This is a genomic window from Arthrobacter sp. 9MFCol3.1, assembly GCF_000620385.1.
GTDB lineage: Bacteria > Actinomycetota > Actinomycetes > Actinomycetales > Micrococcaceae > Arthrobacter.
The window spans coordinates 529,089-583,977 of record NZ_KK211131.1 but is presented as its reverse complement, the minus strand read 5'-3'; the positions used below and the strand labels follow the sequence as shown (position 1 = coordinate 583,977).

Genomic DNA, 54,889 nt, shown 5'->3' with positions numbered 1-54,889 from the left:
ACGAAAACACCTTCACGGACCTTGCCGGCACTTTTGACCTGATCATCAACACGGTCAGTGCCGCGATCGACATCAGCTCCTACCTGCAGCTGCTGACCCTCGACGGCGCACTGGTCAACGTCGGCGCGCCCGCGGAACCGCTCCCGGTGAACGCGTTCGCCCTGATCATGGGCCGGCGTTCCTTCGCCGGCTCGATGATCGGCGGCATCCGCGAAACCCAGGACATGCTCAACTTCTGCGCCGAGCACGGCCTGGGCGCCGAGATCGAGGTCATCCCGGCCGCGAAGATCAACGACGCCTACGAGCGCGTCCTGGCCTCCGACGTCCGCTACCGCTTCGTGATCGACACCGCGACCCTGAGTTAGGACGCCTCACGGGGATCCGGACTAGGATCCCGGCCCGGCCGGAACGAGCCAGAAGCCGGCAACTTCGCCGGCGGAGGGGGCGGTGCCGGGCCGGAATCCCTGAATCTGGACTGGTCCGGCCCCTAGGTCGACCCGCGTCGTTGCAGCAGCTCCGCACTCGAGGTTCATCTCCGCCCTGCCCCCGCCCCGGAGGCCGTCCTGGGATACCGTCAGGAACGCGTTCGGTGCGCCGGTGCAGGCCGCGGTGAGCGTGTAGGTTCCCTGCGGCACCGCTGCGGCCGAGTGGCGGAACCCGCTGCCGCCAATCCCGCCCGTTCCGCCGAGGACGAGCCCGTCAGGCCGGGTGCCGAGGACTGCTTGCAGCTCGCCCAGATTGCGCTGCTCAGCCTCGGCGAGACCCGGGTTTACCGGCGCGGGTGGTGGCGGCGGGGCCTGCCGCGACGACACCGCGGGGGCCGCCGTCGGATCTGACACGTCATCGGTGTATTCACACCCGGCCAGGCCCGCTCCCGCGCCGGCCACAGCCAACAGCAGCGCGGTACCGCGCACCCAGGGTCTTCCGCCGCGGAGTGGACTGCATAATGACCTGCGCAGTGACCCGCCCGGTGACTTGCTCAGTGACATGCCCCGAGCCTACTGGCAGAGACTCGGGCACGCGCGTAGCCGCGTGCCGTGATCCGGCCATTCGCAGCGGATGTTTATGGTTTATTGCCCCGGTGCCCGGTACGACGGCGTCTTCTTGGCTGCCGCGTCGAGATCCTCTGCTGACATGAGCGGTTTCAGGTGCAGGTTCACGGCACCGGTGGAATTGATCATCAGTGACAGGGCCACGGCGTTGGCCTGGTCAGGGATATCGAAGACCCCGACGACGTCCGTCTCGCCGAAGGCGTAGTAAAAGCTTTCGAGTGAGCCGTCCACCGACTTGAGGGCCTCGACAACAGCATCACGCCGCTTGGTGCCGCCTTCACGCATGAGTCCTTTGATGCCGTCGCCAACGTAGTTCGCTTCGAACAGATATTTGCTCATCGTTTTTCCTATCCTGTGTACGCCCAGGACACCGGCATCCGAACATGTGCCCGCTCCCAACGATGGAAGGTCCGAGGCTGGCCCCAGAGTGGGGTCTGCCCACATGCTAGGCCTTCTACTCCACCCATACAACGGTTCATTTGCGCCCACAACGGCGCTCCGGGCAATCGGCACTACCGCCGGCCGGATGACAGGAACATAATCGGCGTATCAACCCGCACGGACAATGGAGGCGATCGACGTGTCTGTTTATACGCTCGGAATCTGGCTGGTGCATCCCGGCCGCGAGAACGATTTTGTGCAAGCCTGGCGGGATCTGGCCAGGAAGACGAAGGAAGACTTTCCCAACGCCAAAGCCGTGCTGATGCACGATCGCGACGTCAAAAACCGGTTCATCAGCACCGGCCCGTGGGAGTCCCTGGAACAGATTGAGCAGTGGCGGGACTCTGCCCTGTTCAAGCAGGGCATCGAGGCGATGAAGGACATGCTGGAGCATTTCGAGGCGCGCACTCTGGACGAGGCCGCCAGCATCGGCTGGGACGCGACTGATATGTGAATTTCCCGGGACCCGGGTCGCCGGCGGCTGCGCGGCGCGGGTTCCCGTCGGCTATTCGGCCTGCAGCGCCTCAAGTACGGCTGCCAACAGGACATCGTTCCGGCCCCAGACGGGATCGAAGATTTCCACGTACCAGGCGTCAGCCAGGACCAGGGCCAAGGTCTCGTTGGTCTCTGCCGCCCAGTCCCTGAGCTGGTCTTCCCCAACGGGCCCCTCGCTGCTGCCGAGCAGGGTTGCGACGTCGTCGTCCTGGACGGTCACCGGGATGGAGACGCTGCTGGCCTCACCGGGGTCATGGACGACCGTCACCAGGCTGGTCCGAGCCGACAGCGTCAGCAGCGTCGACGCCGTATCCGGGCCGCAGAAGGCCGTCACGTAGGCGCGCTGCGCGAGGCCCCCGGCCTGAACGCCCGGCTGCGATTCCTTGGTGAAGAGCCCGTTGCGGTTGAGCCGGGCGAGGTCTCCGGCGATGGCCGCGGTCTCCTCGTCGAACCCGGGCGCGAAGACTCCCGGCTGGTACTGGCTGTTGCCCTCCAGCCAGCGGGCGGTCAGTTCGCCGGCCGCCGGGATGGTGGAGGCCTGCCGCCAGACTTCGCGGTCCGCGAGAAGCCGGCCGAAGCTGTCCCGTTCCGTCGTGAACCTGGCCTCTGACATTTAGGCCTCCTGTGCTGTGGGGTGCGGAGTGGACTGCGCTGTGGACTGGGGGGTGGGGTGCGTCTGCGGAGCGTGGTGCTGCAGGAGCACGGACAACCGTTCGCAGCTGATCCGCAGCGCCTCCAGTTCACGCCGGCTGTAGTCCTCGATGATCGCACGGATCCGCTCGGTGAGGTGCTCGTCGTCGACCTCGAACTCGTGGTTCAGCGTGACCACGGAGAGCCCGTCAGCCGGCCGGATCTCCCAGTCACCGCCGAGCTCCCGGAACGGGGGTTCGAGGTTCAACTGGTGGAACTCGGCGCGAAGGCTGGCGGTGTCAAAGACGCGCCAGCAGTGGCTTGAACTGAGTGAGCCGTTGGACACCACGGACGTGCGCAGCTCGTGCCCGGCGTCGTCGCCGCTGACACGCTCCGAGTACACCGTCAAGCCGTCGAGGTAAGGCCAGTGCGAGGCGTCGCGCAGCATGCTGAAGACAAGGTCCGCCGGGGCGTTGATGCCGAGCCGGTCCGTGGTCCGGTGCGTTTGCTGGTGCGTGCTCACTGACAAGTTCACCCCTCCTGTGTCGTGCTGTCACCTTGCAGGTCTTCTATGCAGGCTAGGCCAGTTACGGCCCGCCGTGAACAATTCCGTCCCGTCGCGTCACGCAGGGCAATCTTCGGTAACACAGGGCATCCGCAGGCCGCGTCCGCGGACGCCGGATGAACGGGTGTTAACGCCTGTATCCCTTGGTTTCACACGGTTTCACGGCGCTTTGACCGGCTTTCCCGGCGCCCGGATAGTTGCTGGCACCAGCACCAATTCAGTCCACTCTCAAGGGGAGAACATGTCCAGTCTTTCGTTTAAATCAGGCGCCGCGGTCGCGTTGGCGGCTACCACTGTCCTGGGTCTGGCGGCCTGCTCCGATCCCGGCGCCGCTGCTGCCGGCGGCCCGTCGGCGGCGCCGTCGTCCTCCACCGGTGTGAAGCAGTTCAACCTCTCTCCGCAGCAGGACCGCGTCAAGGCCACGGTGGATGCCGCGGCCGCCGCGCTCGTCCCGGAGGCCATTAAGAAGGACGGGAAGCTGACCGTGGCGGTCAGCCCGTTTGCGGCGCCGCTGGCCGTTTACGCCACCGACAACAAGACCCCGGTGGGCAACGAGGTGGACATCGCCGTCGCACTGGCCCAGTCCCTGGGCCTGGAGGCGGACATTGTCCCGACGGCCTGGGCCGACTGGCCGCTCGGCGTCGATTCCGGCAAGTACGAGGCTGTGCTGTCCAACGTCACCGTCACGGAGGAGCGCAAGCTCAAGTTCGACTTCGCCAGCTACCGTGAGGACAAGCTCGGCTTCTACGCCAAGGCGGACAGCAGCATCACCAAGGTCGAGTCGGCGCCGGACGTCGCGGGCAAGCGCGTGATCGTCGGCTCCGGCACCAACCAGGAGGCAATCCTGCTGCGCTGGGATGAGGAAAACAAGAAAAACGGCCTCAAGCCCGTGGAGTTCCAGTATTACGACGACGACTCCGCGTCCCAGCTCGCCGTCCAGTCCGGACGGGCGGACCTGACGTTCGGCCCCAACGCCACGGCAGCCTACAAGGCGGCTTCGGACGCCAAAACCAAGCTCGTGGGCCTGGTCGACGGCGGCTGGCCGCTGAAGGCCAGCATCGCAGTCACCACCAAGAAGGACAACGGGTTTGCCGCCGCGGCGCAGGCCGGACTGAACCACCTGATCCAGGACGGCAGCTACGCCAAGATCCTGGACCGCTGGGGGTTGTCCGCGGAAGCCGTCGCGAAGTCGGAGCTGAACCCGGCGGGCCTGCCGAAGAAATAGCCCCGCCGCCTGAAACGCCACTACCTGAAACGTCACTACCTGAAACGCCACTGCCTGAAACGTCGATTGCTCCGTAACTGCCCTTCTGGGGACTGATAACGGCGGCTGCGGAGCAACCGATGGGGTCGGGCAGAGGGAATCCCCGCCGGAATATCTCCGGCGGGGATTCTTAGCGTCTGGCTGTGACGCCATGCCTCAGTGGTCGATTGCTCCGTAACTGCCCTTCTGGGGGCTGAAAACGGCGGCTACGGAGCAATCGATGGTGATTTCCTAGGCCTGTGCCGTGACGGAACCGGCGTCGAGGCCTGCCCCGGCGCCTGCCCCGCCGGCGCCGCGGGCCTCGATGCCTGCCCCGGCGCCGGCCTCGTCGGCGTTTGCACGCACCGGGGTGGCCAGGCCGAGGTTCTCCCGCAGCGTACTGCCCGCGTACTCCGTGGGGTACACGCCGCGCTCCTGCAGTTCCGGCACGAGGTGGTTGACAATGTCGTCGAGGCCGGACGGGATGAGCCACGGTGAGATGTTGAAGCCGTCTACGGCGCCGGTCCGGGCGTACTCGCTGAGCCTGTCCGCGACCTCGGTGTACGAGCCGGTGAAGGTGGAGTCGCCCCGGCTGGTCTTGGCCGAAACGAACTGGCGGATGGACAGGCCCTTCTCCTTGGCCTCGGCCCGCCACTCGTCGGCCAGCTGGCGTGCCTTGGCGCCGTGGAAGCCGCTGCCGCGGGTTTCGGAGGTTTCTTCCACCACGGGGTCGATGCCCGGCAGCGGGCCGTCGGGATCGTAGCCCTGCAGCTCCCGGCCCCAGAACTGTTCGAGGTACGCGATGGCCTGCTGCGGGCCGATCTGCAGGCTGCGGACCCAGGCCTTCTTCTCTAGGGCCTCCCGCGGAGTGGCGGCGAGGATGAACTCGCTGGCGGGCATGATTTTCACGTCCTGGGCGCCGCGGCCGGCCCGGAGGGTGCGCTCCACGATGTCGCGGCGGAACTCCAGGGCGTCATCGAGCTGCGGGTGCGCGGAAAAGATGACGTCCGCCTGCCGGGCGGCGAAGTCCCTGCCCTCGGGCGAATCCCCGGCCTGGAACAGCACCGGCCGGTACTGGGCGCTGCGCGGCAGCCGCGGGGTGACGTCGACGGTGTAGTGCCGGCCGATGTGGCGCACGCGCCGGACCGCGCCCTCCGCCGACCACCGCTCGGCGGAGGCTGAGCACGCGACGGCGCCGTCGTCCCACGCGTCCCAGATCCGCTTGACGGTTTCCACGAAGGCCTCGGCGTGGGTGTACCGGTCGGCGTGGTCCAGGTAACCGCCGCGGCGGAAGTTAGCGCCGGTCCAGGCGTTGTCCGTGGTGACGATGTTCCAGGCCGCGCGGCCGCCGGAGAGCAGATCCAGGGTGGAGAGCCGGTGCGCCAGGTCTGCGGGGTCGTTGTACGTGGTGTTCTGGGTTGCGACCAGGCCAATGTTCGTGGTCACGGCCGCGAGGGCGGCCAGCGCGGTCTGCGCGTCGGGGCGGCCGGCGACGTCGAGCGCGTGCGGGCGGCCAAGATGCTCGCGCAGCCGCAGACCTTCGCCGAGGAAGAACGCCGCGAACAGGCCGCGCTCAGCGGTTTGGGCGATGCGCCGGAACGATTCGAAGTCCGTCTGGGAGCCGGACTCGGCCGCCTTCCAGACGGTTCCGGAGTTGACGCCCTGGAAGAACACGCCCAGCTGGAGCTGGCCTGACGGCGTGAATCCGGCGGTGGCGGGGTGGGTGCTGTGGCTCATGGTGGGCTCCTTAGTCTTCCGCGCCGGGGACGCTGGGTGCGGCGGCGGCATATCGGCTGGCTGGCCGCGCCAGCCCGAGCTGATCGCGGAACGTGGCGTCCGGGATGGTGGGGGCGAGGAGCCCGCGCCGGCGCAGTTCGGGCAGCACCAGCCGGGTCAGTTCCTCGAGATCCGTGTCCAGCACGGCGGCGTGCAGGCGCACGCCGTCGGCCCAGGCCAGCACCTCGGTGAGCAGCTCGGTAAGCCCGGCCGCCGAACCGACGAACCGGGCACGCGGGCTCTGCCACGCGGTGTGCCCGTTCAGCCCGGCCAGCCGCTCAGCGGCGGCCTGGCCGCGGGAGTCCAACACGACGTCGAGCTCGGCGATCAGCGCGGGCCCATTCCCGCCGGCGGCGAGTCCTGCCCGCGTCGCCGCGAGCTCGGCGGCCAGGAGCCCGGGCGTCGGGGCCGAGACCAGAAGCGCGTCGGCCGCCCCTGCCGCGACGGCCTCCGGCGGGAGGAGCCAGGCCGGGATCAGGACAGGCAGCTGGCCCTGGGGCGGCCGCGGAATGATCGACGGACCTTTGACGGAGTAGCTGCTGTTTTCGGCGTCGATGTAATGCAGCTTGTCGACGTCGAGGTAGCGCCCGGTGGGGACGTCACGGATCACGGCGTCGTCCTCCCAGGAGTCCCAGAGCCGGCGGCCGACCTCGATCGAATCGGCGGCCTCGCGGGAGAGCCGATCCCCGCGCACGGTGTCGCGTCCGACGGCGGCGGCATCGGCCGCGCTTGGTGAGGCGGCCACCAGCCAGCCGGCCCGGCCGCCGGAGACGTAGTCCAGGCTGGCCAGCTGGGTTGCGATGTGGAATGGCTCGGAATAGACGGTGTCCACTTCCGGAATCAGTGCCAGGGAGCGGGTCACGGGGCCAGCAAACGCGGCGCGCTGCAGCGCGTTGAGCCGGGCCGCGGCGTCCGGGTGTCCGGGGTCCGGGTGTCCCAGGTCCGGCAGACCGGGGTCGGAGAACGTCACGGCGTGAAACCCGGCGGACTCGGCGGCGAGCACGGCACTGCGGAGGTGTTCCGGGCCCAGTACGGCTGCCGGTGCTCTGCGGGAAACCCGCCACGCGGCCGGATGGCTGCCGGCGCCATCGAGCTCCAGCAGAAGGAGGCCGCGTCCCAGGGGCCCGTCCTGGGCGGAAGGGGTGCTCATGATGCGTCCTGTCGTTCGTAGGGGATCTGTTCGCCGGCCTCGATGGCCACCGGCAGGCGGTTCTCCGCCGGCGGAAGCGGGCACGTGGCGAGGTCCGTGTAGGCGCACGGCAGATTCACCGCCCGGTTGAAGTCGAGCCAGACCGTGCCGTCGGGGCCCGGTGACGGCACGGTGAGCGAGCGGTTGGCCGCGTAGGTGCTCTTGCCCGAGGTCGCGTCCGTGAAAAGCACGGACAGGGTGCCAGGAGCGTGGCCGTTGAACGCGGTGAGGCTCAGGTCCTTGCCGCGGAGCCGGAAGCGGATTTCCCCCGGGGCCTCGTAGACGTGGTGGATTCCTTCGACGGCCGCGCCCACCGTGGTGGGCCGCGGTTCTGCGAACGGCACGAATATTCCCGAAATTGCATATTCGGTGCTGGGGGCATAGGCCGGGGTGCCGCGGTAGCCGGTGAGCAGCGGGTTCAGGGGATGCCGCGGCCGCACGACATAGCGGCCGCCGCGCTTGGCGAGCTCGATCACGGTATGGCCGGCGCCGGCATCCTCGACCCGCAGGTTCAGGCCTTCGCGTTCGGGGATCGGGCCGAGGAACACGGTGGCTCCGGTCCCGTCGGCGTTCAGTTCCTGCCCGTCGCGAAGGACGCGTTCGCCTGCCCCCAAAGCCAGGCGGACGACGTCGTCCTCGACGCTCCAGATGCCCGGCGCACCATCCAGCCGGGCGGGCGAGGGATCGAGCCAGTGCAGGTGGGTGACGGCGAGGAAGCCGTGGGGATCTGCGCGGTGGCGTTCGTGCGCGGCATGCCAGTCCGCCCAGGCGGCTTCGAATTCCCGGTCGGGGCGGCGGCCGGGACTGGTCCGGTGGGCGGGAGCGCCGGTGCCCGGGGTGCGGCCAGCGTTCGTGGACGTTTCAGTGGGTGCGGACATAGGAGCTCCTGTGGTGGTTGTGGTCGGCTGTGACGCGGGCGGCGGCGTCGGCTTCAGTGGAGCCGGCGGACTCCGGCCGGCCGGCGTAGGGATCGCCGTCGGCCCACAGGGTGGTGGGCGCGGCGGCGCGGACGGCCGGAATGACTTCCAGGGCGAAGCGCTCCAGGATTTCGAGCTGCCAGGCGAAGGGCAGCGTGGTGGGCAGCGAGATGGACTGCAGGTCGTGGCCGTAGAGCGCGTGGTAGCTGAGGATCTTGTCGATCACCTGCTCCGGACTGCCCACCAGGGCCGGGCCGTCGGCGACGGCGTGGTCGATGTCGCGGTAGGGCGAGTTGTTGCCGGGAACGTTCCGGCCGGTCGTGAGGGCCTCGTAGACCGGGCCGAACTGCCGCTTGGCCTCCTGTGTGGTGTCCGCGATGAACACCCCGCCCGCGCCCGATCCGGAGCCCAGGTACTGGTGCCGGGGATCGTGGCCGTGGCGGTCGTATTCCTCGCGGTAGTGGTCAATGAGCAGCTTGTAGTTTTCCCGCGGCTGGATCGCGTTGGCCGTAAACAGCGGATCGCCCCACTGCGCTGCCAGTGCCGCCGAGGCCAGGCTGGTGGCGGAACCGTGCCAGACCCGCGGCGCCCCGGCGAACGGCCGCGGCGTGGTGGTGGTGGGCTCGGTCAGTGCGGTGCGGAACCTCCCGGACCACGTGAGGTTTTCCTCGGTCCAGAGCCGGCGGAGCAGGGCGTACTTCTCCGCGAGGAGCTCCCACTGGTCCGCCAGGTCCAGGCCGAACAGCGGGTACTGCAGCACCTCATTGCCCTTGCCGATCACCAGTTCCAGCCGGCCGCGGCTCAGCTGGTCGATCGTGGCGTAGTCCTCCGCGACCCGCACCGGGTCCAGCACGGACAGCACCGTCACGCCGCTCTGCAGCCGGATCCGGGTGGTCACGGCGGCGATGGCGGCGAGCACCGTGGTGGGGGAGGAGGAAATGAACTCGCCTGCGTGGCGTTCGCCTACCGAGAAGCTGTCGTAGCCGAGGTCCTCTGCCCGGCGCGCGGTCTCCACCACCTGGTTGAGCCGGTCCGCGGTGGAGACGATTTCTCCGGTGACCGGGTTCTTCAGGTGCGGGATGATGTCGAGGACCTGGAACCTCACTGTGTTTTCCCTGCAGGGGCGGTCCCGAAGTTGGCCTCAGTGAAGGTCTTCGACTCGGGAAGGGCTTCCTCGGAGAGTCCCCAGCGGTCCAGGACCTTGGCGTAGGAGCCGTCCTTGATCGCGGAGTTCAGGGCGTCCGTGATGGCCGGGGCCAGGCCGCTGCCCTTGAGGGTGGTCGCCGCGACGAGGGTTTGGGACGGCCAGCCGGCATTGACCTTGCCCACCACCTTGAGGTCCTCGCGGGTGTTTTCCCGGTAGGTGACGGACGGGTAGGGCGCGAGGTTCAGGTCCGTGCGGCCGGAGGACAGGGCCAGGATGGTGTCGGCGTCGGAGGAGTAGTACTGCAGCACTGCGGGCGCCTTGCCCTTGGCCTCGAGCTCCTTGTTCCAGGCGATCAGGATCTTCTCCTGGTTGGTGCCCGAGCCCACCGAGATCTTCAGCCCGGAGATGTCATCGGAGCCCTTGATGTCGTAGCTGGAGCTTTTCTTGGCCTCGAAGCCCATGTATGCGGCGCGGTAGCTGGAGAAGTCGAAGAGCTTCACGCGGGCGGCGTTGATGCCCACATTCGAGAACACGGCCTCGAAGTCGCCGGACTGGGTCTTCAGCGGCCAGTTCTCCCAGGAGGTCACCTGGACGTCCAGGTCCAGGCCCAGCTTGTCCGCTACCAGCTGGGCCAGGTCCACCTCGACGCCGATCGGGGTCTTGTCGTCCGTGGCGTGGAAGGACAGCGGAATGGCGCCCGCCGTCGTCGCGACGGTCAGCTTGCCGTCCTTGCCGATCAGCGCGGGGACCTTCGCGGCCAGGGCCGCGTCCTTCTCGGCCCGGATGCGCTGCTGGTCCGGCGAGGTGTTGTAAACGACGCCGTTGCGCGCCGCCGTCGTCGCCGGCTGTCCGCCGGCGGCCGCGGAGGCGCCGGGATCAGAGCAGGCACTCAGCGCCATGGTGCCGGAAAGAGCGCCGATGAGGACGACGGCGGGAAGCGCCGCAGGCTTGCGCCGGGGGCCGGTACTGGGGCGGGCGGAGCTGGATGCCATGGGGGGTTCCTTAGATGTTGAAAGCGGGTTCGATGACTTTGGAGAAGAAGCTCCGGGTGCGTTCTTCGCGCGGGTTGGTGAAGATCTCCCGGGGTGTGCCTTGCTCGACGATCTGGCCCTGGTCCATGAACACCACCGTGTCGGCGACGTCGCGGGCGAAGCCCATCTCATGAGTGACGATGATCAGCGTGGTGCCGGACTTGGCCAGCTCGCGGATGACGTCAAGGACCTCGTTGACCAGTTCCGGGTCCAGGGCCGAGGTGGGCTCGTCGAAGAGCAGGATCTTGGGGTCCAGGGCAAGCGCCCGGGCGATCGCTACGCGCTGCTGCTGGCCGCCGGACAGCTGGCGCGGGTAGGCGCCGGCGCGGTCCTTCAGGCCCACCCGGTCCAGCAGTTCCAGCCCGCGTTCGCGGGCCTCGGCCTTGGAGAGCCGGGGTTTTCCGGTCCGCGGCGCGACGATCGGTGCCTCGGTGACGTTTTCCAGCGCGGTCAGGTGCGGGAAGAGGTTGAAGTTCTGGAACACCATGCCGATTTCGGTGCGCTGCTTCAGGATTTCCTTTTCGCGCAACTCGTGGAGCCGGCGCCCGCGGACCTCGTAGCCCACCAGCGTGCCGTCGATCGCGATGAACCCGGCGTCGACCTTTTCGAGGTGGTTGATGGTGCGCAGGAGGGTGGATTTGCCGGACCCGGACGGGCCGACGATCACGGCCACACCGCCGGGCTCGACCGTCAGCGTGATGCCCTTGAGGACTTCCGCGGCGCCGAAGGACTTGCGGACCTTGGTGATCTCGACCAGGCCGCGGGTGGTTTCGGCGTCTGTGGCGGCGGCCGCGGACGGGGATTGGGCGGCTGTGCGGAGTGCGGTGCTCATCGGGTGCCCCTTTCCTGGCTTGTTTCCCGGGTGGCGGGCGTATGGATGGCGAGGAATTTGCGGGCCTTCTGCAGCGGTGTCAGGGGCAGCGTGCGGACGGCGCCCTTGGAGTAGTGGCGCTCGATGTAGTACTGGAACACGCTCAGGACCGAGGTGATGACGACGTACCAGAGCGTGGCCACGAGCAGCAGCGGCAGGACCTGCTGGGTCCGGTTGTAGATGACCTGGACGGTGTAGAACAGCTCGGAATAGGCCAGGACGTACACGATCGAGGTGCCCTTGACCAGGCCGATCACCTCGTTGAAGGCGGTGGGCAGGATGGCCCGCATGGCCTGGGGCAGGACGATCCTCGTGGAACGCCGCCAGGCCGGAATGCCCAGGGCGGTTGCGGCCTCGAGCTGGCCCTGGTCCACGGAGAGGATGCCGCCGCGGATGATCTCGGCGGAGTAGGCGGCCTGGTTCAGGGTCAGGCCGAGGACCGCCGCGGCGAACTGGCTGATCAGGGTGGTCGTCTGCGCCTCGAAGAAGCGCACGTCCGTGAACGGGATCCCCAGGCTGATTTTCTCGTAGAGGTAGCCCAGGTTGTACCAGAGCAGCATCTGCACCAGCAGCGGCGTGGACCGGAAGATCCAGGAGAAGGTCCAGGACACGGAGACCAGCAGGGGCGACGCGGAGAGCCGCATCAGCGCCAGGATGAACCCCAGGATGAAGCCGAGCGCCCCGGAGATCGCCGTCAGCTTCAGGGTCTCCAGCAGGCCGTTCACAATCGACTGCGCGGTGAACCACTGCGCCACCACGCCCCACTCCCAGCGCGGGTTCGTGGCCAGCGACCAGGCGATGCCGGCCACGCCCACGGCGACGACGGCGGTGCCCGCCCAGCGCCACGGGTGGCGGGCCGGGACCAGCCGGTAGTCGGCGTAGTCGGTTGCGGCCTTGCGGCCCGCCGAACCGGTACCGGCGGGTGCAGTCTCGCCGCCGGGTACGGCCCGGGGCGGTGCGGTCCCGGGTGCGGATTCGATGCCGGCGGACGCCGGCTCCGGGGCGGACTGTGCCACCGGGGTTGCTGTTGAACTCATGCGCCACCTCGCTTCTTCCAGTTGCTGTGGGGTAGTTGGCTGCCAATCTAGGGGCCGCCGAAATCGCCCGGCAAGGCGCCAGGTTGCATGCGTTCACGCAGGTTCGCACGGCGTCACACGACGAATTCTTGCCTCGATTTACGCCGCGTTACGCGGGGTGAACGGCCGTGAACGGCGCCTCGACCGGCCCCAATTCGGGTGCCTAGCATGAGGGCTCCGCACCCGAGCCAGGAGACCGTCATGCCAGTGAATGCCCCATCCGTGGTCCTCATCGGCGGCGGCCCGCGCACGGCCGGGCTGCTGGAACGCCTCGCCGCCAACCGGCCGGAGCTGCTCGCCGGCGCGCTCCAGATCCACGTCGTGGAGCCGCACACCCCGGGCGCCGGCAGGATCTGGCGCTACGAGCAGCATCCCGGGCTGATGCTCAACTCCGCCGCGGCGGACGTCACGATGTTCACGGATGCCTCTGTCCAGTGCGAGGGACCCGCGATCGACGGGCCCGGCCTGGCAGAGTGGGCCGCCGGGGTCCTGGACGGGTCCATCGCGGACGTCCCGGAGCTCCCGCCGGAACTGCGGCGCCAGCTGGCCGCCCTCACCGGCGCCACCTTCCCCACCCGGCAGCTGCAAAGTGTCTACCTGGAATGGTTCTTCCGCCGCTCCGTCGCCGCCCTCGGACCGGACACCACCGTCACGGTGCACCGGGACACGGCGTCCGCCGTCGAACTTGTACAGCCGTGCCCCGAACGGGGTCCGGAACGCTACCGCGTCCGGCTGGCCGGCGGCGCGGTGCTGCACGCCGACGTCGTCATCGCTTCCCTGGGCCACACCGATGCGCTGCCGGAGCAGGAGTCCGCCGCCTGGGCCGGTTTTGCCGCCCGGCACGGCGCGTTCCACGCGGCACCCAGCTACACCACCGACGTCGACTATTCACCCCTCGCCGCCGGCCAGGACGTGATTGTCTCGGGCATGGGCCTGGCCTTCGTGGACCTGCTGGTCCTGCTCATGGAGGGCCGCGGCGGCAGGTTCGAGGAGCTGCCCGACGGCGCCCTGCGCTACCTGCCCTCCGGAGCCGAGCCGCGGCTGTGGGCCGGGTCCCGCCGCGGTGTGCCCTACCACTCCAAGATCACATCCGCCCTGCGCGGCGATGCTGCGGGGGATCCGGCGTTCTTCACCGCAGACGCCGTCGCGGCGCTGCTGGATGCGCCCGGCGAGCTGGACTTCCGCGCCCAGCTGTGGCCCCTGATCGCCAAGGACGCCGGTTACGCGTACTACCGGGAGCTTTTCACCGGCTACCCCGGGCGGGTCCGGATCGGCTGGCAGGAATTCGCCGAACGGTTCGCCGCATCGGACTGGTACAGCCAGGACCGCCGGCGGCTGGTCTCCGAGTCCGTCCCGGACGCAGGGCTCCATCTGGACCTCGAACGGCTGGACCGTCCGTTCGCATGCCGCGTTTTCGCGGGCCACGCGGACTTTCAGGCCGCGGTGGCGGCGTACATTGGCCGCGACCTTGAGCTGCGCACCGGACCGGACCATTCGGAGACCCTGGCCCTGTTCACTTCCCTGCTGAAGTCCTACATGGACCTGGGCCGGCTGGTGCCAGCCGAGCGGCTCAACGCGCGGTCGCAGCAGGAGGTCCAGGGCTGGTGGCACGGCTTCTTCAGCTTCGTCGATTCCGGGCCGCCGCCGCGCAGGCTGCGGGAAATGCTGGCGATCCACCGGGCCGGGCTGCTGCAGTTCATTGGCCCGGGGCTGGAAATCGAGGCCGCGGAGTACTCGGGCCGGTTTGTCGCCCGATCGGCCCAGTCCGGGATCACCGTGTCGGCGCCGGCCCTGATCGAGGCCCGGCTTCCGGCGCCGTCGGTGGCCCGTTCCGCGAACCCGCTGCTGCGCCAGCTGCACACCTCCGGTCTCGGCACGGAGCAGCAGCTCCTGACGGCGGACGGCACGCACGCGACCGGACGGCTCCTGGTGTCCGACCGCAACGAGCTCATCAGCCCGGTGGGCGAGCGGCGCGAGCGGCTGTTCGGCGTCGGGCCCGGCACCTCCGGCTGGGGCGCGGGCGCCTTCGCCCGGCCCCGCAGCAACGCCGCGCCGTTCCGTGAAAACGACGCCCTGGCCCGGCGCATCCTGAACCTGCTGGCGGACCCCACCAACGCTCAAGCGGACAACAGCCAGGCCAACAACGATCCAGCGGACGCCAGCCAGGCCGTGCCGCAGGCAGCCGCCGGAAAGGACCCGTCATGACCCCTGCACCACTGCACACCCCGCCCGTTGACACCCGGTCGGTGGGTGCCCGGGCTTTGGACAGGTCCAGGCTGACGGTACTGAACCTTCCCATGAGCGATCCCAGGGTCCGTCCGCTCCTGGATGAGCTCGCGCTCGAATACGACACCCGCTACGGCAACCTTTTCGGCCGGGGAGCGGCCGCGGAGGAACTCAACCGCTACCCTGCCGAGGAATTCGCCGCGCCGGGCGGCGCCCTGTTGATCGTGCGCGAGAACGGCGAATCCGTGGCCGGCGGCGCTTTCCGCCGGCACGGCCCGCAGACCGCCGAGTTCAAGCGGATCTGGACGCACTCGGCGCATCGGCGCCGCGGACTGGCCCGGTTTGTCCTCGCCGAGCTGGAAGCCCTGGCCGGCCGCCGCGGCTACCGGAAGGTCTACCTGACCACCGGCCCGCGCCAGCCGGAGGCGAAACACCTCTACCTGAGCACCGGTTACGAGGCACAGTTCGACCTCTCCGCCGACCCGGAAACCATCGGGCCACTGGCATTCACCAAGGACCTGCCCACCGCAAACCCCACCCCCAAACACCAACGCGGGGTCACTTAGCGCCCATCCGGGGCGCCGCGACCGGCGCTAAGTGACCCCGCGTTGCTTGACCGGTGCTTCGGGCTAGAGTTCACCCAGGGGGTCTGCCCTAAATCAACGTTTTCATGAGCCGCCGCGGACCCGGCGGAGAAGCAGCCGGGAGTCATCAGTGCGGCCTGGATCCAAGCCCACCATCCGCGATGTCGCGCGGACGGCCGGGGTTTCCCTGACCACCGTCTCCTACGTGCTCTCCGGCCGTTCCGGCGGCACCACCCGGATCAGCGAGGCCACCCAGGACCGGGTGCACGCCGCGGTCCGCGAACTTGGCTATGTGGCCAACCGTGCCGCCCAGGGAATGCGCCGGGGCAGGACGGAGCTGGTGGCCGTGGCCGTCGCGGACCTCGAGCAGCCCCGGGACAGGGCCATCGCCGCGGTGCTGGCCAGGATCCTGCCGGAGCACGGCTACCAGGCGGTCATCCTGCTGGGCGGGAGCTGGCGGCAGTTCATGCTCTCCGGCGGCGCCGACGGCGTGATCCACGCCAGCGCGCCGGAGACGGACGACGATTCCGGGGCCATGGCAGAGCTCGCCGGCCGCGGCACGCCCCAAGTGCTCATCACGGACGACGCCGGACCCGGCAACCTCGCCGTCCGGGACGGACACGATGTGGTCCCCGCCGGAGCGGAGACCCCCGACATCCTGGCCGGTCGCGCCGTCACTTTGCTGCTCGAACAGCTGCGGGGCTAGGACCCCTTAGGCTTTCAGCGCCGCGGCCTCCGGTGCCGTGTCCTGCGGTGCCGCGTTCTGCGGTGCCGCGGTCTGCACGGCCTCCCGGAGCGGACGCCGGGCCAGCCACGCCGCCACGATCGCGCCGGAGACGTTGTGCCACAGGGAGAAGACGGCCGACGGCAGGGCCGCCAGCGCGCCGAAGTGAGCCGTCGCGAGGGTGGCGGCCAGGCCGGAATTCTGCATCCCGACCTCGAAGGCGAGGGCCCTGCGTGCCTTGTCATCCAGGCGCCCCAGCTTGCCGGCCAGGTAGCCCAGGCCCAGTCCGAAGCCGTTGTGGAGCACCACGGCCAGAAACACGATGCCACCCGCGGCGACAATCTTGCTGGCGCTGCCGGCCACCACGATCGCGACGATCAGGGAAATCACGACGGCGGAGGCCCACGGCAGCGCCGGCAGGACCCTGGCCACGAGCTTCTTGAGGAAGAGGCGGGCCAGCAGGCCGGCAATGACGGGCAGGAGAACGGTCTTGACGATGTCCTGGACCATGCCGCCGGCGTCGATGCTCAGGTACGAGCCGGCCAGGAACAGCACCAGCAGCGGCGTCACGATCGGGGCGATCAAGGTGGACACGGAGGCGACGGCCACGGACAGGGCGACGTCGCCCTTGGCGAGGAACGCCATCACGTTGGAGGCGGTGCCCGACGGCGCGCAGCCCACCAGGATCAGGCCCACCGCAAGTTCCGGCTCAAGGTGGAGGCCGACGGCGATCAGCCACCCGGCCCCCGGCATGATGACGTAGTGCGCCACGATTCCCAGGGCCACAGCCCAGGGGCGCTTGGCCACCGAGGCGAAATCGGGCGGCGTCAGCGTCAGGCCCATGCAGAACATGATGATGCCCAGCAGGAAGGGCACGCTGGGAGCGAGGGGTTTGAACGCCCCGGGGAGAAGGAAGCCGGCGAGCCCGGCCACCACCACGAGGATCGGGAAGACCGTCACCGCGATGCGGGCAATCTTTGCCTCGGCGGCGAGGGCGGGATTGGCCGGGACGTCGGGGGCAGCGCCCGAGTCCCGGGCGGTATTCGGAGTTTTAGTTGCCTCAAGCATCCAAGAATGGTGCCACCGCCGTCCACGGGGTGGCCACTTCGTGACCACCTGTCGGACAAATATGTCAGATTTTTAGTGGCCCCTCGGCGCCGGTATTAGGTCATGCGTTTGGGTCTTTTTGTTTGCCTGGCTGCGGCCTACGGTGGATTTACGGCGCCGCCCGTCCGGGGTGGCCGGAGCTTGGAGGAAATCCAATGACGACGCACGTAGCCGACTGCAGCGTGAGCAATTGCTCCTTCAATGACCACTCGCACTGCAACGCGGCCGCCATTACCGTCGGCGGCGCCGCAGATCACGCCTCCTGCGCGACCTTCATCGACATCGGGGTGCATGGCGGGCTCCCCAAGGTGCTGGCCGACGTCGGCGCCTGCCAGCGTACCGAGTGCACCCACAACGACCATCTGATGTGCAAGGCGTCCGAAGTTCACGTGGGCCCGGGGGTCGACAACGCCGATTGCCTCACCTACGCCCACGCGTAGGCCGCACCCGCCGTCCGCGCCCATCGAAGATCCGCCCCGCTGGCGCTGAAATCCACCACTTTTGGGGCGGCGCCCGGCGTGTCGGGCCGAACCGCCGGTGAGTCCCGGCGCCGCTGGTTCAATGGTGGGGAGAATCGGCAGAGGCAGAGGCAGAGGCAGAGGCAGAGGGCAGGTGCGGGCCGGCGCGCTAGCCCTGGGTGAGCCGGTACCGTTCGATCTGCTTGAGCCGCCGCAGGAGGCTGTCGCGCCGGGGGTGCGGGACGGCGTCGGCCGGCTCGGCGGTGAGCTCGATGTGTTCGGTGCCGTACTGCCATAGCAGCAGGTCATCGAGCAGCCGGTCCGGGCCCGGTGAGTAGCGGTGGTCCAGGGCCTTGCGGACCTCGGTGATCCTGTTGGCGCTAAGCAGCCCGGCGAGCTGCATGGTCTGGTTGAGGCCGTGTGCGGCCATGAGCTCCGCGGCCCAGCCCCAGTCGTCGTCAACCTTCCGGTCCACGTGCGGCAGCAGGGTCCGCCAGACGTCGCGGATCCGGTTGGGGGTCAGCGGCGCGGCACCTTCGCCGTCCATATCCCAGTAGCCTCGGACCTCCTCGTAGCGTTCGTGAAGGTCCGAGAACGCGCTCTCCACGGTCTCCAGCATGGCGGCCGTGGCGGTGAACTGGCGGTCGAAGTGCGGGGTCCAGGCCCGCGGGTCTTCGGCCTTGAAGCGGATGTCGTGCTCGATCTCGCTCCAGGCGTGGGCGAAGACCGTGCGGATCTGGCACTCGAAGAAGTAGCTGCCGTTCGGCGCGACGTCCGGGTTGAAGGCCAGCTGGTAGTCCTTGACGGCCTCGTTCTGGATGGTCCGCAGGATCAGGTGCCGGCTGGAGTAGCCGTAGGTGCCGGACTCAATCGAGCCGATGTCCTTTTCGCGGTCCCCCCGGCAGTCAAAGAGCTGGCGCTGGCGCTTGATCAGATTGGCCACCACCGCGTTTTCCGCGGGCAGCTTGGTGATCACACGGATTCCCACCATGTCATTCAGGGTCCGGAACGGGTCAGGGAACTTCAGCACAGGTGGACCGCCCGGCTCCAGCGGTTTTTCCGTGCGGGAAATCTTCTCGCGGAAGGATTCAACGGTCTTGGTGCGTCCGGTGACGAACAACGGTGTGACCTCGGTGTCCTTGAGCATTGTCCGCAGCGTGAGCAGGACCTCCCGGGTGACCAGCTTCAGGGCAGGCCGGACCCGCTCGTACAACTCCACGTTCTCCTGCACGGAATCGCGCAGGCTCACGTCCAAACGGTCCCAGTTGCTCGCCATGGGTCCAGCTTACGGCGCACCACCGACACCGGACCGCAGGCGGTCACCGCCGGGCATGCCCGCGGGCATTTCCGCATCAGCGACACCGGACCGCAGGCGGCCGGCGCCGGGCGCCGCCATGAGGCGGTGTGCAAGGGCGCTGCAGAGGCGGCATGCAACATGCTGGGCCTGCGCGGGGCCGCTTGGTGCCCAAGGTAGGCTCAGCACATGGCTGAAATGCGGCGGCGGACTATGATCGCGGCCGCAGCGGCGGTGACTCTGGGGGCAGTCTCCGCCGCCTGTTCACCGGGCCCCAAGGAGGACGCTGTGAAGAGGCACAAGTACCAATATGGCGAGGACCCCAGCCAATGGGGGGAGCTCTTCCTCCCGGAGGTTGCCGCCCCCAAGGGTGTGGTGGTGGTGATCCATGGCGGCTACTGGCGTTCGCAGTACGGCGCAGAACTGGGGGAGCCCCTCGCCAAGGACCTCGCCGCGCACGGCATGGCAGCCTGGAACCTGGAGTACCGGCGGGCCGGCAACGGCGGAGGCTGGCCCAACACGTTCGCCGACGTCTTGGCCGGAATCGACAAGCTCGGTGAACTCGCCGACGAGCACGGGCTGGGCCTGGACCGCGTGGTGGCCCTGGGCCACTCGGCCGGCGGCCACCTCGCCGTCTGGGCGGCGGGACGCAGCCGGCTCGCCGGGCTCGGAGCACCCGACGCGGACCGCCAGCTGATGCGGCGCGGCGACGACGACGGCGCGGTGCAGCTCACCGGCGTCGTCAGCCAGTCGGGCGTGCTCAACCTCGCGGCCGCCGAGCGGCTTAACCTCAGCAACGGCGCCGTCAGCAACTTCCTAGGCGGCTCGTCCGAGAAATATCCCAAACGGCATAAATTTGCGGACCCCATGAGCGCGGTGCCGCTGGGCGTGCCCGTATATGCCGTTCACGGCACGGAGGACGATACCGTTCCCGTGAGCCAGTCCGAGACCTACGCCGGCGCAGCCAAGGCTGCCGGTGCGCCCGTCCAGTTGCTCAAGGTCCCGGGCGACCACTTTGCGCTCATCGATCCGAAGGCGCCCGCGTACCGGAAATGCCGTGAACTCGTGCAGCAGCTGCTGGTTTGACGTCCGGGCGTCGCCAGGCCGGCCCGCCCGGCCGCCGGCGTCCCGGACGGCATACGCTGGCCGGCTAAAGCGAATAGACTGGAGCGCAGGTGCGCCGGGAAGTCTGGTCGGCATAGTTTCGTCGACCCCATTTTGAGGATCCCATGAGCGCCCTGCCCCCTTCGCCCACACCCCCTTCGCCGCCCCGCCTCACCATCTTCGGCCGGGGCAGCTACGCCGAGGCCCTGCGGATCGGCGAGATCCTCCGCAAGGAAACCGTGGGCGGCGCGCTGCTGGTCGCCGCGGCGATGGTGGCCCTCATCTGGGCCAACTCCCCGGCCTCGGAAAGTTACTTCGCACTGCGCGACTTCACCGTCGGCTACGCCCCCTGGCATCTGGACCTGAGCCTGGGCGCCTGGGCCGCCGACGGCCTGCTGGCCATCTTCTTCTTCCTGGTGGGGCTCGAACTCAAGCGCGAGTTTATCGCCGGCGACCTGCGCCAGCCGAGCAAATCGGTGGTTCCGGTGGCCGCCGCCGTGGGCGGTGTGGCCGTTCCGGCACTCATCTACGCGGCCGTCAACCTCTCCGGTCCCGAGACACTGCACGGCTGGGCCATTCCCACCGCCACTGACATCGCCTTCGCCGTCGCGGTGCTGGCGCTGATCGGTTCCCACCTTCCCAGTGCGCTGCGGACTTTCCTGCTGACCCTCGCCGTCGTCGACGACCTCCTGGCCATCGCCATCATCGCGATCTTCTATACCAGCGAACTCCACCCCGAGCCGTTCCTGCTGGCCCTGCTCCCGCTGGGCCTCTACACGTTCCTGGCGCACAAATACCGGCGCTTCTTCGGCACGCACGCAGCGGCAGCCTGGGTGATCCTGCTGCCGCTCGGCTTCGCAACGTGGGCACTTGTGCACGCATCAGGCATCCACGCCACCGTAGCCGGGGTCCTGCTCGGATTTGCCATTCCCGTCAAACGCTCGGAGGCCAGCGGCGGCCCTGAAGCCGGCCCGGGCCTGGCGGAAATTTTCGAACACCGGTTCCGCCCGATCTCGGCCGGGATCGCCGTCCCGGTCTTCGCGTTCTTTTCCGCCGGGGTGGTCATAGGCGGCTTGCAGGGCCTCGGCGCCGCCCTGACGGACCCCGTGGCCGTGGGCATCATCGTGGCTTTGGTTGCCGGGAAACCGGCCGGGATCCTCGGCACCACCTGGCTCATCACGAAAGCCACGCGGGCGCGCCTGGACGGGTCCTTCAAGTGGATCGACGTCTTCGGCCTCTCGATCCTGGCCGGCATCGGCTTCACGGTCTCGCTGCTGCTGGCCGAGTTGAGCTTCGGCCAGGGCACCGCGCATGAAGACCACGCGAAGGTAGGGATCCTCGCGGCCTCCCTGCTCGCCGCGCTCCTCGCCACCACGGTGCTCCGGACCCGCAACCAGCACTACCGGCGGGCGGAGGAGGCCGAACAGGTCGACTCGGACCGCGACGGCATCCCGGACGTCTACCAGCAGGACCGCCCAGACTAGATTGGCAGGCCAGGCCGACGGGCTATATTTGGGAGTGTGGCGGGAGGGGCCGTCCGGAGGGTCATGATACCCCAAGGGGTATCATGATTGAGCTGGAATACGCGCGCCGGGCCGTCCGGCGCCCGCGAAAGGAACAGGCATGAAGAGCATTTCCGTCAAGGACCTGGCCGCCCTGGGCGACGCCACCGAAATCATCGATGTCCGCGAGGAAGACGAATACGTGGCCGTCCGCGTTCCCGGCGCCCGGAGCATCCCGCTCTCACGGTTTGTCCAGTCCCTCGCCGAGGTGCCGGCCAGCGGCACGGTCTACGTCATGTGCGCCGCCGGGGGCCGCAGCGCCCAGGCCGCCACGTACCTGGAGGACCAGGGATACGACGCCGTCAACGTCACCGGCGGGATCATGAAGTGGCAGGACGAGGGACACCCCGTCAACCGGGGCTGACCTTAACGGGCTGACCTCACCGGAGGGACCATGGAAGTCATCGTCATCGAGACCCCGCAGCTCGGGGACCGCAGCTACCTGGTCCACGACGGCTCGGTGGCGCTGGCGATCGACCCGCAGCGCGACACGGACCGCATCGAAGCGGCCGCCCGCGACGCCGGGGTAGCCATCACGCACGTGGCCGAAACGCACATGCACAATGACTACATCACCGGCGGGCTGATCCTGGCCCGCGCCCACGGCGCAAGCTATCTCGTCAACGCCGCCGACGCCGTCGGGTTCGAGCGCACTCCCGTCACCGACGGCCAAACGGTCCGCGTGGGCTCGCTTACGGTCAGGGCGGTCGCCACGCCGGGCCACACGCATACCCACCTGTCGTTCATCGTGGACGACGGCGCGAAGCAGGCCGTCTTCTCGGGCGGCAGCCTGCTGTACGGCTCGGTGGGCCGCACGGACCTTGTTGCCGAGGCGGACACGGTTGGCCTGACCCACGACCAGTACGCCTCGGTCCGGCGCCTCGCCGCCGAGGCTGGCCCTGACGCCGCGCTGTTCCCGACCCACGGATTCGGCTCGTTCTGCTCCTCCGGACCCGCCAGCGGCGCCCGGTCCTCCACCATCGGCGAGCAGCTTGCCGCGAACCACGCCCTGACGGACCCCGATGAGGACCACTTCGTCCGCCAGCTCATCGCCAACCTCACGGACCACCCCTCCTACTACGCGCACATGAGTCCGGCCAACGTCCGGGGCCCGGGCGCTGCGGAGCTGGCCGTTCCGGCATCGCTGGATGCCGCCGAACTTACCCGGCGCCTGGACGCCGGCGAGTGGGTGGTGGACCTGCGCCGGCGCGTGGCCTTCGCCAACAGCCACCTCAAGGGCAGCGTCAGTTTCGAGTATGGCTCCGGCTCCAGTTTCACCGCCTACCTCGGCTGGGTGCTGCCGTGGGGCGAACCGCTGACCCTGGTGGGCTCGCGGGAAGACATTGAGAGCGCCATCCGCGACCTCTCCCGGATCGGCATCGAATCCCCCGACGCCGCCGTCGGAACCGAGCCGCACGCCCTCGCCCCGCAGGCCGGCCTCGCCTCCTACCCGCGCGTGGGCTGGGACGGCGTGCTCGCCGGCCGGGCGCCCGAGGACACCGTGCTGGACGTGCGCCGGGCCGACGAATTCGCCGCCGCCCGCGTGGTGGGCGCGGTCAACCTGCCACTGCACGAGCTGTTGCTGCGCCTCGGGGACATTCCTCCCGGGAAACTCTGGGTGCACTGCGGTTCCGGGTACCGTGCCGGGATCGCCGCCAGCCTCCTGCAGCGGGCGGGCCGGGACGTGGTCCACATCGACGCCAGGTTTGCCCACGCCGCCTCCGCCGGGATCGCGCTGGACACCACCGCGGCCTGAGCGCCGGCGGCCCGGCATCGCCGGTGGCCACGCCAGCACGCCGAACGCGGGCGGTGCGCGCAACACACGGCACCGGAACGCATTCTCTGGCAGAGTATGGTCATGCTCACAGTTATTGGCGAGGGGCTGGTTGATGTAGTCCAGCGGTCCTCCGGCGTCCAGGCCCATGTCGGCGGCAGCCCCCTCAACGTGGCGGTGGGTCTGGCACGGCTGGACCATCCGGTCCAGTTCATCGGCCGTTACGGCCGCGATGCGTATGGTGAGGCCCTGGCCGCGCACCTGAAGTCGAGCTCCGTGCTGCTCCCGGTGGGACCCGACGAGCTGCCCACCAGTGTGGCCGCCGCCCTGATCGACGACGCCGGCGCCGCCACCTACACGTTCGACCTCGCCTGGGAGCTTCCCGGCGTCGCGGCGCGCCTGCCGTTCCTGCTCCAGGGAACCACGCTGCTGCACACCGGTTCGATCGCCACCATGCTGGCGCCCGGCGCCGCCGACGTGTTTGCCGCCGTCGAGCGTGCCCACCCTTCCGCCACCATCAGCTTCGACCCCAATTGCCGTCCCAGCATCATCCCGGACGTGGACTACGCCCGCGGGCAGGCCGAAAAGTTCGTGCGCCTCGCGGACGTTGTGAAAGCCTCCGACGAGGACCTCGAATGGCTCTACCCGGGGGTTGACCCGCTGGACTCGGCCCGCCGCTGGCAGGCGCTGGGCGGCTCCGAAGGGCCGGCAATGGTGGTGGTGACCCGCGGCAGCAAGGGGCCATGGGGCATCAACGCCGCAGGTGAGGCGCAGTTCCCCGCCCCGGAGATCAGCGTCGCTGACACAGTCGGGGCCGGGGATTCCTTCATGGCCGCGCTGCTGTCCGGCGTGGTGGATCTGGGCCTGGACGGGGCACAAAACCGCAAGGGCCTGCGCGAACTCTCCGCCGAAAGCCTCCGCGATCTCCTCGCCCATGCCTCCCGGGCAGCGGCGGTCACCGTGTCCCGCGCCGGCGCGAACCCGCCCACACGCGCGGAGCTGGCACGGATGGAAATGGGGGCCCAGCCCCTGCAGTGAGTGAAAGGCAGCCATGACACGCCACGATGTTCCGGTGTTCCCCGTCCGCAGTGAATCCTTCGCGGACGGCCAGACGCTCCCGGCTGCCCAGCGCAGCGGCAAAATGCGTGCCGGCGGCCAGGACGAATCCCCGCAGCTGAGCTGGAGCGGCGTCCCGGCTGGCACCAGGGGCTACGCAGTGACCATGTTCGACCCCGACGCCCCGGGCCGCGGCGGCTTCTGGCACTGGGCCGTGCTGGACATCCCCGCCGACGTCACCTCGCTGCCGGCAGGAGCGGGCGCCGAGGGCGGCAGGCTCCTTCCCGCGGGTGCCATCCAGTTGAAGAACGACGGCGGGTTCCACGGCTACCTGGGTGCCGCGCCGCCTCCCGGACACGGACCGCACAGGTACGTCATCACCGTCCACGCGCTCGACATCGCACCGTCCGGACTCAACGAGCACACCGCTCCGGGCAGCCTGGAAGCGAAACTGTCGCGGCACACCCTGGGCCGGGGAACGCTGACCGGCATCTTCGAACGTCACTGAGCCCGCCCCCACCCGCCGCCGTCGCCCGCCCCCCCAACCCGCCTCCGCCCGCTGCCGCCGTCGTCGGGCTCGCCGGAACCTCTCCAGTTCGCCGTGATTGTCCGGCGAACCCGACGCGGTCCGGCGATCTCGGCGTACACCTCGGCGAATGCGGCCGCGAGGGCCGACCGTCCCGGCGCACGTAGACTGGCACTATGCGGCTGGTAGCAAGTGACATTGACGGAACGATCCTCGGCCATGACGGCAAAATCAGCGGCCGGACCGTCCGCGCGTTCCACGCCTGCCGCGACGCCGGGCTGGAACTGGTGTTCGTCACCGGACGGCCGCCGCGCTGGCTCCACCCCCTGCAGGACCAGCTGGGGCACACCGGAACGGTCATCTGCTCCAACGGCGCCGTCGTGTGGGACCTCGAGGCGGACCGCCTGCTCTCGGCGCGGACACTGGAGCTCGACGCCATGTTCGAGGTCCGCCGCATCATCAAGCGGCTGCGTCCGTCCGCGCTGTTTGCCGCCGAAACCCTGACCGGCTTCCATCTGGAACCGGGCTTCATCGAAAACGGCTCGAGCGAATTGCTCGCGGAATTCACCCCGGCCCCGCTTCACACCACCCTCACCGAGGGTGACGCCGTGGCGAAGTTCCTGGCCATTGTCCGCGAAGGGACCGCCGACGAGTTCCTGGCCGAGGTGACGCCCGCGGTCGCCCATCTGGCCGCCGCGACGCACTCGGCGCCGAACATGGCCCTCCTCGAGCTCTCCCTGCCCGGCGTGAACAAGGCCGTCGCCCTGGCTGAATATGCGGCGTCCCTCGGCATCGGCGCCGCGGACGTGGTGGCATTCGGGGACATGCCCAACGACATCGAGATGCTTCGCTGGGCCGGGCACGGCTACGCGATGGCCAGCGGCCACCCGGAAGCGATCCGGGCCGCCGGCCGGCAGGCCCCGCACTTCGACGACGACGGCGTCGCCCAGATCCTCGAGTCCAAGCTCGCCGAACTCGGCGTACGGCTGCCCTAAATCCCGGCTCAGTTCGCCGGTCCTCGGCCCCGGCCCCGGCCCGGCCAGGTCCCCATACCCGCCGGCTCAGTTCCCCGCGGTCACCGGATTCCCAGCGAACGGTCAACTGGTGTTCACCTTGGCCTCCTAGGCTGGAAGCTCGCGACGAAACGTTTGACCGATTGTGGGGACATCATGGCCAGGCACCGCATCAACAACACAGACGAACAACCCCTGCACCCGGCGGAACCGGACCGGCACTGGAGGCAGTTGCGCCAGGGCGACCGCGTCAGCGTCCGGCTCGCCCCGGGCTTTGAGGCCGGCGGCCTTGTGGACGCCGTGACGGCGGACCACAGCGTGGTCTGGGTCGACCTCGACGGCGGCCGTGGACGCACGCTGCTGCACTGCAGCGACGGCGTCGAAATCCGCCAGCAGACTCCTGACACCCCGTCCCGCTGAGGCCCGCTACCCGGACCCGATGAGCCCTGCCGGCCCACCCGGTCCAACCCCATGCCGTCAGATCGAGGCTCGGGTACGCTTCAGGAGTGACTGACCTGCACCCCTACTTCGCCCCTCGCGGCAATGGCGACGGTGCCCCGGAGGGCGCCGCTGCCCGGGCCCCGGGCGGCTCCCGGGCGCCGCTGGCGCTGGCCCACCGGGGTTTCTCGCTGGATGGGCTGGAGAACTCGATGGTCGCGTTCCGCGCCGCCGTCGACCTCGGGTTCCGGCATCTGGAGACGGATGTGCACACCACGGCCGACGGCGTGTTGGTGCTCTTCCACGACAAGACCCTGGACCGGATCACGGAGGGCCGGGGCCAAATCGCGGACCTTCCGGCCTCAACCGTTGCCCAGGCCAGGATCGGCGGGACCGAACCGATCCCGCGGTTCGATGAGCTGATCGCTGCCTTCCCGGACGTCCGGCTCAATATCGACGTCAAGGACTGGAACTCCGTGGGCACCCTGGCGTCGGCGATAGAACGCCACGGACTGCACGACCGCGTGCTGGTGGCCAGCTTCTCGGACCGGCGGCGCCGCGCAGTGCTGAAGCAGCTGAGCCGTCCCGCCGCCAGCTCCGCCGGCATCGTGTCCAACGCCGTGTTCGTCCTGCTGGGCCCCGTGCTGCCTGCGCCGCTGATGTCCGCTGTGGTGCGCCGGGCACTGCGCGGAGTCCACGCCCTGCAGGTCCCCGTCCGCTACGGCGCCGTGCCCGTGGTGACGCCCGGCTTCATCCGTCGGGCACACCGGAACGGGCTGCAGGTCCATGTGTGGACAGTCAACGAGCCCGCGGAAATGCACCGGCTGCTGGACCTTGGCGTGGACGGGATTGTCACGGACCGCGCGGACCTGCTCAAGGCGGTCCTCCAGGAGCGCGGGACCTGGTCCTAGGCACCGCGTCGTCTTGGCACCACCCGGGGCCGCCGGGCTGGCAGGATAGAGCCATGCGCATCCTCATCGCCCCGGACAAGTTCAAGGGCTCCCTCACCGCCGTCGAAGCCGCCGCCGCCATAGCCGAAGGCTCCCTGCGGGTCTACCCCGACGCCGAAGCCATCCAGTTTCCGGTGGCCGACGGCGGCGAAGGGACCCTCGAGGCGGCCGTCGCAGCCGGCTACGAGGAACGGCTCAACGCGGTCGTCGGCCCCATCCTGGCCCCGATCGGCGCCGCGTGGGCCATCCGGGCGGACGCCTTCGGCGGGGCCACGGCGGTGATTGAAACGGCGCAGGCCTCAGGGCTGGCGCACATGGAGCCCACGCCGGCCAACGCGCTGCGCGCCCACAGCTATGGCTGCGGCCAGCTGATCGCCGCCGCGCTGGACGCCGGTGCCACGGAAATCGTGCTGGGCGTGGGCGGCTCGGCCATGAGCGACGGCGGCAGCGGCGCCCTCCGCGCCCTCGGACTCAAGCCGCTGGACGCCGCCGGCAACGTGGTGCCCCTCGGCGGCGGATCGCTTGCCGACGTCGCGTCCGTGGACATCAGCGGCCTCGACCCGCGGCTGACCGGGGTGAAGTTCAGGATCGCCGTCGACGTCCAAAACCCGCTGTTCGGCAGCGACGGCGCGGCACACGTGTTCGGTCCGCAAAAAGGCGCCGACGCCGATGCGGTGGAGCTGCTCGACGCCGGCCTGCGCAACTGGGCCTCGGTCCTGCGCGAGACGACCGGCCGGGACGTCAACGTGCCCGGCGCCGGTGCGGCCGGCGGGTTCCCGGCGTCGTTCCTGGCCTTCAGCACGGCCGCCTTGGAAGGCGGCTTCGAGCTGGTGGCCGGCCTCACCGGGCTGGACGCGAAACTCGCGGTGGCCGATTTGGTCATCACCGGGGAAGGCTCCATGGACAACCAATCGCTGACAGGCAAGGCGCCGATCGCCCTCGCCGATGCCGCCCAGGCGCTTGGCATTCCGGTGATCGTGGTGGCCGGCCGGATCCTCGTCACCCCGGAGGACCTTGCCCGTCACGGCGTGGTGGCCGCGGCACAGCTGCTGGACGTCGCCGGCAGCCCCCAGGACGCAGTAGCAAACGCCGCAAAGTACCTTACCTGGGTCACCAGCCAGGTCCTCGAAGGCGCCTGACGCCCCTGCTGGCCGGCTGCCGTGCCGGCCAGCTTGCCGTCTACGCGCCGGTCTCGTAGTGCGGCTCGGCCACGGGTTTGGACTCGGGGGAGCCCTTCTCGCGCAGGTAGACCGAGGCGCCCACCAGGACCGCGACGGCGAGGAACTCGCTTTGCCAGTTCTGGAAGGACTCGAACCAGAATCGGCTCGTCGCCAGATAGCCCAGCACCGTCACCGTGGGCTGTCCGTGCGCCTCCTGGTCACTGTTGTAGTCGTCCGTGCCGCCAACCGCGTGCAGGATGAAGGACGCCAGGAACAGCAGGAGGAACATGATCGAGAGCGAGTGTTCGTAGAGTGTGAGGACCCAGCCGCCGCGCCGCACGGGCCACGGCGTGGACTCCTTGAGCTTTGCCTGCCGGGGGTCCTCTTCCTGCGGGGCGGTGTGGCCCATCGGCTTGGACTCGGAGGAACCCTTCTGGAACAGGAAGACGGTGAGGATGACGTACATGCCCATCTGCAGGAATTCCGACTCCCAGTTCTCGAAAGTCGCTTCCAGGAAGTTCCCGGTGCCAAGGTACTGCAGGACGGTCACGGCAGGTTCGCCGTGGGCCAGCTGCTCGTCGCTGTAGGTGCTTGCCCCGCTCAGGACCATGCCGCCGAAAAACACGACGAACAGCCCGATGTTGGCCAGAAGCAGTCCATGCTCTTTGACCCATTTGCCCATGGTTCCCGTGCCTGCGGTGTGGCGCTCATGTGAAACGTTTGTCATAGCGGCTCCTCTTTGCGGGCCCGTCGACGGATCCAGGCGGGGACAAGTACCAGCAGCAGCACCAGCACTGCGAGCAGCCCGACGCCGGCGATCACGCCCGCCGTCCGGCTGACGGTGACATCAAAGATGAGTGAGGTGGTGCCCGCGCTCAGCAGCCCCACGCCGGCCAACGAAAACTTGGCGATGAGGTCCGCGCTGCTCACGAGCGTTTCCTTCAGCCCCTGTTGGAATAGCCGGCGGTGCACGCTCACGGGCAGCAGGATCGTGGCCGTGGTCAGGGCGGCCAGCACCACGTTGGCGAGGTACAGCCGGGTCTGGTAGTCATCCAACGTTTCGAAGCGGGACTGGAAAGGCAATGTCAGGAGGAAGCCGGCGAGGATCTGGACACCGGTCTGGAGTACCCGCAGTTCCTGCAGCAGCTCCGCCCAGTTGCGGTCCATCCGCTCGGCAAGGGACTCGTCCCTGCCGTCGTTCCCCGGCGCTACTGGGCCAGTCATCGGTACTCCTCCGCAAAATCCTGAAACCAGGGGAACCCGCAGCAGCGGCCCCACCCTCAACCTAGGCTTGAGAGTTGCCAAAAACAAGTCGGTACTAAGCTTGCTGACGATATTGCGGTTAGGGTAGAAACTGACTACTTCGCTGGGATGGTTTCAGCGGCCCGGACCACACGGGACCGATGAGCATCCCTGGAAACCGACACGTTGTTAGGTGGACTATGAGCGACTCACAGCAGGACCAGCCCAAGCAGCCCGACCAGCCGCGCGATCCCCGCGCCGGCTACCATTCCGGCCCGTTCCCGGAGCAGGTCCAGAAGCAGCCTGGCCTCACCTCACCGATGGAGCCCAAACCGGACCACGGTGAGGAGAGCTACCGCGGCAGCGGTGCCCTGGGCGGCAAGGCCGCCCTCATCACGGGAGGCGACTCCGGAATCGGCAAGGCGGTGGCGATCGCCTTCGCCCGCGAGGGGGCCGACGTCGCCATCTCCTACCTGCCGGAGGAAGAAGAAGACGCGCAGGACACCGCCGAGTGGATCCGAAAGGCCGGCCGCAAGGCCCTCCTGCTCCCCGGCGACGGCCGCAGCGAGGATTTCGCGGCGGACATCGTGAAGGCGACGCTGGCCGAATTCGGGCGCCTCGACGTCCTGGTGCTGAACGCGGCCTACCAGAAGAACCGCGAGAGCTTCGAATCACTGCCCACCGAAGAGTTCGATCGCGTTTTCAAAACCAACCTGTACTCCCTGCTCTGGACGGCCCGTGCCGCGGTCCCACATCTGGAAGCGGGTGCGTCGATCATCACCACTGCGTCGATCCAGGCCTTCAACCCTTCGCCGGGACTCATTGACTACGCCATGACCAAGGCGGCCCAGGTGGCCTTCACCAAAGCCCTGGCCCAGGAACTCGGACCCAAGGGGATCAGGGTCAACGCCGTGGCCCCGGGTCCCATCTGGACCCCGCTGATTCCGGCCACCGAATGGCCCGACAAGCTCCCGACATTCGGTCAGGACACGCCCCTGCAGCGGGCGGGGCAGCCGGCGGAGCTCGCGGCCGCCTATGTCCTGCTCGCCTCCGACCACGGTTCCTATATATCCGGAGCCGTGCTTCCGGTCACCGGAGGCAAGGGCCTCTGAGCCCGCTCCGGACCCGTCCAGCGCCAGTTAGTCCCATTTCCAGTACGAGGAGGAATGACATGACTGAAAACCAGCAGGATCCCAAGACCGTCACCGAAGAAGCGGGTGGCTACGGTACGCCGACCGCCGAGCAGGAGGTGGGCGGCGATGCGAAGAGCTTTGCCCAGCCCCGCGAGGAGGAGGCCTTCGACGCCGCCGGGCTGAACCAGGACAGCCCCGACGGTGAGACGTATCCGGCCGGCGCGCCGGACCTGAGCCAGTTCGGTGCGGAAGACCAAGACAGTGCAGGAGAACCCGGGGCAGGACGCTTCGGAGGAGTGGAGGAACAAATGAGTTCAGAAAACGCCAGCGCAACCCCCGGCTTCGACCCCGACGCCGCGGAGAATTCGGAGGCAGCCGTGCCGTCCTCGGAAGCGGAGATGGACGAGGCCAACACGGAAGAGCCCGACGCCGGGCGGCCCTTCTCCTCCGAGTCCGGACAGGACGCGGCGGGGCTGCCGGACGGCTCCGGGACGGACCTGCCGGAGCGCAAGTCGCCGAAGGACCGCGACGATGACAAGGACGCCTTCGACGCCGGCTAGTCCGTCGCGCCGAAGGGCCCCGCCGTTGCGGGCGCTGCCGGCCCTGGGAGGGTCGTGACAGCGAAAAGGCCGGACTCCTGCCTGTGGGCGGAGTCCGGCCTCTTGCGTCTGCGGGATGGCCCGCCCGCGGCGCGCTTCCGGGCGGGGTTCTCTAGCGGCGCTTCTTGGGGGCGCGCTTGACGGCTGCCTTGACCGCGGCCGTCGAAGCCGCGGCCGGCCCGGGATCTTCGGTTTCCGGCTCGGCCACCGTGCCGCGCACCTTCGCGATCGCCTTCATGCCGTGGTAGATCACCAGGGCAGCGGCCGAGCCCAGCGCGATCCCGGTAAACTTGAGGTCGCCGATAGTCCAGGTGTAGTCGGCAATCCCGACGATCAGGGCGACGGCGGCCGTAGTCAGGTTGATCGAGTTGGAGAAGTTCACCTTGTTCTGGACCCAGATTTTCACGCCCAGCACGCCGATCATGCCGTACAGCATCGTGGCCGCGCCGCCCAGGACACCGGCGGGGACCGTGGCGATGAGCTCGCCAAACTTCGGCGAGAAGCTCAGGATCACTGCGAAGACGCCGGCCACCCAGTAGGCCGCCGTCGAATACACCTTGGTGGCAGCCATGACGCCGATGTTCTCGGCGTACGTGGTGGTCCCGGAGCCGCCGCCAAGACCGGCAAGCACGGTGGCGGCGCCGTCGGCCAACAGCGCGCGGCCGGAGACGCCGTCGAGGTTCTGCCCCGTCATGGCGGACACCGACTTCACGTGGCCGATGTTCTCTGCCACCAGCACCAGGACGACCGGCACGAAGAGGCCCACGACACCGAGGTGGAATTCGGGGGTCTGGAAGTGCGGCAGGCCCACCCACGCGGCACTGTCCACCTTGGAGAAGTCCACCTCGCCCCGGACCATCGCAACGAGATAGCCCACCAGGACGCCCACCAGGATGCTCAGCCGGCCCAGCATGCCGCGGAACAGCACGCTGACCACGATGATGACGGCCAGGGTGATGAAGGCCGTGACGGGGGCCAGATCGAAGTTGGCCTTCGCCGCGGGCGCCAGGTTCAGGCCGATCAGCGCCACGATCGCTCCGGTCACGATCGGCGGCATGACCCGGTTGATCCAGCCGGCACCGAACTTCTGCACCACGGCGCCGACGACGGCGAGGGTCGCGCCTGCCAGGACCACCCCGCCCAGTGCCCCGGGGACGCCGAACTGCTGCTGGGAAGCCATGATCGGCGCGATGAACGCGAAGCTGGAACCGAGGTAGCTGGGCACGCGTCCCTGCGTGATGACCAGGAACAGGAGCGTGCCGATGCCGGAGAAGAACAGGGTGGTGGCTGGCGGCATGCCCGTGATGATCGGGACCAGGAAGGTGGCACCGAACATGGCCACAACGTGCTGCATCCCGATCCCTACCGTCAAGGGCCAGGTGAGCCGCTCATCCGGCCTGACGACCTCACCGGGACGGACGGACTTGCCGTTGCCGTGGAGCTTCCATTTGGTGCCGAGCATGCTCATGCCGGGAGCCTTTCAGAGAATGTGGGGCGGGCGGGGAAGGAATCTTCCCGAGCAACTTTACCGCGCGGCATTTGCCGGCCGTCCCGGAGGCGGACCCGGCTGCCGTCCTGTCCTTCCCGCGTGGTGCGTGCCGGAGGATGTGCCCGACGTCACAGGGCGCGACGGGAAGCAGGCGCCGTCCGTTGAAGTTGCAACTATTGACAGCAGGAGACGCCGGCCGCCCAAGAGCGAGCCGGCACAGCGAAAGGGACGCCAATGACACTCGCCCACGATGAAGCAGTAATCGAGGCAGCCGCCGTCGACGCCATCTTTGCCGAAGCCCGCACGGCGAACGCCTTCACCGGCGACGTCACCGACGAGCAGGCCCGCGCGATCTACGAACTGACGAAGTTCGGCCCCACGGCCTTCAACTCCCAGCCGCTGCGCGTCACATACGTGCGCTCCGACGAAGCCCGCGCCACGCTCGTGGATGCGCTGGCCGCCGGAAACCGCGCCAAGACGGCATCAGCGCCGCTCGTCGCGGTCCTGAGCTACGACACCGCCTGGCAGGATCAGTGGGATGCGTTCCTGCCCGGCTACAACGCCCCCAAGGCCATGTATGACGCCGCGCCGGATCTCGCCGCGGCCACGGGCAACAACAACGCCCACCTGCAGGCCGGCTACTTCATCCTCGCGGTCCGCACCCTGGGCCTCGCGGCCGGTCCCATGACGGGTGCCGACTTCGCCAAGATCGACGCCGCGTTCTTCCCCGACGGGAGCCAAAAGAGCTTCCTGGTGGTCAACATCGGCCAGCCCGGAGCCGACGCATGGGGCGAAGCCAAGCCGAAATTCGCCTACGAGGACGTCGTCCGTACGGTCTAACGACCCCGCGCCGCTAACCGGCGCTGTGCTTCCGCGGAGGTGCCTCCGGCACTGTGCTCTCGCGGAGGTGCCTCCGGCACTGTGCTTCCGCGGAGGTGCCTCCGGCACTGTGCTCTCGCGGAGGTGCCTCCGGCACTGTGCTCTCGCGGAGGTGCCTCCGGCACCATGGGGGACAGGCCGGAGGCACGCGGGATGCGATTCTGCGGTTCAGCGCAAGGCCCACATCCAAGGCCACTTCCCATTTTAGTCCGCGCAGTCGCCGCCGGCACTGTGCCTTTTCAGCGCCCGCCCGGCCCCGGAGGCGCCACGGCGTGGCACACTTTTTCCATGCGGAACCTGATCGCGGTGGCCTTCGTGGAACCGGTAGCCGAGGGACTCGAGTTTCCCCGGGATGACTGGCCGCTGCACCTCACCCTGGTCAAGTTCGACGTCGTCAAGTTCGACGTGGTTAAATCCGACGACCTTGTGAGGTCCGGCGTCGTCGAATCCGGCCAGGAAACCCGTGCGGAACCCGGACCGGGCATGCAGCCGGCCGCGGGTGATCCGCTCGCCGAGCACATCGCCGCCCTCATGGCGGACCCGGTGGCCGCTGCCCTGGGCTGCCGGATCAGCGTGGGCGGCGAAGCCGGGTTCGGGCGCGCAGGGTCAATCCCGGTCAACCTGATTGAACCCAGCGAAGAACTGCAGGTCCTCCACAACGAGCTGGTCCGGATCGTGGAGCAGCTTCCCGGCAGGATCTCCACGCCCGCCTACACCCTGGAAGGGTACCGGCCACACGTCTCGCACCATGGCGACAAACGGCTCCAGCGGGGGGACACCTTCGCGCTTGACCGGATAGCGCTCGTGGACATGGCACCCGACGGCGGGCACGCCACGCGTCGGATCCTGAAGTTGTGGACCGACAGCCAGTCGTAGCGCCAGTACGGCCTCCTGGGAGGGCCCGGACGTCACACCCGGGACCGCTGCGGTGAATTCTTGAGGACCGGTGCCATACTTGGGTCAACTTCGGTAGTCACTCGACGGTAATTCGACGGTTGTTCGCAGACGAAGTGAGTATTTCGGGCAAATCACGGCGGACCGGGGGGACCACTACATGATGCTTGACACCGCCACACTGCGGGTTGCCTTGGCGCTTGTCGACCTCACACTGCTCATGCTTTTCTACTTCATTACGTTCCGGCGCACCCGGTCTCCTTACAGCGGCTGGTGGTGCATGGCCCTGCTGCTGTTCCTGGTCGGCAACGCCGCGTACCTGCTGAGCGGGACAGTGCACCAGGTCTGGGCCAACCCGGCCGGCAACGTCCTGTTGGTCGCCGCCGCAGCCAGCATCTGGGCCGGCGGGCGATCACTCCGGGCCCCCTCACCCCGGCCCTGGCAACTCGCCGCGGCACCCGGTGCCACCGCCGTCGCCTCGATCCTTGACCACCCGGCCACCAACATCTGGGCGGGAGGCCCGGTGTACCTGGGGTTCATGGCCGTGCTGATCGGCATGGGATCCCGGGAGCTGTTCCTGCTCGAGCGCGACTACTCGCGGGTGCACCGTCCCCTCGCTGTGGGCGCCGGCATCCTGGCCGTCTTCTACGCGGGCCGCCTCGTCGCCTTCCTGACAGACGGGCCAGAGGGGCACGTCTTTGCGTCGGTCTTCGGCACGGTGCCCATGACCGTATTCTCGATGGTCACGCTCGTCGTTGCGTCTTTTACGATGGCGGAGCTGAGCTACGAACAGCAGACGCAGGATCTCCGGGCACGGGCCACCGTGGACGGCCTGACGGGCCTGCTCAACCGTTCTGCGTTCCTGGACCTCGCCGAAAACGAACTGCGCCGTTTGCGCCGGACCGGAACTACGGCATCGCTCATCCTCGCGGACCTGGACCACTTCAAGGCCATCAACGACGAATTCGGCCACTCGGCCGGGGACTCCGCACTGCAGGCGTTTGCCAGGGCCTGCGCCGGCACTGTCCGCTCCACCGACCTCGTGGGCCGCTACGGCGGCGAGGAATTCATCCTCCTGCTCCCTGGTGTCACGCCGGACCGGGCGCGGGAAATCGCCGCCGACATCAGCGTCCGGCTCCACCAATCCGGGTCCGCAGTCATTCCCCGGCTGCCCACCGTGAGCTACGGCATCGCGTCGACCGGCTCCGGACCTGGCGGCCTCGACGCCGCAGTGATCTCGGCCGACGCGGCCCTCTACCAGGCAAAGACGCTTGGCAGGGACCGCGCCGAGTTGGCCACCGGCGGCTGAACTACGAAATAACCCCGTCCACCAGCGCTTTCGCCTCGGCCTGGACCTGCTTGAGGTGCTCGGCACCCTTGAAGGACTCGGCGTAGATCTTGTAGACGTCCTCCGTGCCGGAGGGCCGGGCCGCGAACCAGGCGTTTTCGGTGACTACCTTGAGGCCGCCAATCGCGGCGCCGTTGCCCGGCGCTTCGGTCAGTTTGGCCGTGATCGTTTCGCCGGCCAGTTCGGTGGCGGTGACGTCCGACGGCGAGAGCTTGCCCAGCGCCGCTTTCTGCTCCCGGGTGGCGGCCGCGTCGATCCGGGCGTAGACGGGGTCGCCGAACTGGTCGGTGAGGCCCTTGTACAGCTGCGACGGTGACTTGCCCGTTACCGCCGTGATCTCCGAGGCCAGCAGGGCCAGCAGGATGCCGTCCTTGTCGGTGGTCCAGACGCTCCCGTCCATCTTGTTAAAGGAGGCACCGGCGGATTCCTCGCCGCCGAAGGCGCCCTCTCCGGACAGCAGCCCGGGGACGAACCACTTGAACCCCACGGGCACCTCGACAAGTTTGCGGCCCAGGCTCTCGGCCACACGGTCGATGATAGAGGAGGAAACCAGGGTCTTGCCGATCACGGACTGCGGGTTCCAGCCGGTCCGGTGCCGGTACAGGTAATCGATGGCGACCGCGAGGTAGTGGTTCGGGTTCATCAGCCCGCCCTGCCCATCGACAAACGGCGTGACGATCCCGTGCCGGTCGGCGTCGGCGTCGTTGCCGGTGGCGACGTCGAAGGGTGCGGACCCGTCCGCACCAGCAGCCATGCGGTTGATCAGGGACGCCATCGCCGACGGCGAGGAGCAGTCCATCCGGATCTTCTCGTCCCAGTCCAGCGTCATGAAGGCCCACTGGGGGTCGACGGTGGGGTTGACCACGGTGAGGTTCAGGTGGTGGCGCTCACCGATCTCGCCCCAGTAGTCCACCGACGCTCCGCCCATCGGGTCGGCGCCGATCCGGACGCCCGCCTCACGGATCGCATTGAGATCCAGTACCGACGGGAGGTCGTCCACGTAGCTGCTCAGGAAGTCGAATTTGCCGGTGGTCCCGGCGGCGAGGGCCTCGGCCACCGGGACCCGCTTGACGCCGCGCAGGCCGTTTTCCAGCAGCTCGTTGGCGCGGTTGGCGATCCACCCGGTGGCGTCGGTGTCCGCGGGGCCGCCGTGCGGGGGGTTGTACTTGAACCCGCCGTCGCCCGGAGGGTTGTGGCTCGGGGTCACCACGATGCCGTCGGCCTGCGGCGCGCCCGGGGCGGCATTCCGATTGTGCGTCAGGATGGCGTGGCTCAGGGCGGGGGTGGGTGTGTAGCCGTGGCGGGCGTCGATGAGGACATGCACGCCGTTGGCGGCCAGCACCTCAAGGGCAGAGTTTTGTGCGGGCTCGCTCAGGCCGTGGGTGTCCTTGGCCATGTAGAGGGGTCCGGTGATGCCCTGGCCCGCCCGGTATTCCACGATCGCCTGCGTGATGGCGAGGATGTGGGGTTCGTTGAAGGACGCCTTCAGGCTCGATCCCCGGTGCCCGGAGGTGCCGAAGGCCACCCGCTGGCCCGGGTCCGAGAGGTCCGGCGAAACGTCGTAGTACGCATCCAGAAGCGCAGTGAGGTCAACAAGGTCTTGGGGTTGGGCAACTGTGCCCGCGCGGCTAGCCATGGCACCAGCATGCCAGACGCGGACGGGGTGCAACACGGTTTCGCGCCAAACCCGTTCCTGTGACGAAAGAAAACGCGCCGATAGGCCCGGTCCCAAGCCAACCATGCGGCGGTACGCTGGATCCACAGACTTCTTGAGGGGACAAGCCATGACTGAACAGCCAAAACAAGGCAAAGACGAGACCCCGGAGGGCTACCAGCCGACCCTGCGCCTCCCGGATCACCAACCCGACGTTCCGCCGGGGCAGGCACCCCCCGCCGGCCAGGACCAGGGACCGTCGGCCACGCAGCCGTTAGCGCAACCCGAATCCCCGCAACAGCCCTATACAGGCCAGCAGCCCGACACGGGCCAGCAGCCACACGTCGGCCAGCAGCCCTACGCCGGCCAGGCGGCCCCTGACCGCGGCCAGTACTCAAGCCCGTACCCTCCGATTTACGGCCAGCCGGCCGCGCCGTATGGCCAACCGTCGCCGTACGCCCAGCCGGGCAGCCCCAACGCCTACGGCCAGCCCGCGTACTACGGCGCGCCGCCGGCGCCCAAGAGTCTGAGCATCGCCAGCATGTGCTGCGGCATCGCCGCGCTGGTGGGCTTCGGATTCTTCCTGCTCCCGCAGCTGGCCGCCGTGATCCTGGGGCACATGGCCCTGCGGCGCGAACCGGCCGGCCGGGGCATGGCGATCGCCGGCCTGGTGATGGGTTACGTGGGCATCGCCGTGACCATCCTGGTCCTGGTGATTTTCGGACTGGTCATCGGCACCGCGCGCAACAGCGGGTACGGCGCCTAGTCTGCCCTGCGGCGCCGGAGCCGTGCAGGCTCAGCGCGTCAGCGCAGCCACCAGCGGTTTCGCGTTGGCCTCAAGCCAGGCGCGCCGGCGGTTGATTTGGCCGCCCACGCCGTCCTGCCACATCCGCGCCCAGCCGCCGCCCAGGGCCGCGGCGGTGTGCCGCATCCGCTCGTAGCTGAGGGCAGCGGCGTCGATCCCGGCGCCGGGCAGCCGGCGTCGTTCATCCTCGCTCCAGCCGTAGGCGTCGGCGAAGACGCGCAGCCGGTGGAACGGGTCCTGGTCTTCCCAGCCCGGCCACGCATCTGACGGGTCGCGGAGCGGCACCCAGTGCATGGCGGTGTTGAGCGAATCGTGCAGTGCCGTGGCGGGTCCGGCAAGGTCGAAATCCACCAGTCCGGCGGCCAGGCCGTCCCGGACCACCACGTTCTGGGGTGTCACGTCCAGATGGCAGATGAGCCCGGCGGCGTCGGTGGGGTTCGGCCGGACCGGCCGGGGCAGGAACGCGTGGGCCTGCGGCAGAAAGCCGGCGGACGCGGTGTGCAGGCGCCGGACCAGGCGGGCCACGGAGGCCAGCAGGTCCCCGGACTGCACCCAGGCTTCCGGCGGCGACCCGGCACAGTTTCCCGGCACGAAGGTCAGGACATCCCGGCCCTGCGGGTCGCGGCCGAGGAAGCGGGGGGATCCCTCAAAACCGGCGTCGTCCAGCCAGTCGAGGTACTCGGCGACGGCGAGGGATTGCGGCTGGTGCGGGCGGCGGATGGTTCCGCCAACCCGCACCACGCCGTCGGTGACATCGCCTGCCGGCATGAGTTCGACGTCGGACGCCTCGCCGGGGGCGGGGGTATAGACGCGCGAAGCAACCGGAACGCGGTGTGCGGGGCTCATCGGGTCAGCGTACGCCGCCCATGAGCTTCTTGATCGCCGGTGAGGCCACCGCCAGGCCCACAGCCAGCAGGATGGCGGTGCCGCCAACGCCGATGAAGTACGGCAGTTCGTCCTCCGGGTTGTACAGGCCGGACAGGATGCCGGCCAGTGTGGTGCCCAGGGACACGGACAGGAAGAACAGCGCCACCATCTGGGTGTGGAAGGCCTTCGGCGCCAGCTTGGTGGTGACGGAGAGCCCGATGGGGGACAGGAACAGTTCCGCCAGGGTGAACAGCAGCAGGATTCCGGCCAGTGCCAGCAGCGGGGTCTTCCCGTCGCCGGAGAGCGGAATGAACGCCAGGAAGGCCAGGCCCATCACGAACAGGCCGATGGAGAATTTCAGCGCCGAACCCGGCTGCTTGCGGCCGAGCCGGGTCCAGAGCGCCGCCATGATGCCGGCGAAGATGATGATGAACACCGGGTTGATGGACTGGACCCAGGCGGCCGGCATTTCCCAACCGAACAGGTTCCGGTCCAGCTTCTCCTCCGAGTACACGGCGATGAAGGTGAACTGCTGCTGGAACAGGGCCCAGAACGCGGCGGAGGCGATGTACAGCGGGATGAACGCTGCGACGCGTCCGCGTTCGGTGGCGGTGACCTTCTTGCTGCTGAAGATCAGGGTGAAGTAGAGAACGGAAGCGCCGATTGCGGCGTAGGCCATGGAGGTGGCCAGGTTCTCGGCGTTGACGGTGCCGGTCAGGAGCAGCACCGCGATGACCGCGGCGATCCCGGCGAAGATCAGGCCGTACTTCTTCCGCTGCCCATCCGGGAGGGGGTGCGCCACCCGGTGGCTCTGGGCGGGGAGCTTGCTGCGGCCCCGGGCGTACACAACCAGGCCGACGGCCATGCCGACGGCGGCAGCGCCGAAGCCCCAGTGGAAGCCCTGGCTTTCCTGCAGCCAGCCGGTGACGAGGGGGCCGATCAGTGCGCCGGCGTTGATGCCCATGTAGAAGATGGAGAACCCGGCGTCGCGGCGTTCGTCCTTCTCCCCGTACAAGGTGCCGACGAGTGCGGTCGCGTTGGCCTTCAGCCCGCCGGAACCGACGCCGACCAGCACCAGGCCGGCAATGAGGCCGGACGTGCCCGGCACGAGGGCCAAGGCGATGTGGCCACCCATGATCATGATGGCCGAGCCGAACAGCACGCGCTCGGAACCGAACAGCCGGTCCGCGAGCCACGCACCCAGGATGGTGGAGAGGTACACGCCGCCGCCGTAGGCGCCGACGAGACCGGCCGCCAAGCCCTGGTCAATTCCGAGGCCGCCCTTTTCGGCGGAGAAGTACATGTAGTAGAGCAGGATTCCCTGCATGCCGTAGAAGGAGAAGCGCTCCCACATTTCTACGGAGAAGAGGCTGGCCAGCATCTTTGGGTGGCCAAAAAACGAGGTATCGGCCGGCGTTGTAGCGGGTCGAGTGTCTAAATGAGTTGTGCTCATTTACTTAATGCTGACATTGTGAAGCGCGATTGTCACATTCGCGGCGGGCCCGGGGCAAGTATCCCGGACGGCGTTTCGCCCGATTTTCCCGGATTCCGACGCCCTGCCCGGCCCGCCGAAAGCCGCTGCGCAGCTGGTTCGGCGGGTGGGTTCGGCGGGCCTGTCAACAGGCTGTCAGGAGGTCGTGGCGGCTGCCTCGCCGGTGTGCCCGCCGTCCGCCTCCCCGGTGTCCTCGCCGGCGTCGAACATGATGACCTGCCGGATGGCGTGGCCGTCTGCCAGCTGGTCCATGGCCTGGTTGATGTCGGCCAGGGCGATGCGGTCCGAGATCAGCTCCTCGACGGGCAGTTTCCCGTCCCGCCACAGCTGGGCGTATTTCGGGATGTCCCGCGACGGGACTGCTGAACCAAGGTAGCTGCCCACAATCGTCCGGGCTTCGGCGGTGACGGTCAGCGGCGCCAGCTGGGCGCGCGCATCGGGGGAGGGCAGCCCGGCCGTGACGGTGGTGCCGCCGGGGGAGGTGGCGGCGAACGCGGTTTCGAACGCGCGCGGATTTCCCGCGCACTCGATCACGAACTTGGCTTTGACCCCGGCGTCGAGGACCTGCTGCGGGGTGTACGTTTCGTGGGCGCCGAGGCGGCGGGCGTGATCGAGTTTCTGCTCCAGCGTGTCCACAGCGACAATCCGCGAGATTCCTTGCGAGATGGCGGTGATGAGCGCCGCCATGCCCACCCCTCCGAGCCCGACGATCATGATGCTGTCCTCCGGGCGGGGCCGGGCCGCGTTGAGCACCGCGCCGCCGCCGGTCAGCACGGCGCAGCCCAGCACTGCCGCAATGTCCGCGGGGATGTCGTCGTCCACCGGCACGGCGGAAGCGCGGTCCACGACGGCGTGGGTGGCGAAGCCGGAGACACCCAAGTGGTGGTGGACGGGCTTGCCGTCGCGGCTCAGGGGCCTGGAGCCGTGCAGCAGGGTCCCGTCGTTGTTGCTCTTGGAGCCTGCCGTGCAGGGCAGCCGGCCGTCCTCGGCGCAGTTCGCGCAGTTCTCGCAGCGGGGCAGGAAGGACATGACCACGCGCTGGCCGGGCTGCAGGTCCGTGACGCCGGAACCAACCGTCACGACGCGGCCCGCGGCCTCGTGGCCCAGTAGCATGGGTACCGGCCGGACCCGGTTGCCGTCGACAACGCTCAGGTCCGAGTGGCAGATCCCGGCGGCCTCCATCCGGACGAGGATCTCGGTGGGCCCGGGAGCCGCCAGTTCCAGCTCGGAGATGCTGATCGGCTTTGATTCCGCGAAGGGGCGCGGGCGGCCGATTTCCTCAAGTACTGCACCGGTGATCTTCATCGATCCTCTTTCGCGGCCTGGTCGGGTTTGAGTGAACGATAGCCGCCTGCCGCTGCCAGCGTCCATTTGGCGGCCGACGGCGCGGGCGCGCCGTCGGGGGGCAAGGAATTCTGAAGGTGATGCGGCAAAACTCGTAACCATGGCTGGCCGGGGCAAACTTTGTCGTATCCCGAGCTCGGCATCGCCGCAAGCGAAGGCAATGCCTTCCTCAACGGCGGCATCTATTGGCCGGCGGCGGAGGCGCGGATGGGCGTGGGCCACGGCAGCGGCACGTGCGCCAGGGATGCAGTCCCGGAGCCGGCGGTTCCACCCGTTCCTCGTCGGCCTGGCGGTTTGTGCCCTGATGGTCGCGGGTGTAGTGCCGGCACAGGCCGCTACGACTATCACCACCCTCCACGTGTTCCTCGCCGTCGGGCAGTCCAACATGTCCGGGCGCGGCCTTCCCATTGGCGACTACGACGCGGTGGACAAGCGCATCTTCCAGTACGGAGCGACGAAGCGCACGTTCCGTACTGCTTCGGTCCCGCTGGACATGCACGATACGGCGAGTGGCATTTCCCCCGCGACGACGATGGCCCGGGAGTATTTGAAGACCCAGCCCGCCGGCGTCGGAGTCCTCCTCATCCCCGCGGCCCACGGCGACACGCGCTTCACCAGCGCGCCGGGCACGCTGACTTGGTCCGTGGGTGCGGCCTCCGCCCCGGCGTACGACCTGCCGGCGCTCGCTGTGAAGCAGACGTTGAGCGGCATCGCAGCGGGGAAAGCGGCTGGCTACGCGGTGGTCCTCAAGGGAGTCCTTTGGCACCAGGGCGAGGGCAACTCCTCCATGACCACCGCCACGTACAGTGCGAGCTTGGACCAACTCATTGCCTACTTCCGCGGCCGGCTGTCCGCGCCGGAACTGCCCTTTGTCGTGGGACGAATGACACCGGAAGGCATCGCGGCAACCCCGGGCCGGGCCAATGTGGACAAGAGCCATTACCAAACCCCGGACCGCGTGGCATATACAGGTTTCGCGCCCTCGATGGCCTGCGCCCTGAACGGGGGGGACACCACCCACTTCTCGCGGGCGGGGATCGAATACCTTGGACGGGCATTTCTTGCCGCCTATCGGCAAGCGGTCGCGAACACCCAGGCGTCGCCCGTCGCCACCCCGGCCCTCAGCGTGCCCAACTGTGCGGGCCGGGCCATCGCCATGGACCCAACACGATTCCTGGACACCAGGATTTGGCCGGGCCGGGTGGCAGCGGGCAAGTCGGTGACTTTCCGCGTCGCCGGTGTGCGGGGCGTTCCGAAAAGCGTGTCCGCGGTGGTGGTGAATCTGACGGTGACCTCGGCGACGTCGTCCGGCGCCATCACCGCCTATGCCGCCGGAACGGCCAAACCGGGCATCTCGAACCTGAACTATGTTGCCGGGCGGACCGTTTCCCACCTCGCCACAGTGCCACTTGGGACGGACGGACGGATGACGCTCACGAACACCTCATCCGGGTCGGTGCATTTGATCGCCGACGTGTCCGCGTACTTCCATGCCGGCACGCCGAGTGCGCGGGGGGTCTTCAGCGCCGTCCGGCCCACCCGGCTGCTCGACACGGGCTCCTCCTCCGGAGCCGTTGCCGGCGGGCGGGCGGTGTCCTTCGCAGCCGGCGGCACGACGGGTATCCCGGCCAACGCGTCGGCGGTGGTCCTGAAAATCACTGCATCCGGGACAAAGTCGCTGGGCTACCTGACCGCCTACGCCACGGGGTCCCCGATGCCGAGCACGTCCAATTTGAACTACTCCGCGGGACAGACTGTGTCCAACGTTGTTGTGGTTCCCGTCGGGACCGACGGGAAAGTGACGGTGGCGAACACGTCGTCCGGATCGGCGCAGATCATCGCAGACGTCACCGGGTACTTCCTGCCCGGCAAACCTACCCAGGTTGGCGCCCTGCGCGCCTTGAGCCCCACGCGGTTCCTGGACACGCGGGTCACCTCCGGCCCCGTCGCGGCGGGCGGCTCAGTCACTATCCACGTGCGCGGTGTCAAGGGGATTCCCACCACCGTGGCCGCCGTCGTAGTCAACCTGACCGTCACCGAGTCAAAATCCATCGGGTACCTCACTGCCTTCGCCTCGGGCTCGTCCACGCCGAACGCCTCGAACCTCTCCTACCAGCGTGGTCAGGCGGTTGCCAACCTCGCAGTGGTCCCGGTGGGGCCGGACGGCAACGTCAAGATCACGAATACTTCGAGCGGCTCGGTGCAGATCATCGCCGACGTCGCCGGCTACTTCCGCGGGTAGGGCTGCGGTCCGTCGACGGCGGGGTGGTTGGTTTTCTGTGCCCCGCCGGGGGCATGCCCATTTTTGGTGCCCTCGCGTGGACGCTGGCTGGGTTCTTGGAGGCCACTTGGGGACATGCCCATTTTTGGTGCCCTCGCGTGGACACTGGCTGGGTTTTTGTTGGGACATGCCCATTCTTGGCGCTCTCGCGCGGACAGGATGGCATTGTGTCCACTCGTCTCCGCCACGGGTGGGCATGACCGTGATGAGCACTGGACATGTCCAGTGCGCGGCGTGAGGAATGGGCACGTCCCCAGGCGCGGAGGATGGGCATGTCCCGTGGCCGACGTGAGTTCCGGACATGTCCACTGGCAGGCGTCAGGAGTGGGCGTGTCCCCGGGTGATTGCCGGGTCCTTGGCTAGAAGCCCAACTGGGCGGCCACCTGCAGCAGCAGGCCCTCGGAGCCCATCGGCCCGATCAGCTGGATGCCCATCGGCAGGTCGGAACCCGGGGCGCCGCCGGTCCAGTGCACCGGGATGCTGATGGCCGGCAGCCCGCAGACGTTGACCATGGATGACCACGGCGCGTATTCGCACTGTTTGCTGTAGTCGCCATCGGCGTCGCCCGCCCATTCCGCGGCCGGCCAATAGCCTCCGCCGTGGGTCGCGCCCGTGAACCAGCCCACCGGGCGGGGTGTCTGCGCCAGGGCAGGCGTCACTATGAGGTCCCAGTGGTTGTACTGGGCAATCGTGTCCTGTTGGAACTGCCGGAGGAATCCGAGGGATTCGTTGAGTTTGGCTGCGCTGCGCTGCTGTGCCCGCCGGCGGAAAGTCCTCGTGAGCGGCGTCAGGAGCGCCTCGCGCTGCGGCGAGATGCGCGCGCTGCCAATGCCTGCCGTCCAGGCTGTGGTGAAAGCCTCCGGGTAGCGGTTGTCATAGCGAATTGCGGCTTCCGAGGTCTCGTGCCCCGCCGCCTCCAGCCGCGAGACGCCGTCCGCCAGCGCGTCGAGCGCCTCACGGTCCGGGATGAAGGGAAACTTCGCTTGCCACGGGCTGTCCAGGCTTACGCCGATCCGCAGCCGGCCGGGCTCCCTGGCGGTCAGTTCGAGGTAGCTGGCGTCCCCCCGCCCGGCACCGGCCGGACCGCCCGCACTGTGTTGGCCAGCATCGTGTTGGCCCGCACCATGGGGATCCGCGCCGGGCACCAGGGCATCGAGCAGCAATGCGGCGTCGGCGGCGGAGCGGGCGAGCGGTCCGGCAACCACGAGCTGTGCGGGATCGCCCGAGCTTTCCCCGGCCGGCACGAGCCCACGTCCGGGCTTGAGGCCGACCAGCCCGCACGCCGCGGCCGGGATCCGCACGGAGCCCCCGCCGTCGGACCCGGGGGCGAACGGCAACAGCCCCGCGGCCACGGCGGCAGCGCTGCCGCCCGAGGAGCCGCCCGAACTGCGGCTGAGTGCATGCGGATTGCGCGACGGCGGGGCGATCAGGTTCTCGCTGTAGGCGGTCAGGCCGAACTCCGGGACCTGTGTCTTGCCCAGCGAGAGGACCCCGGCGGCCTTGAGCGCGGCGGGCAGTGCGCCGTCGGCCAGGGCCGGCTTGCGGTCCAGGGCCGCGCTTCCATGCGTGGTGACGACCCCTGCCACATCCGTCAGGTCCTTGAAGGCGACCGGCATTCCATGCAGTGGGGGCAAAGCGCCGCCGCGTCGGCTCCGGAGGGCGTAGCGCCGGTCAGCAGCCGTGGCGTCTTTCTGTGCCTGTTCCGCGGTGACGGTAAGGAAGGCTCCGAGGTGCGGATTCTGCGCTTCAATGCGGTCCAGGAAGTGATCGGTGGCCGCCCTCGCGGACAGCTCGCCGGAACGGAGCGCATCGCGGAGCTCGACGGCGGAGAGTTCGTGGATCTCAGCCAAGGAGGCGGGACTCCGGCCATGCCCGGGGCCGGGAGGCCCGGATCCGCGGGGGACATGCCCATTCCTGGGGACTGCGGAAGGACACAGTGGCATCATGCCCAGCGCACGCGGCCAGGGGAGGGCATGTCCCGTGGCGGGGGCCGCGGACCGGCCGCTCCGCGGGGTGTTCGGCAGCCATGAGTCTCCTTTGCGGTCTCCAGAAGCGTAACGTGCCGCCAGCGGGGGTGCGCCGCCAGCGCCGGGGGATACGCTGGGATCGGAGCTTGAATTCTGCGGAAAGGGTGAACATGAGCGACTTCCAGAGCGTAAGCGTGTCTGGCATCCCCGATGGTGCCAAGATCATGGACGTCCGCGAGGGCTATGAATGGGTTGCAGGCCACGCCGAGGGGGCCCTGCACATTCCCATGGACCAGTTGCCGGCCCGGCTCGAGGAGCTGGACCCGGACGAGGACGTCTACGTCATTTGCCGCACCGGCGGCCGCTCCTTCCGGGCCACCCAGTGGCTGGTGGGCATGGGGTATTCCGCCGTGAATGTGGCCGGCGGCATGGACCAGTGGGTCGAGACCGGCCTGCCGCTCGTATCCGACAACGGCCTCAAACCGGTCGTCTTGTAACTGAGTCCTGTAACTGAACAAGGAAGAACTGATGCCCGCACCAACGCCCACCTACACATTCCTTGGACCCGAGGGCACCTTCACCGAGGCGGCCCTGATGCAGGTCCCGGACGCGGCGGAGGCCATTCGAATCCCTTCCTCGAATGTGAACACGGCGCTGGACAGGGTGCGGGACGGCTCCGCCGATGCGGCCATGGTGCCCATCGAGAACTCGGTCGAGGGCGGGGTCACAGCCACCCTCGACGCCATCGCCACCGGCCAGGAACTCAGGATCCTCCGGGAGGCCCTGGTGCCCATCAGCTTCGTCCTCGTGGCAAGGCCCGGCGTGGCGCTCGGGGACATCCGGCGCGTCTCTACCCATGGCCATGCCTGGGCCCAGTGCAGGCTCTGGGTGGACGCCAATATTCCTAATGCGGAATACATCCCTGGTTCTTCCACCGCCGCTGCCGCCATGGGCTTGCTGGACGGTGACGGCGCCCATTACGACGCCGCGATCTGCGCCCCGATCGTGGCCACCGAACAGCCGGGTTTGACGGTGCTGGCGGAAAACATCGGCGATAACCCCGGCGCCGTCACCCGGTTCGTGCTTGTGGGCCGTCCGGGCGAACTGCCGGCCCCCACCGGTGCAGACAAGACCACTGTCGTGGTGCCGCTGCCCGAAGACCGGCCGGGTGCGCTGATGGAGATCCTGGACCAGTTCGCCACCCGCGGCGTGAACCTGAGCCGGATCGAATCCCGGCCCACCGGGCAGTACCTGGGCCACTATTTCTTCAGCATTGACGCCGACGGCCATGTGGCCGACGCCCGGGTGGCCGACGCGCTCGCGGGTCTTCACCGGATCAGCCCGGCCACCCGCTTCCTCGGGTCCTACCAGCGTGCGGACGGCCACCGGACCAGCGTCGCGCCGCATACCTCGGACCAGGCATTCCGCGCGGCGCATGCGTGGGTGAAAGACATACTGGGCGGCGCATCTGCTGTGCCGGAATATACCCCGGGGGCTTCGCCCAGAGCGTAGGCAAATGCCATATGGCGCTATTCCACGCCCTCCCAACTGTGCGTATGCTTGCCTGATCCATATTGGGGAAATCCCCTACGGGAGGAGCGGGTCATGTCAGGCACCAGCACAGAAAATGACGGCCAGGGAATGATTGTCAATCCCAAGCCGACAGCTGAAAACCAGGACTGGGACGGCGATGACGCCGACCGCGCGGACCGCCTGCGCTTCGAAGAGGAGCAGGCAATGATCCGTGAGCAGTCCGAAGCCCGGGCCGCCAAGGCTGCGGCAGAGGCGAAGAAGGCGGCAGAGGCGAAGAAGGCCGCCAGCGCCTAGGGGCGTGCTCCGCCCGCCCGCGCTCAGGCCGCCGTCGGCCTAGCGGCCGACGGTGCCGTCCTTGACCCGGACCAGCAGTGAGCCCGGGTCCACCTCGACGGTGACCTGCGTGGCCTCGCCGGACGGATCGCCGTCGACCTGGGTGGGCATAGGTTCCGGGCACCGGATGGTGATCTTGCCGCAGCGGTAGTACGCCATGACCGGCAGGTCCTTCTTGTGCTTCAGGACGATCTTTGTGTACATGGCCAGCCAGCCGATCGCACTGCGCGGGCTCATCACCACCACGTCCAGCATCCCGTCATCGATCATGGCCTGCGGGATGAAGTCGATTCCCCCGGGGATCAGACCGCAGTTCGCGAACAGGACGCTGCGGATCTTCCGGGCCTGCTCCGGCTGCCCATCCAGCTCGATGGAGACCTTCTTGCGGCGCCCCAGAAGGTGCCGGGCCCCGGCCTCCGTATAGGCCAGCCAGCCCACCGCCCGCTTCAGGCCGTCAAGGGTGTCGCTGACCACCTCGGCGTCCATGCCGATGCCCGCAATCACCAGGAACGTGTGTTGCGCGGACTCCCCGGTGCGTGAGTTTTCCAGGGTGAGCCGCGCCGTATCGATGAACCGCTGGTGCCCGAACAGGGCGGCCTGCACGTTGCCGGGGAGGTCGTTGACCTCCAGATGCACATTGCGGGCCAGGAGGTTCGCGGTGCCCAGCGGGATGACGCCCATGGCGGTGTCCGTCCCGGCGAGGACCTCCGCCACAACGCGCACGGTACCGTCGCCGCCGCCGGCCAGGACGACGTCGGCGCCGTAGGCCACCGCCGCCCGCGCTTGCGAGAAGCCGGGGTCCTCCGCGGTGGTTTCAAAGACGCGGGGCGCCGGCCAGCCGGCCGCCGCGCACTCGGCCTCAATCAGGCCCCGGGCCTCGGCAGACTTGGCCTTGATGGGGTTCAGGACCACGGCCACCTTCTGGAGGCCCGGGCCCGGGCTGTGGGTTTCCTCCCACACGGCACGGCGGGTGTGCTTGGCCTTCAGCCGGCGCACCCCCCACCAGCTGGAGGCGGCAAAGACCAGGACCCCAGCGATGACGAGGTAGAGCAGCCAGTCGCGCATTGTGATCCAACAGTATCCCGCCGGCGCAGGCAGGCAGGCCTGCCGGGCAACCGTGACCGGATTGGATACTCTTGTCTGGTGATCGACGTAAAAGACCTCAGCGAAAATCCGGACAAGTTCCGTGCCAGCCAGCGCGCCCGCGGCGCCGACGAATCCGCGGTGGACGCGATCATCGCTGGGGACTCGGCCCGGCGCGCAGCCCTGATCCGGTTCGAGAACCTGCGGGCCGAGCAGAATGCGTACGGCAAGAAGGTCGCGCAGGCCAAGGGCGAGGAAAAGCAGGCCCTCCTCGCCGAGGTCAAGGCTCTGGCGGCCTCCGTCAAAGCGGCATCGGCCGAGGCCGATCACGTCCAGGCCGCCCAGGACGAACTCCTCCGGACCATCCCCAACCTGATCGAGGACGGCGTCCCGGCAGGCGGCGAGGACGACTACGTTGTGGTCAAGACCGTGGGCACGCCGCGCGAATTCCCCGACTTCGAGCCGAAGGACCACCTCGAGATCGGTGAGCTGATCGGGGCCATCGACATGGAACGCGGGGCGAAGGTTTCCGGTTCACGCTTCTACTTCCTGCGCGGCGTCGGCGCCCGGCTGGAAATGGCGCTGCTCCAGATGGCCATGGAGCAGGCGATCGACGCCGGGTTCGTCCCCATGATCACGCCCACGCTGGTCCGCCCGGAAACCATGCAGGGCACCGGCTTTGACGTCAAGCACGACGCCGAGATCTACCGTCTCGCCGAAGACGACCTGTACCTCGTGGGCACCTCGGAGGTGGCCCTCGCCGGCTACCACGCCGACGAGATCCTGGACCTTTCGGCCGGCCCCATCCGCTACGCGGGCCAGAGCTCGTGCTACCGGCGCGAGGCGGGCTCGCACGGCAAGGACACCCGGGGCATCATCCGGGTCCACCAGTTCAACAAGGTGGAGATGTTCATCTACACCACGGTTGAGGAAGCTGCCGCCGAGCACGCCCGCCTGCTGGCGTGGGAAGAGGAGATGCTGGCCAAGTGCGAGCTTCCGTACCGGGTCATTGACACCGCTGCCGGCGATCTGGGCAATTCCGCGGCCCGGAAGTTTGACTGTGAGGCCTGGGTCCCCACCCAGGGCGCATACCGGGAGCTGACCTCGACCTCGAACTGCACGACGTTCCAGGCGCGCCGGCTGAACATCCGGGAACGGGTTGTGAATGAGGACGGTGCGCCCAAGGGCACGCGGGCAGTCGCCACGCTCAACGGCACCCTGGCCACCACCCGCTGGATCGTGGCCATCCTGGAGCACCACCAGAACCCCGACGGCTCCGTCAACGTCCCGGCCGCCCTGCAGAAGTACCTCGGCGGCATGACCGTCTTCCCCGTCCTCTAGCCCAGGTCCCAACCCCCAGCCTGGCCTCCGACGGCCGCCGGGTAAACACTCACACTGGGGACAGGCTGTGGGTGTTTACCGCGAGTTCACGCTTTGCTGTGGCGTGCGTCCTAGCGGCAGTCGGGGCTCTCTGCTCTACTTGTGAGATGACAACAATGACTGAATCCTCAGTCGCCGGCAACGATGACCGGCGCACCACTAACCAGAACACGACAGCCCAGAACACGGCAGCCCAGAACACGGCGGACCAGGCCAGCGCGGCCCGGGTGGGAAACTCCCGGAACGGCGCCGGCGACAAGATGATGATCGCCCTGGACGTCGATGGCACCCTCGTGGACCACGACGGGCACATGTCGGTTCCTGTCCGCGAGGCCGCCCAGGCCGTCGTGGCGGCCGGCCACCACGTGATGATCGCGACCGGCCGCTCCCTCAACGCCACGTTGCCCGTGATCGAACACATCGGGATCGAGAACGGTTACGCCGTGTGCTCCAACGGCGGTGTGATCCTGCGCGTCGACTCCGGCTTGCCCGAGGGCTACGAAATCCTCCACAAGGCAACATTTGACCCCGGGCCGGTCCTTCGCGCCCTGCGCAAGCGGCTGCCCTCGGCCAAGTACGCGCTCGAGGACGAGAACGGCAACTTCCTGTCCACCGAACGCTTCCAGGACGCCAGCTTCGGCGTCGAAGCGGTCGGCGTCGACTTCCACACCATGCTGGAGGCAACCGCCGTGCGCGTGGTGGTCTTCAGCTCGGAGAACACACCCGAAGAATTCAATACCGCGATCCGCCACATCGGGCTCGCCGGCGTCACGTATTCGGTGGGATGGACGGCGTGGCTGGACATCGCCGCTGCCGGTGTCACGAAGGCCAGCGCGCTGGAACAGCTCCGCGACCGGCTCAGCATCGAAACCCACCGCACCGTCGCCGTCGGCGACGGCCGCAACGACATCGAAATGCTGACCTGGGCGCGCCGCGGCGTGGCCATGGGCCAGGCCCCCGTTGAAGTGATTGCCGCCGCGGATGAAGTGACGAAATCGGTCTACGACGACGGCGCCGCGCACGTGCTTCGCAGCCTCCTCTAAGGCCTCGAAGACGCAGTAGGGACGGGGGCGGTTCCGGGGAGGGGCCGGACGGCTAGCGGACGTCGAGGATGAGGCTCAGGAGCCGCGCCGCGGCGGGCCGGGCCGCGTGCTCTTCGTTCCACTGGGACCGGGCCACAGCTTTGCTCACGGCCTGGGTGGTGATCCCGAGTTCCTCGGCGACTGCCTTCTGCTGCCCCCGCACCCCCGGGGTGAGCAGGTCCAGTACCCGCCATTCCGCATGGCTGCGGTCGTGCACAATGTGGCCAAGGAGGCGCAGGACGGCTTCCGCCTCCGCGGCAAGATCGGCCAGCGGGCCCTCCACGGCCACCCGGACGCGGTCCTTGTGGTTCCGGAGACGGTCCACTGCGCGCCGGGCGTAGATCAGCCCGTGGCCGGAGGCGTCCTTGATCTGGTTCGGCAGGGGTTCATTGACCGGGCCCACGCCAATGCCCACGTACCAGCTGCCGCTGCGCAGGGCGATCATGGCCGCTTCCACCGCCTGATGCGGACAGTCCAGGATCCCTTGGACCTCGTCCTCGACAGAACGGTCGAAATCAAGGCGCGCCGGAATGTGCCGCAGGTCCTTGAGGAGCTGCGGCACGCGGTCGCCGTCGCGCCGGCTGTCGGTTTGATTGATGGTCAGCGTGAACATTCTGGATGACACACTACCTGCTGGCATTTGCGGGGCAAGTTGCCGGCGGGCGTGCAGTGCCGGGGCCGTAATAGTGGCGGCTACCAGGAAGCGAGGCCGGAAAGCTGGCCGGAGGGCAGGTGGATCCAGCCCTCGGTCAGGGCCGCCGCGGCGTGCCCGGGCCCGGGGTGCAGCGTCGCACCGAGGGCGACGGCCCGCGCGGACAGGGAGGCGACGAGGGCATCGAACATGTCATCGGACGCCGCAAGGTCGGCCCGGTACCCGGCCAGGTCCAGCCACGGCGCCTTCACGGCCAGATCCGCCACGGCCGAGGACAGCCTTTCCGACTCCGGCGCCCCGCGTCCCTTGTAGCCGCGGGCATGGATCCCCCAGAGCTTCAGCGAAGCCGCCGGGTACACCTCGGCAAGCCGGCCGCTGCCGTCCCTGGCCTGCGGCCCGTACTCCCGGGCGATCTTCGCCTGGATCACCGCGCAACGCATCGCCGGGTGGGCCAGCCGGTCCGCGGAGACGCTGAGCGGGATCAGGCCGGTGTGACCGGTGACGAAACGGTCGGTGTCCCGGTAGGCCAGCAGCCGGCGGCCCGCGATCCCGTCATGGTCCAGCACCGGGTGGGGGTCGAAGGTCAGGTGCCCGGCGATGAAGGGAAGAAACGCGTCCGGCCAGCCCAAGGGGGAGTCGATCCCCGTCATTGCGCTGGTGCCGAAGAGGCGGAGGATCTCCTCGTCGCCCACGTCCAAAGACAGATGAGCCAGGCGTGCCGCGCCGTCGTCCCATTCAATGACGGCCACCGCCGTCGTCTTCGCGGCGGCAGCGAGGTCGACGCCGAGAGTCCTCATCACCGGTTTCCCGCCAATCGAAAAAACGCCAATTGAAAAAACGCGGGGTCGTTTACCGCCCAATCCGGAGCCCCGGATGGGCGGTAAACGACCCCGCGTTCTTGTGCAGGAACGGTCAGTGGCCGGCTGCCGGAACGTAACGCTTGATGGAAGCTGCCAGTTCGGCTTCGGCGGCGGCGCGGTCGCCCCAGCCCTCGGCCTTGACCCACTTGCCCGGCTCCAGGTCCTTGTAGCGGGTGAAGAAGTGCTCGATTTCCTTGATCAGGAACTCGCTGACATCGCTGATCTCTTTGATGTGGTCGAACCGGGCATCGGTCGGGACGCACAGGACCTTGGCGTCGCCGCCGCCGTCGTCGGTCATGTTGAACACGCCGATCGGGCGGGACTCGACGATCACGCCCGGGTAGAGATCGAAGTCCTGCAGGAGCACCAGCGCGTCCAGCGGATCTCCATCCTCACCCAGGGTGTTCTCGAAGAAACCGTAGTGGGTGGGGTACTGCATCGACGTGAACAGGACGCGGTCCAGGCGGACGCGGCCGGTCTCATGGTCGACTTCGTACTTGACGCGCGATCCCTTGGGGATCTCGATGGTCACGTCATGCTTCATGGAATGCTCCTTGACGAATTCAGGGGGTGCGCGGCACGTGCAAAAGGGCTGTCGGTGCCGCCGACTACTATTGAGGATATAGCGAGAGGCGCTGGTTTCAGGAACTAGTGGGGACATTTCAGGACTAAGGACCAGCAGCAGCATGAAACCGAGAACCAGCCGCGAGGGCACCCAGCCGGCGCCCGGCAGGCTTCGCGGGATGCCCGCACTGCTGCTCCAGACCCTCCTCGTGGTGGCAGTGGCACTGCCGGCCGGCATCGCCATCGCTCCGGCATTCCTTGGCCCGGACCGGCACTCGGGCGCCTCGCAAACAGCACCGCCGTGGCAGCAGATCCCCGCCACGCTGAGCCTTCCCGGTAACGGTTCGGGAGGAGCCGGGCCCCTCAGCGCTTCCGCGCCGGTTCCGGCCGGCGCCGCCCTCGCCGCGCAGCTGGACAAGACCCTTAAGCCCGACGGCGCCGGCACCTTCACCGGCATCGTCCAGGACGCCACCACGGGGCAGGTCCTCTTCGACCGGGCTGCCGACGAGGCCCGCGTTCCGGCGTCGAACATGAAGCTCCTCACAGCCGGCGCGGCCCTGCGCGTCCTGGGACCGGACCGCCGCTTCAGCACCCGCGTGCTGGCAGGGCCCACGCCCGGCTCGGTGATCCTGAGCGGCGGGGGCGACGTCCTCCTGGGCGCCGGGGAATCGGCCCCCGGGGCCGTTCTGGGCCGCGCCGGGCTGACCACGCTCGCGAAGGCCACTATCGATGCCCTCAAGGCCGGCGGCGTCACCGGCACGGTGAACGTCCTGCTGGATGACTCCCTCTTCAGCGGCCCCCCGCTCAGCAAGGCGTGGAGCCCGGAGGACGTCGCCGCCGGAGAGATGGCCCCGCTGTACCCGCTGGCGCTGAACTCCGCCAGGTTCGATCCCGCCAAGACCGCCGGACCCCGCCCGCAGGACGCCGCCATGACCGCCGCCGAGGTGTTCGCCGCCCGGCTCATGGCGGCCGCGGCGGCCGAGGGACTGTCCGTGGCCC

Annotated in this window: 55 protein-coding genes (2 of these 55 only partly in view); 30 read left to right on the top strand and 25 right to left on the bottom strand. The window is 68.6% G+C overall.

Annotation, left to right across the window (positions count from 1 at the left end; translation table 11 throughout):
- Positions 1-365, top strand: partial view of an NAD(P)-dependent alcohol dehydrogenase gene (locus C560_RS0120090; RefSeq protein ID WP_026539560.1) — the 3' portion only. Its footprint begins 679 nt before the window's first position; the window shows 365 of its 1,044 coding nt (coding positions 680-1,044); its start codon lies beyond the left edge, outside the window; the stop codon is at positions 363-365.
- A 21-nt stretch (positions 366-386) separates the two neighbouring features.
- Here C560_RS0120090 and C560_RS0120085 read toward each other — a convergent pair whose 3' ends face one another.
- Both C560_RS0120085 and C560_RS0120080 read right to left on the bottom strand, forming a co-directional pair.
- Positions 387-839, bottom strand: coding sequence for a hypothetical protein (locus tag C560_RS0120085; protein WP_155855835.1), 453 nt, complete (start codon positions 837-839; stop codon positions 387-389).
- A 231-nt stretch (positions 840-1,070) separates the two neighbouring features.
- Positions 1,071-1,391, bottom strand: a complete 321-nt coding sequence (locus C560_RS0120080; protein WP_018774995.1) for a GYD domain-containing protein — start codon at positions 1,389-1,391, stop codon at positions 1,071-1,073.
- 226 nt (positions 1,392-1,617) lie between these two features.
- On the opposite strand from C560_RS0120080, the gene C560_RS0120075 reads away from it, so the two are divergent.
- The gene (locus tag C560_RS0120075; RefSeq protein ID WP_026539558.1) at positions 1,618-1,947 is read left to right on the top strand and encodes an antibiotic biosynthesis monooxygenase family protein; all 330 of its coding nucleotides are present in this window, start codon (positions 1,618-1,620) and stop codon (positions 1,945-1,947) included.
- Positions 1,948-1,998: 51 nt separating this feature from the next.
- Here C560_RS0120075 and C560_RS0120070 read toward each other — a convergent pair whose 3' ends face one another.
- Together C560_RS0120070 and C560_RS0120065 are read right to left on the bottom strand one after the other, a co-directional pair.
- A complete protein-coding gene (locus tag C560_RS0120070; RefSeq protein WP_018774993.1) occupies positions 1,999-2,601 on the bottom strand; it encodes a DUF6919 domain-containing protein in 603 nt (200 codons plus the stop codon).
- A complete protein-coding gene (locus C560_RS0120065) occupies positions 2,602-3,141 on the bottom strand; it encodes an SRPBCC family protein (RefSeq protein ID WP_026539557.1) in 540 nt (179 codons plus the stop codon).
- A 283-nt stretch (positions 3,142-3,424) separates the two neighbouring features.
- Here C560_RS0120065 and C560_RS0120060 point away from each other — a divergent pair, with 283 nt between their 5' ends.
- A complete protein-coding gene (locus tag C560_RS0120060; RefSeq protein ID WP_026539556.1) occupies positions 3,425-4,408 on the top strand; it encodes an ABC transporter substrate-binding protein in 984 nt (327 codons plus the stop codon).
- 270 nt (positions 4,409-4,678) lie between these two features.
- Here C560_RS0120060 and C560_RS0120055 read toward each other — a convergent pair whose 3' ends face one another.
- Genes C560_RS0120055 through C560_RS0120025 form a run of 7 tightly spaced genes read right to left on the bottom strand, consistent with a single transcriptional unit; the run spans position 4,679 to position 12,394 of the window.
- Complete coding sequence (locus C560_RS0120055; RefSeq protein WP_026539555.1) at positions 4,679-6,163, bottom strand: NtaA/DmoA family FMN-dependent monooxygenase; 1,485 nt, start codon at positions 6,161-6,163, stop codon at positions 4,679-4,681.
- 10 nt (positions 6,164-6,173) lie between these two features.
- On the bottom strand, positions 6,174-7,352 hold the full coding sequence (locus tag C560_RS0120050) for an LLM class flavin-dependent oxidoreductase (RefSeq protein ID WP_026539554.1): 1,179 nt from the start codon (positions 7,350-7,352) through the stop codon (positions 6,174-6,176).
- Complete coding sequence (locus tag C560_RS0120045) at positions 7,349-8,269, bottom strand: DUF1684 domain-containing protein (RefSeq protein ID WP_026539553.1); 921 nt, start codon at positions 8,267-8,269, stop codon at positions 7,349-7,351. Before C560_RS0120045 ends, C560_RS0120050 begins: the two co-directional genes overlap by 4 nt.
- Positions 8,253-9,413, bottom strand: a complete 1,161-nt coding sequence (locus C560_RS0120040) for an LLM class flavin-dependent oxidoreductase (RefSeq protein WP_026539552.1) — start codon at positions 9,411-9,413, stop codon at positions 8,253-8,255. The genes C560_RS0120045 and C560_RS0120040 overlap by 17 nt, the downstream gene beginning before the upstream one ends.
- Positions 9,410-10,447 (bottom strand): ABC transporter substrate-binding protein, encoded by a 1,038-nt coding sequence (locus C560_RS0120035; RefSeq protein WP_026539551.1) that lies wholly within the window; start codon positions 10,445-10,447, stop codon positions 9,410-9,412. Before C560_RS0120035 ends, C560_RS0120040 begins: the two co-directional genes overlap by 4 nt.
- Positions 10,448-10,457: 10 nt before the next feature.
- Positions 10,458-11,318 carry an amino acid ABC transporter ATP-binding protein gene (locus C560_RS0120030; protein WP_026539550.1) on the bottom strand — a complete coding sequence of 287 codons (861 nt, stop codon included), beginning with the start codon at positions 11,316-11,318 and terminating at the stop codon, positions 10,458-10,460.
- Entirely contained in the window at positions 11,315-12,394 is a 1,080-nt protein-coding gene (locus C560_RS0120025) for an amino acid ABC transporter permease (protein ID WP_026539549.1), read from the bottom strand. The genes C560_RS0120030 and C560_RS0120025 overlap by 4 nt, the downstream gene beginning before the upstream one ends.
- 240 nt (positions 12,395-12,634) lie before the next feature.
- Here C560_RS0120025 and C560_RS0120020 point away from each other — a divergent pair, with 240 nt between their 5' ends.
- From C560_RS0120020 to C560_RS0120010, 3 genes are all read left to right on the top strand, one after another.
- A complete protein-coding gene (locus C560_RS0120020; protein ID WP_026539548.1) occupies positions 12,635-14,638 on the top strand; it encodes an FAD/NAD(P)-binding protein in 2,004 nt (667 codons plus the stop codon).
- Positions 14,635-15,225 (top strand): GNAT family N-acetyltransferase, encoded by a 591-nt coding sequence (locus C560_RS0120015; protein ID WP_026539547.1) that lies wholly within the window; start codon positions 14,635-14,637, stop codon positions 15,223-15,225. Before C560_RS0120020 ends, C560_RS0120015 begins: the two co-directional genes overlap by 4 nt.
- A 148-nt stretch (positions 15,226-15,373) precedes the next feature.
- Complete coding sequence (locus C560_RS0120010) at positions 15,374-15,949, top strand: LacI family DNA-binding transcriptional regulator (protein WP_026539546.1); 576 nt, start codon at positions 15,374-15,376, stop codon at positions 15,947-15,949.
- 6 nt (positions 15,950-15,955) lie between these two features.
- Here the strand turns inward: C560_RS0120010 and C560_RS0120005 are convergent, their stop codons facing one another.
- On the bottom strand, positions 15,956-17,035 hold the full coding sequence (locus C560_RS0120005) for a bile acid:sodium symporter family protein (RefSeq protein ID WP_026539545.1): 1,080 nt from the start codon (positions 17,033-17,035) through the stop codon (positions 15,956-15,958).
- Between the two features lie 194 nt (positions 17,036-17,229).
- Between C560_RS0120005 and C560_RS0120000 the strand changes: the two genes are divergently transcribed.
- Entirely contained in the window at positions 17,230-17,514 is a 285-nt protein-coding gene (locus C560_RS0120000) for a DUF1540 domain-containing protein (protein ID WP_018774978.1), read from the top strand.
- A gap of 187 nt (positions 17,515-17,701) precedes the next feature.
- Here the strand turns inward: C560_RS0120000 and C560_RS0119995 are convergent, their stop codons facing one another.
- On the bottom strand, positions 17,702-18,808 hold the full coding sequence (locus C560_RS0119995) for a GTP pyrophosphokinase (RefSeq protein ID WP_026539544.1): 1,107 nt from the start codon (positions 18,806-18,808) through the stop codon (positions 17,702-17,704).
- Between the two features lie 306 nt (positions 18,809-19,114).
- Here C560_RS0119995 and C560_RS0119990 point away from each other — a divergent pair, with 306 nt between their 5' ends.
- The 10 genes from C560_RS0119990 (at position 19,115) to C560_RS0119945 (ending at position 28,388) form a co-directional block, all read left to right on the top strand.
- Positions 19,115-19,912: an alpha/beta hydrolase gene (locus tag C560_RS0119990; RefSeq protein ID WP_026539543.1), complete on the top strand. Its 798-nt coding sequence runs from the start codon at positions 19,115-19,117 to the stop codon at positions 19,910-19,912.
- Positions 19,913-20,055: 143 nt separating this feature from the next.
- Complete coding sequence (gene nhaA / locus C560_RS0119985; protein WP_026539542.1) at positions 20,056-21,414, top strand: Na+/H+ antiporter NhaA; 1,359 nt, start codon at positions 20,056-20,058, stop codon at positions 21,412-21,414.
- A 139-nt stretch (positions 21,415-21,553) separates the two neighbouring features.
- Positions 21,554-21,856, top strand: coding sequence for a rhodanese-like domain-containing protein (locus C560_RS0119980; RefSeq protein ID WP_018774974.1), 303 nt, complete (start codon positions 21,554-21,556; stop codon positions 21,854-21,856).
- Positions 21,857-21,886: 30 nt separating this feature from the next.
- A complete protein-coding gene (locus C560_RS0119975; protein ID WP_026539541.1) occupies positions 21,887-23,248 on the top strand; it encodes an MBL fold metallo-hydrolase in 1,362 nt (453 codons plus the stop codon).
- Between the two features lie 102 nt (positions 23,249-23,350).
- The gene (locus C560_RS0119970) at positions 23,351-24,304 is read left to right on the top strand and encodes a carbohydrate kinase family protein (protein ID WP_043423506.1); all 954 of its coding nucleotides are present in this window, start codon (positions 23,351-23,353) and stop codon (positions 24,302-24,304) included.
- A gap of 13 nt (positions 24,305-24,317) precedes the next feature.
- A complete protein-coding gene (locus tag C560_RS0119965) occupies positions 24,318-24,830 on the top strand; it encodes a YbhB/YbcL family Raf kinase inhibitor-like protein (protein WP_026539539.1) in 513 nt (170 codons plus the stop codon).
- Between the two features lie 194 nt (positions 24,831-25,024).
- Positions 25,025-25,843, top strand: coding sequence for a Cof-type HAD-IIB family hydrolase (locus tag C560_RS0119960; RefSeq protein WP_026539538.1), 819 nt, complete (start codon positions 25,025-25,027; stop codon positions 25,841-25,843).
- A gap of 174 nt (positions 25,844-26,017) precedes the next feature.
- On the top strand, positions 26,018-26,281 hold the full coding sequence (locus tag C560_RS0119955; protein WP_026539537.1) for a hypothetical protein: 264 nt from the start codon (positions 26,018-26,020) through the stop codon (positions 26,279-26,281).
- Between the two features lie 86 nt (positions 26,282-26,367).
- The gene (locus tag C560_RS0119950; RefSeq protein WP_026539536.1) at positions 26,368-27,210 is read left to right on the top strand and encodes a glycerophosphodiester phosphodiesterase; all 843 of its coding nucleotides are present in this window, start codon (positions 26,368-26,370) and stop codon (positions 27,208-27,210) included.
- A gap of 53 nt (positions 27,211-27,263) precedes the next feature.
- Positions 27,264-28,388 (top strand): glycerate kinase, encoded by a 1,125-nt coding sequence (locus tag C560_RS0119945; RefSeq protein ID WP_026539535.1) that lies wholly within the window; start codon positions 27,264-27,266, stop codon positions 28,386-28,388.
- Between the two features lie 40 nt (positions 28,389-28,428).
- Here C560_RS0119945 and C560_RS0119940 read toward each other — a convergent pair whose 3' ends face one another.
- Together C560_RS0119940 and C560_RS0119935 are read right to left on the bottom strand one after the other, a co-directional pair.
- A complete protein-coding gene (locus C560_RS0119940; protein WP_231494403.1) occupies positions 28,429-29,136 on the bottom strand; it encodes a DUF6766 family protein in 708 nt (235 codons plus the stop codon).
- The gene (locus C560_RS0119935) at positions 29,133-29,633 is read right to left on the bottom strand and encodes a DUF6328 family protein (RefSeq protein WP_026539533.1); all 501 of its coding nucleotides are present in this window, start codon (positions 29,631-29,633) and stop codon (positions 29,133-29,135) included. The genes C560_RS0119940 and C560_RS0119935 overlap by 4 nt, the downstream gene beginning before the upstream one ends.
- Positions 29,634-29,851: 218 nt before the next feature.
- Between C560_RS0119935 and C560_RS0119930 the strand changes: the two genes are divergently transcribed.
- Positions 29,852-30,763 carry an SDR family oxidoreductase gene (locus C560_RS0119930; protein ID WP_026539532.1) on the top strand — a complete coding sequence of 304 codons (912 nt, stop codon included), beginning with the start codon at positions 29,852-29,854 and terminating at the stop codon, positions 30,761-30,763.
- Positions 30,764-30,822: 59 nt separating this feature from the next.
- A complete protein-coding gene (locus C560_RS0119925; RefSeq protein WP_026539531.1) occupies positions 30,823-31,344 on the top strand; it encodes a hypothetical protein in 522 nt (173 codons plus the stop codon).
- A gap of 151 nt (positions 31,345-31,495) precedes the next feature.
- On the opposite strand, the gene C560_RS0119920 is transcribed toward C560_RS0119925, so the two are convergent.
- A complete protein-coding gene (locus C560_RS0119920) occupies positions 31,496-32,851 on the bottom strand; it encodes a uracil-xanthine permease family protein (protein WP_026539530.1) in 1,356 nt (451 codons plus the stop codon).
- Between the two features lie 255 nt (positions 32,852-33,106).
- Here C560_RS0119920 and C560_RS0119915 point away from each other — a divergent pair, with 255 nt between their 5' ends.
- From C560_RS0119915 to C560_RS0119905, 3 genes are all read left to right on the top strand, one after another.
- Positions 33,107-33,712: a malonic semialdehyde reductase gene (locus tag C560_RS0119915; protein WP_018774961.1), complete on the top strand. Its 606-nt coding sequence runs from the start codon at positions 33,107-33,109 to the stop codon at positions 33,710-33,712.
- Between the two features lie 327 nt (positions 33,713-34,039).
- On the top strand, positions 34,040-34,627 hold the full coding sequence (locus C560_RS0119910) for a hypothetical protein (protein ID WP_026539529.1): 588 nt from the start codon (positions 34,040-34,042) through the stop codon (positions 34,625-34,627).
- A gap of 178 nt (positions 34,628-34,805) precedes the next feature.
- A complete protein-coding gene (locus C560_RS0119905) occupies positions 34,806-35,954 on the top strand; it encodes a GGDEF domain-containing protein (protein ID WP_026539528.1) in 1,149 nt (382 codons plus the stop codon).
- Position 35,955: 1 nt separating this feature from the next.
- Here C560_RS0119905 and pgm read toward each other — a convergent pair whose 3' ends face one another.
- A complete protein-coding gene (gene pgm, locus C560_RS0119900) occupies positions 35,956-37,629 on the bottom strand; it encodes a phosphoglucomutase (alpha-D-glucose-1,6-bisphosphate-dependent) (RefSeq protein WP_026539527.1) in 1,674 nt (557 codons plus the stop codon).
- Between the two features lie 148 nt (positions 37,630-37,777).
- Between pgm and C560_RS0119895 the strand changes: the two genes are divergently transcribed.
- The gene (locus C560_RS0119895; RefSeq protein ID WP_026539526.1) at positions 37,778-38,413 is read left to right on the top strand and encodes a DUF4190 domain-containing protein; all 636 of its coding nucleotides are present in this window, start codon (positions 37,778-37,780) and stop codon (positions 38,411-38,413) included.
- A 30-nt stretch (positions 38,414-38,443) separates the two neighbouring features.
- Here C560_RS0119895 and C560_RS0119890 read toward each other — a convergent pair whose 3' ends face one another.
- From C560_RS0119890 to C560_RS0119880, 3 genes are all read right to left on the bottom strand, one after another.
- On the bottom strand, positions 38,444-39,298 hold the full coding sequence (locus C560_RS0119890; RefSeq protein ID WP_026539525.1) for a phosphotransferase: 855 nt from the start codon (positions 39,296-39,298) through the stop codon (positions 38,444-38,446).
- 4 nt (positions 39,299-39,302) lie between these two features.
- Positions 39,303-40,772 (bottom strand): peptide MFS transporter, encoded by a 1,470-nt coding sequence (locus tag C560_RS0119885; RefSeq protein WP_026539524.1) that lies wholly within the window; start codon positions 40,770-40,772, stop codon positions 39,303-39,305.
- Between the two features lie 174 nt (positions 40,773-40,946).
- Positions 40,947-42,116 (bottom strand): alcohol dehydrogenase catalytic domain-containing protein, encoded by a 1,170-nt coding sequence (locus tag C560_RS0119880; protein WP_026539523.1) that lies wholly within the window; start codon positions 42,114-42,116, stop codon positions 40,947-40,949.
- A 343-nt stretch (positions 42,117-42,459) separates the two neighbouring features.
- On the opposite strand from C560_RS0119880, the gene C560_RS0119875 reads away from it, so the two are divergent.
- Entirely contained in the window at positions 42,460-44,397 is a 1,938-nt protein-coding gene (locus C560_RS0119875) for a sialate O-acetylesterase (protein WP_197026195.1), read from the top strand.
- A 398-nt stretch (positions 44,398-44,795) separates the two neighbouring features.
- Here the strand turns inward: C560_RS0119875 and C560_RS0119870 are convergent, their stop codons facing one another.
- A complete protein-coding gene (locus C560_RS0119870) occupies positions 44,796-46,286 on the bottom strand; it encodes an amidase (protein ID WP_026539521.1) in 1,491 nt (496 codons plus the stop codon).
- 287 nt (positions 46,287-46,573) lie between these two features.
- Between C560_RS0119870 and C560_RS0119865 the strand changes: the two genes are divergently transcribed.
- From C560_RS0119865 to C560_RS0119855, 3 genes are all read left to right on the top strand, one after another.
- Complete coding sequence (locus C560_RS0119865) at positions 46,574-46,900, top strand: rhodanese-like domain-containing protein (RefSeq protein ID WP_026539520.1); 327 nt, start codon at positions 46,574-46,576, stop codon at positions 46,898-46,900.
- A 31-nt stretch (positions 46,901-46,931) separates the two neighbouring features.
- Positions 46,932-47,915, top strand: coding sequence for a prephenate dehydratase (pheA, locus tag C560_RS0119860; RefSeq protein ID WP_026539519.1), 984 nt, complete (start codon positions 46,932-46,934; stop codon positions 47,913-47,915).
- A gap of 93 nt (positions 47,916-48,008) precedes the next feature.
- A complete protein-coding gene (locus tag C560_RS0119855; protein WP_018774949.1) occupies positions 48,009-48,230 on the top strand; it encodes a hypothetical protein in 222 nt (73 codons plus the stop codon).
- Positions 48,231-48,269: 39 nt separating this feature from the next.
- On the opposite strand, the gene C560_RS0119850 is transcribed toward C560_RS0119855, so the two are convergent.
- Positions 48,270-49,334: a diacylglycerol/lipid kinase family protein gene (locus C560_RS0119850; RefSeq protein ID WP_026539518.1), complete on the bottom strand. Its 1,065-nt coding sequence runs from the start codon at positions 49,332-49,334 to the stop codon at positions 48,270-48,272.
- A 78-nt stretch (positions 49,335-49,412) separates the two neighbouring features.
- On the opposite strand from C560_RS0119850, the gene serS reads away from it, so the two are divergent.
- Together serS and C560_RS0119840 are read left to right on the top strand one after the other, a co-directional pair.
- Entirely contained in the window at positions 49,413-50,693 is a 1,281-nt protein-coding gene (gene serS, locus C560_RS0119845; protein ID WP_026539517.1) for a serine--tRNA ligase, read from the top strand.
- A gap of 146 nt (positions 50,694-50,839) precedes the next feature.
- Entirely contained in the window at positions 50,840-51,775 is a 936-nt protein-coding gene (locus C560_RS0119840) for an HAD family hydrolase (protein WP_026539516.1), read from the top strand.
- A 52-nt stretch (positions 51,776-51,827) separates the two neighbouring features.
- Here the strand turns inward: C560_RS0119840 and C560_RS0119835 are convergent, their stop codons facing one another.
- From C560_RS0119835 to C560_RS0119825, 3 genes are all read right to left on the bottom strand, one after another.
- A complete protein-coding gene (locus C560_RS0119835; RefSeq protein WP_018774945.1) occupies positions 51,828-52,427 on the bottom strand; it encodes a MarR family transcriptional regulator in 600 nt (199 codons plus the stop codon).
- An 80-nt stretch (positions 52,428-52,507) separates the two neighbouring features.
- A complete protein-coding gene (locus C560_RS0119830; RefSeq protein ID WP_026539515.1) occupies positions 52,508-53,263 on the bottom strand; it encodes a DUF429 domain-containing protein in 756 nt (251 codons plus the stop codon).
- 115 nt (positions 53,264-53,378) lie between these two features.
- Positions 53,379-53,870, bottom strand: a complete 492-nt coding sequence (locus C560_RS0119825) for an inorganic diphosphatase (RefSeq protein ID WP_018774943.1) — start codon at positions 53,868-53,870, stop codon at positions 53,379-53,381.
- Positions 53,871-54,012: 142 nt separating this feature from the next.
- Between C560_RS0119825 and dacB the strand changes: the two genes are divergently transcribed.
- Positions 54,013-54,889, top strand: the 5' portion of a protein-coding gene (dacB, locus tag C560_RS0119820; RefSeq protein ID WP_051533284.1) for a D-alanyl-D-alanine carboxypeptidase/D-alanyl-D-alanine endopeptidase. 617 nt of this gene lie beyond the right edge of the window; 877 of the gene's 1,494 nt are visible here — the first part of the coding sequence; the start codon lies at positions 54,013-54,015; its stop codon lies beyond the right edge, outside the window.

Excerpts from the sequence above, each read along its gene's own strand:
- C560_RS0120070 (WP_018774993.1), bottom strand. The coding sequence starts at position 2,601 with ATGTCAGAGGCCAGGTTCACGACGGAACGGGACAGCTTCGGCCGGCTT.
- C560_RS0119840 (WP_026539516.1), top strand. The coding sequence starts at position 50,840 with ATGACAACAATGACTGAATCCTCAGTCGCCGGCAACGATGACCGGCGC.
- C560_RS0119920 (WP_026539530.1), bottom strand. The coding sequence starts at position 32,851 with ATGAGCATGCTCGGCACCAAATGGAAGCTCCACGGCAACGGCAAGTCC.
- C560_RS0120050 (WP_026539554.1), bottom strand. The coding sequence starts at position 7,352 with ATGAGCACCCCTTCCGCCCAGGACGGGCCCCTGGGACGCGGCCTCCTT.
- C560_RS0119865 (WP_026539520.1), top strand. The coding sequence starts at position 46,574 with ATGAGCGACTTCCAGAGCGTAAGCGTGTCTGGCATCCCCGATGGTGCC.
- C560_RS0119825 (WP_018774943.1), bottom strand. The coding sequence starts at position 53,870 with ATGAAGCATGACGTGACCATCGAGATCCCCAAGGGATCGCGCGTCAAG.
- C560_RS0120060 (WP_026539556.1), top strand. The coding sequence starts at position 3,425 with ATGTCCAGTCTTTCGTTTAAATCAGGCGCCGCGGTCGCGTTGGCGGCT.
- C560_RS0119875 (WP_197026195.1), top strand. The coding sequence starts at position 42,460 with ATGGTCGCGGGTGTAGTGCCGGCACAGGCCGCTACGACTATCACCACC.
- C560_RS0119995 (WP_026539544.1), bottom strand. The coding sequence starts at position 18,808 with ATGGCGAGCAACTGGGACCGTTTGGACGTGAGCCTGCGCGATTCCGTG.
- C560_RS0119915 (WP_018774961.1), top strand. The coding sequence starts at position 33,107 with ATGACACTCGCCCACGATGAAGCAGTAATCGAGGCAGCCGCCGTCGAC.
- C560_RS0119850 (WP_026539518.1), bottom strand. The coding sequence starts at position 49,334 with ATGCGCGACTGGCTGCTCTACCTCGTCATCGCTGGGGTCCTGGTCTTT.
- pgm (WP_026539527.1), bottom strand. The coding sequence starts at position 37,629 with ATGGCTAGCCGCGCGGGCACAGTTGCCCAACCCCAAGACCTTGTTGAC.
- C560_RS0119955 (WP_026539537.1), top strand. The coding sequence starts at position 26,018 with ATGGCCAGGCACCGCATCAACAACACAGACGAACAACCCCTGCACCCG.
- C560_RS0120045 (WP_026539553.1), bottom strand. The coding sequence starts at position 8,269 with ATGTCCGCACCCACTGAAACGTCCACGAACGCTGGCCGCACCCCGGGC.
- C560_RS0120030 (WP_026539550.1), bottom strand. The coding sequence starts at position 11,318 with ATGAGCACCGCACTCCGCACAGCCGCCCAATCCCCGTCCGCGGCCGCC.
- C560_RS0119885 (WP_026539524.1), bottom strand. The coding sequence starts at position 40,772 with ATGAGCACAACTCATTTAGACACTCGACCCGCTACAACGCCGGCCGAT.
- C560_RS0119830 (WP_026539515.1), bottom strand. The coding sequence starts at position 53,263 with ATGAGGACTCTCGGCGTCGACCTCGCTGCCGCCGCGAAGACGACGGCG.
- C560_RS0119975 (WP_026539541.1), top strand. The coding sequence starts at position 21,887 with ATGGAAGTCATCGTCATCGAGACCCCGCAGCTCGGGGACCGCAGCTAC.
- C560_RS0120055 (WP_026539555.1), bottom strand. The coding sequence starts at position 6,163 with ATGAGCCACAGCACCCACCCCGCCACCGCCGGATTCACGCCGTCAGGC.
- C560_RS0119980 (WP_018774974.1), top strand. The coding sequence starts at position 21,554 with ATGAAGAGCATTTCCGTCAAGGACCTGGCCGCCCTGGGCGACGCCACC.
- C560_RS0120005 (WP_026539545.1), bottom strand. The coding sequence starts at position 17,035 with ATGCTTGAGGCAACTAAAACTCCGAATACCGCCCGGGACTCGGGCGCT.
- C560_RS0119945 (WP_026539535.1), top strand. The coding sequence starts at position 27,264 with ATGCGCATCCTCATCGCCCCGGACAAGTTCAAGGGCTCCCTCACCGCC.
- C560_RS0119965 (WP_026539539.1), top strand. The coding sequence starts at position 24,318 with ATGACACGCCACGATGTTCCGGTGTTCCCCGTCCGCAGTGAATCCTTC.
- C560_RS0119940 (WP_231494403.1), bottom strand. The coding sequence starts at position 29,136 with ATGACAAACGTTTCACATGAGCGCCACACCGCAGGCACGGGAACCATG.
- C560_RS0119925 (WP_026539531.1), top strand. The coding sequence starts at position 30,823 with ATGACTGAAAACCAGCAGGATCCCAAGACCGTCACCGAAGAAGCGGGT.
- C560_RS0120020 (WP_026539548.1), top strand. The coding sequence starts at position 12,635 with ATGCCAGTGAATGCCCCATCCGTGGTCCTCATCGGCGGCGGCCCGCGC.
- C560_RS0119890 (WP_026539525.1), bottom strand. The coding sequence starts at position 39,298 with ATGAGCCCCGCACACCGCGTTCCGGTTGCTTCGCGCGTCTATACCCCC.
- C560_RS0119970 (WP_043423506.1), top strand. The coding sequence starts at position 23,351 with ATGCTCACAGTTATTGGCGAGGGGCTGGTTGATGTAGTCCAGCGGTCC.
- C560_RS0119880 (WP_026539523.1), bottom strand. The coding sequence starts at position 42,116 with ATGAAGATCACCGGTGCAGTACTTGAGGAAATCGGCCGCCCGCGCCCC.
- C560_RS0120080 (WP_018774995.1), bottom strand. The coding sequence starts at position 1,391 with ATGAGCAAATATCTGTTCGAAGCGAACTACGTTGGCGACGGCATCAAA.
- pheA (WP_026539519.1), top strand. The coding sequence starts at position 46,932 with ATGCCCGCACCAACGCCCACCTACACATTCCTTGGACCCGAGGGCACC.
- C560_RS0120075 (WP_026539558.1), top strand. The coding sequence starts at position 1,618 with ATGGAGGCGATCGACGTGTCTGTTTATACGCTCGGAATCTGGCTGGTG.
- C560_RS0119905 (WP_026539528.1), top strand. The coding sequence starts at position 34,806 with ATGATGCTTGACACCGCCACACTGCGGGTTGCCTTGGCGCTTGTCGAC.
- C560_RS0120015 (WP_026539547.1), top strand. The coding sequence starts at position 14,635 with ATGACCCCTGCACCACTGCACACCCCGCCCGTTGACACCCGGTCGGTG.
- C560_RS0119855 (WP_018774949.1), top strand. The coding sequence starts at position 48,009 with ATGTCAGGCACCAGCACAGAAAATGACGGCCAGGGAATGATTGTCAAT.
- nhaA (WP_026539542.1), top strand. The coding sequence starts at position 20,056 with ATGAGCGCCCTGCCCCCTTCGCCCACACCCCCTTCGCCGCCCCGCCTC.
- C560_RS0120025 (WP_026539549.1), bottom strand. The coding sequence starts at position 12,394 with ATGAGTTCAACAGCAACCCCGGTGGCACAGTCCGCCCCGGAGCCGGCG.
- C560_RS0119960 (WP_026539538.1), top strand. The coding sequence starts at position 25,025 with ATGCGGCTGGTAGCAAGTGACATTGACGGAACGATCCTCGGCCATGAC.
- C560_RS0119835 (WP_018774945.1), bottom strand. The coding sequence starts at position 52,427 with ATGTTCACGCTGACCATCAATCAAACCGACAGCCGGCGCGACGGCGAC.
- C560_RS0119910 (WP_026539529.1), top strand. The coding sequence starts at position 34,040 with ATGCGGAACCTGATCGCGGTGGCCTTCGTGGAACCGGTAGCCGAGGGA.
- C560_RS0120000 (WP_018774978.1), top strand. The coding sequence starts at position 17,230 with ATGACGACGCACGTAGCCGACTGCAGCGTGAGCAATTGCTCCTTCAAT.
- C560_RS0119935 (WP_026539533.1), bottom strand. The coding sequence starts at position 29,633 with ATGACTGGCCCAGTAGCGCCGGGGAACGACGGCAGGGACGAGTCCCTT.
- C560_RS0119930 (WP_026539532.1), top strand. The coding sequence starts at position 29,852 with ATGAGCGACTCACAGCAGGACCAGCCCAAGCAGCCCGACCAGCCGCGC.
- C560_RS0119895 (WP_026539526.1), top strand. The coding sequence starts at position 37,778 with ATGACTGAACAGCCAAAACAAGGCAAAGACGAGACCCCGGAGGGCTAC.
- C560_RS0120035 (WP_026539551.1), bottom strand. The coding sequence starts at position 10,447 with ATGGCATCCAGCTCCGCCCGCCCCAGTACCGGCCCCCGGCGCAAGCCT.